We start from the raw sequence: 57,671 nt of genomic DNA, 5'->3' as shown, positions 1-57,671 counted from the left end.
GGACCTGCAGGGTCTCGCCAAGGGGCTTGCCTTCCAGCTCGTCGAGAATGTCGGGGTGCTGTTCCGCCGCGACGTGACCGAGGAGGTGAAGTCGCTGGACCAGGAGGCCCGTGCCTCCATGCGCCGCTACGGCGTGCGTTTCGGCGCCTATCATATCTTCGTTCCCGCACTTCTGAAACCGGCGCCGGCCGAGCTCATCACACTGCTCTGGGCGCTGAAGAACGACGGTCTCGACAAGCCGGGCTACGGCGATCTCATTCCTGTGCTCGCCGCCGGCCGCACCTCCGTCGTCACCGATCCGAGCTTCGAGCGGATGTTCTACAAACTCGCCGGCTTCCGTTTCCTCGGCAAGCGCGCCGTGCGCATCGACATCCTGGAACGGCTTGCCGATATCATCCGTCCGCTGCTGCAATGGAAGCCCGGTCAGAACAACCGTCCGGAGGGCGCCTATGATGGCCGCCGGTTCACGACGACGACGGCGATGCTGTCGATCCTCGGTGCGACGCTCGAGGACATGGAAGAAATCCTCAAGGGTCTCGGCTATCGCGCCGATGCCGTGAAGGCGGAAGAGGCATCGGTCCATCTTGCGGCGCAGGATGCGGCCTCAGTGCCTGCCGCCAGCGCGCAAACGCCTGCGGAAGAGACAGCCGAGAAGGCCGATCACGACGATGCCGATGGCGCCGCGGAAGAGACTGCTGCCGAGCCATCCGCAACCGAGGCGGCTTCGGCGGTTGCCGACGCGCCGGTGACGGAAGCGGTTGAAAGCCCCGCTCCGGCCGAGGCGATCGAGGCATCCGCTCCGGCGGAAGCCTCTGCTTCCGGGGAAACCTCCGCTCCTGTGGAAGCGGTATCGGCTTCCGGAGAAGCAGGATCTGCTCCTGGGGACGCCGGCGAGCCGACGGAACCGAAGCCGGTTCTTCTGTGGCGTCTTGGCGGTCGCAACGACAATCAGCGCCAGGGGCGCGGCGGACATGGCGAACGCCGTGGCGGCCAGGGCGAGCAGCGCGGTCAAAACCAGGAGCGCGGCGACCGCAATCGCCGGCCGGGCGGCGGTGAAGGCGGCGAGGGCAATCGCGGCGGCGACGGCCGCGACAACAATCGCCAGAATCGTGGCAAGGAAGGCGGCGGTCGCGATGGTGGCCGGCCGCAGCAGGCAAGAGGCGACCGCAACAACCAACCACGGGGCGACCAGCCGCGCGGCGACCGGCAGGACCGTGGCGATCGCAAGGATCGCGGCGAGCGTAACGACCGCAACGACCGCAACAACAATCGTGGCGGCTCGCAGCCGTTGCGCTTCGAGGCCAAGCCGCCGCGCAAGGAGAAGCCGATCGATCCGGATTCGCCCTTTGCCAAGCTTGCAGCTCTCAAGGAGCAGATGAAGAAGTAATCATGAGCGGGGAGACACAGCCGACAAGCGGTTCGCGCCAGCGCATCGACAAGTGGCTGTTCTTCGCGCGCATGGTGAAGTCGCGCTCGCTGGCACAGAGCCATATCCAGTCGGGCCATGTGCGCATCAACGGCGAGCGTTGCAGCCATCCAAGCCAGATGGTCAAGCCGGGCGACCGTATCGAGCTGACGCTGGAACGGCGCGATGTCGTTCTCGTCATGCGCCTTGCCGGCGAACGGCGGGGGCCTTACGAGGAGGCGCGCCTGCTCTACGACGACCAATCTCCGCCGCCCGATGAGGCAAAACGTCTCACGCCCTACGAGCAGGCGATCCGGGCCACCGGCACCGGCCGTCCGACCAAAAAGGAAAGACGTGCAATCGACAGACTGATGTCGGACGAGGATTAGAAAACTCTGTCTGCGGCGGCGGCTTTTGCAGATCGTTTATCCTTGAAATCCGGCGCCAAAGCCGATACGTCACTGACAACCTGCCGGAAGCGTGCTTGCCTCCCAAGCCTGCTCACGCTTTTCCTCCGGCACGGGGATAGGCGCGACGTTCCAGGTTGCCCGGCCCCATCCGCATGGAAATCCTGGAGTTCTTCATGACCTATGTCGTGACCGACAATTGCATCAAGTGCAAATATACCGATTGCGTGGAAGTCTGCCCTGTCGACTGCTTCTATGAGGGCGAGAATTTCCTCGTCATCCATCCCGACGAATGCATCGATTGCGGCGTCTGCGAACCTGAATGTCCCGCCGAGGCGATCAAGCCCGATACCGAGCCGGGCCTCGACAAATGGCTGAAGATCAATACCGAATATGCCACGATCTGGCCGAATATCACGGTCAAGAAGGACCCGTTGCCCGAGGCCAAGGAAATGGATGGCGAGACCGGAAAATTCGAGAAGTATTTTTCGGAGAAGCCCGGTTCCGGCGATTGAGACAGCGCGCACATTCGGCCTCCGGATTCGGGCGACCGCAGGGCGAAACGTTTTAAAAGCTGCGTGAGGCATATGGGTGACATGTGTTGCCCGCATGACTCAAGCGAAGCAAATTATTGATTTCCTCATATTTTTATGATAGGTTTCGTCTACTGTTCCATTTGTGGCATAACGCATGCCCAAAACCATCACGAAAGCAAAACAAATCCGTACACGGTTTCCGTGACATATCAACGCTTTGAGCGCCGGGTCCCAAGATCGTGCGCAAGAAGTCTTTGCTTTTGCCCGATGGGACCAGAGTGAAGTCACCCGACGGATACTACCGTCTCACCCGGGCCTGACTGACCCGGCTCCGGCCGCCGCCGGAAGCGTAACAGGGAGTTTTTGAATAGAATGACGACTCAGCAGAAAAAGCCTTCTACAGCACGTCACGGCTTCAAGACCGGTGAATCGATCGTCTACCCCGCTCATGGCGTCGGTACCATCACCGCTATCGAAGAGCAAGAAGTTGCCGGCATGAAGCTCGAACTTTTCGTTATCGATTTCGAGAAGGACAAGATGCGTCTGAAGGTTCCGGTCGCGAAGGCGATGAGCATTGGTATGCGCAAGCTTTCGGAAACGGATTTCGTCGAGCGTGCTTTGAAGGTCGTGCAGGGCAAGGCGCGCGTCAAGCGCACCATGTGGTCCCGCCGCGCCCAGGAATATGATGCCAAGATCAATTCCGGTGATCTGATTTCCATCGCTGAAGTCGTGCGCGATCTGTATCGTGCCGAGAACCAGCCTGAACAGTCCTATTCCGAGCGCCAGCTTTATGAGGCTGCGCTCGACCGCATGGCGCGCGAAATCGCCGCCGTCAACAAGATGTCGGAAACCGAAGCCGTTCGCCTCGTCGAGACCAATCTCAACAAGGGTCCGAAGCGCGGCAAGGCGATCGAAGAAGACGATTCACAGGACGAAGCCGCATAAAAGCGACCCCTGTTTTCTATCAAAAAACCCGGCCTTCGCGCCGGGTTTTTTTATTGGAACTTTTTCCCGACTCCCGCGTTTATCACACGTAATTGCGGACTGCTCGTCGGGCAACGGCCTCAACGGGCGAACTGCTATTCCGTCAATGTTCGATGAGGAGCGGATCATGCCTTTTCTAGATTGCCCATCCGGCAAAGTGAAGAAACAGGTCCAGCCCGGCCGTCTTACCGGCACATGATGAAAAATAGGGCCTCCCCCTGAAAAGTCCAGGGCGAGGCTTTTATGCATTCAGAACCCATTCAATCCGGACAGCGATGTTCCGGGATATGAGTTTTATTGTTCATTTCAGGGCGAGAGGCCTGCTTCGGGAGATCGAAATGAAGAACATGTCTGCAGATCGGCGCATGATCAAAATCGCGATGGCCGCTCCTTATCTCGCCCGTCAGGAAGAGCACGATCTCGCCACCCGTTGGAAGGATCACGACGACCGCGGCGCGCGCAACCAGATCGCCATGGCCCATATGCGCCTCGTCATATCCATGGCCGGCAAATTCCGCAATTTCGGCCTGCCGATGAGCGATCTGGTGCAGGAGGGCTATGTCGGCCTGCTCGAGGCCGCCGCCCGCTTCGAGCCGGAACGCGACGTGCGCTTTTCCACCTATGCAAGCTGGTGGATCAGGGCGTCGATCCAGGATTATATCCTGCGCAACTGGTCAATCGTGCGCGGCGGCACGAGTTCGGCGCAAAAAGCGCTGTTCTTCAATCTGCGTCGTCTGCGCGCCAAGCTCGCCAAGGGTGACACGCAGCTGACGCTGCAATCCATTCATCAGGAAATCGCCGCGGCTCTCGGCGTCAGCCTCTCGGATGTGCAGACGATGGATGCCAGGCTTTCCGGCAACGACGCCTCGCTGCAGGCGCCTTCGGTCTCCGGCGATGCCGAGAGTGCAGAGAAGATGGACTTCCTCGTCAGCGACGATCCCCTGCCGGACGAACAGGTGTCCAACATGATCGACGGCGAGCGTCGCCGCGTCTGGCTCGCCTCGGCGCTGAAACATCTCAACGAACGCGAGATGAAGATCATCAGCGCCCGGCGTCTGGCGGAAGATGGTGCCACGCTCGAAGAGCTCGGTGCCGATCTCGGCATTTCCAAGGAGCGCGTGCGTCAGATCGAAAGCCGGGCGATGGAGAAGCTTCGCAGCGCGCTCGTCAGCGCCGATCCGCATATGGCGGCCTACGCCTGATCCTAAAGCGCGTTGCGATTTAGGTCACTGTCGCAAAACCGCCGCACAGTTTTGCGCGAGATGTTTTATCCCCTCCAGCAGCACAGACTGGCCCGGCGCAAGCCGGGCCTCTTTTATTCGGCGATGATCTTGACGCGATCGCCTGTTGCAACAGCTGCACCCGTGGGCAGGGCGTTGATGAGCTTGAAGAGATCGAGCTTGCGGTCTGTGCCCATCATGCGGGCGGCGAGCGTCGAAATGTTCTCGCCCGGCCGGACGGTGACGACGCGGATGCGCAGCGGCTTCAGCGAGGCGGCCTCTGCCGGCGTCATGCGGCGGAAACTCGCGCGCAGCACATTGGCCGTTGGCTCAAGGGCGCCGCTGCCTTTCGGCACGGCAGTCAGGAAACGGAAGATCTGCGAATTGTTGCGGATCACGGTCACATCGAAATCCCAGCGGTCGGCGCTGGCGCGCGCGGTGGCTGCTTCCATGCCGTTGATGGTGATCGGCTGGATGGTCGACGGGTCGAGCCCGGTCACCCAGCCGCTGGAGATATAGTTGGTGAGGCTCTGGTTCTGATTGTCGGCGACGCCGTCGAAGCGGACGGCGATGTCGTTCGGGCCGGTGGCCATCACCGCTTCGACCTTGTTGTCGATGTGGAAATCCGGCGGCACGTCGAAACGGATGCCGAGACCGCCATGCAGGAAGGTCTGGCCGCGCACATAGCCTTCTTCCGGGCTGTCGCCGTAGAGCAGTCCGTCTATGCCGTCGAGATAATAATTGCGACCCTTGTCGCCGACCGAGCCTTCCTGGCCGAAGGCGCGGGCGTGGGTGCGGGCAAGTTCTATGCGCTGGGCCGAATTCGGATGGCTCGACAGGAAGTCAAGGCTCTGGTCGGCTTCGGGATCAACCGACATGAAGCGACTGTAAGCGGCCATCGAATCGAGGAACCTGGCGGCGGCATAGGGGTCGTAGCCGGCTTCGCCGAGCATGCGCACGCCGATGACATCGGCCTGCAGCTCCTGCTGGCGGGAGAAGGCGGCGAGCCGCAGCTTGCCGCGGGCAAGCGCCTGCTTGCCGGCGATGTCGCTGGAGAGGACCTCGGCGACGACGCGGCTGGCGATGACCTCAGCCTCTTCGCGCTTCTGCCGCTCGATGCCGTGGTTCGCGGTCACATGGCCCATTTCGTGCGATAGCACGGCGGCGACTTCCGAGGCGTCGTTGGCAAGCGCGAGCAGGCCGCGGGTAACGTAAAGATAACCGCCCGGCAGCGCGAAGGCATTGATCGCCGGCGAATTCAGGATGGTGATGCGGTAGGACTGGCTCGGGTTTTCCGACACCGCCGTCAGCGCGCCGGCGATGCGGGCGACGAGGCGCTCGGTTTTGGCGTCCTTGTATTCGCCGCCGTAGCTCGCCACGATGCGCGGATGCTCACGAGCGCCCATCGCCGCGCGGGGATCGTTCTTCTGCACCTCGTCGACGATCTGCGGATTGGAAGAAGGCGAAACACTGGGCTGATAGGATTGGTCGATCAGCGATTGACAGCCATTCAGGGCCATTGCGAGGGCCGAAAGCAGCATCATGCGACGCGCGAAGCGCCGCGGCGCGGAGATGGCATCACTGGAAAGCGCGGGCGATTTCCACGTCGTCAAGCTGTCCAGTCTGATTCTCCGCATCATGTCGCTGTTTTGCCGGTTTGCCGCAGATTCGGACCGACCGTGGCAAGGGGAACTCAACAGGTGCGCACCCCTGATCTCGCGCTGCACAATCGGCCGATACAAGTCGTTGCTGTAGCTGATTTACGCATCGGTTGCATAGCGAGACTCTGTTTAAATGTGGCGCCGTTGCATTTTAGCAAGCCTCAGGCATTAAGGCTTCCCTTCGCTCGGATGAAATTATGGCGAAAGTTCCGTCACAAAGCGGAGATTCGTCGACGGCGCGGAAAAAGAACGGCCCGATTGAAGCAACCGGCTCGATAGCAACAATCCTGCGAGAAAATTGCAACCCTTGATATGGGCATCGAGAAAAACGCCTCCTGATGACGCATTCTCTCGCAGTAACGATTCGATTATTCGGCAGCTCCCGCCGTCGTGGGTTGCGGATTCGTTATCTCGCCGGCGCGGGGCAGTTGCACGGGTTTCAGCATGATGGCTGCGGCAAGGCCGATCAGCGCAATGGCGCAGGAAGTCATGAAGAGCGGCGAGAAAGCGGCGGCATAGGTATCGGCGACGGCCTGGCGGCTCGCTTCGGGAAGGGCGGCCATCATTTTCGGCGTCAGCTGCTCGATATCGGCGACGCCGGGAATGGAGACGCCGACCTTGCCGAGCTCAGAGGCGATGATGGCGCCATAGATGGAAATGGCGATCGAGGCGCCGCCCATGCGCGACAGCGTCACCGAGCCGGTGGCGGCGCCGACGTCGCGGGCGGGTGCTGCATTCTGTACGCCGATGACGGGAACCTGCTGGGCAAGGCCGATGCCGATGCCGTGCAGCATCATGACCGCGCCGATGACGGCGATCGGCGTTCCGGCGTGGATCTGCGACATCAGCGCAAAGGCGATGGCGCTGCAGGTGAGGCTTGCGATGGCGAAGGGTTTGTAGCGCCCCGTCTTCGAGATGATGCGGCCTGCGGAAAGCGACCCGCAGACGAGGCCGCCGGTGAGAAGGATGAAGAGCAGGCCGGCGGCAGACGGCGAAAGGCCGGTCGTGGTCTGCAGGAAGAGAGCGAGATAATTGACCATCCCGATGGCGATGGCGCCGCCCATGATCGAGATCACCAGGAGCAGGCTGAAGGTCGAATTGCGAAACAGCTGCAGGGGAACGATCGGTTCGGGCGCGCGGCGCTCGACGAACACCCAGGTGACGGCGCAGACGACGCCGAACGCGACGATGCCGATACTCTCAGGCGAAATCAATGCACCAAACAGTTCGCTGCTGTCGGTGGCAAGCACGATGCTTGTCGTCGTCATGGCAAGCAGAAGCGCACCGGCATAATCGATCTTGGGGCGGCGATGCGGTTTGCGGTATGGCAGCATGAAGGCAAGGCCCGTGAGCACGATGAAGCCGATCGGCACGTTGACGAGGAAGATCGAGCGCCAGCCGAAGAGATCGCTCATCGTGCCGCCGAGCACCGGGCCGATCGCGCCCGATGCCATCAGCACGAGGCTGGAATAGCTTTGGTAGCGCGCGCGCTCGCGCGGCTCGAACAGGTCGGCGTTGACGGCGAAGATCGACACCATGATGCCGCCGCCGCCAAGGCCCTGCAGCACGCGGGCGGCGATCAGCGTATTCATCGAGACCGCAAGGCCGCAGACTGTCGATCCGACGGTGAAGATCATGATCGCCGTCATCATCACGTATTTGCGGCCGAACAGGTCGCCGAGCTTGCCGTAGAGCGGCATGACGGCGCTCAGCGACAGGAGATAGGCCGAACCGATCCAGCCGAAGCGCTCGAGATGGCCGAATTCGCCGACGATCGTCGGCAGCGCCGTGGAGACGATCTGATTATCAAGCGTCGCCATGAACATGGCGGTCATCAGGAAGAAGAAGAGGATAAGCCGGCGACGAGGATCCGTCACGAGCGGCGCAGGCGCGAGTTGCATGTCCATGGGAGGCATCGTTCCGGGTTGATGTCCTTTTATGTGCTAACAGCATATAGTTGTCAATGGCACATTAATGACATCGGCATATTCAATTTTTGAATCGGCTCTGTTATGGTCCTGTGATGAGCGACGTTCTGACCAAGACCCCTTCTGCAGAGCCGGCCGAGCCGGATCGTGAAAACGTGCCGCGTATCGGTCGGAGCATGGCGCGCATGCGGCTGATGACCGGGCGGCGGCTGATCGGCCGGCTGGCGATCCAGAGTGCTGCACCGGGCCTCGAGCTTTCGCATCTCGACGTGCTCGATGCCGTGCGCAGGGCGCAGCCTGCCGGTGAGGTCACGGTCGGCATGATCGCGGAGATGCTGCGCATCGATCCGTCACGGGCAAGCCGGGTGGTGGCCGACATGGTCGGGCGCAACGTGCTGCGCCGCGAGGCCTCGCAGGCCGATGCGCGGCGGATCGTCGTCGTCATGACCGAGGTCGGCCAGGACCTGCTTGCCGAGATCGTCGCGCAGAAGCTTGCGATCATTTCCGAGATCGTTTCCGACTGGCCACAGGAAGATGTCGAGCGCTTCGCAGCGCTTTTCGAGCGCTTCATCGGCGGCTACGAGGCGGTTTTCCTGTCGCGCGACAAGGATACGCCGGGCTGAGGCAGACGCCGGCGTTCGCCGGCCCTTCCCCTCGACCCCTCGTTTGCGCTAAGGGCAATGCCCATGAGCCAATCCACCTTCACCATTCTCCTTGGCGGCGAACTCAGCCTGACGGAGCGCCTGCGCGATGCCATCGAAGACAGCCGCTTTATTGCGGCGGATGGCGGCATGCGGCATGCGGCAGCACTCGGTACTACGCCGGAGCTCTGGGTCGGCGATTTCGATTCGACGCCGGCCGATCTCGCGGGTGCATTTCCCGATGTGCCGAAACAGCCTTATCCGGCAGCGAAGGCGGCGACGGACGGTGAAATCGCGGTGGCGGAAGCAATCGCGCGGGGTGCGCGGCGGCTCATCCTCGCCGGTGCGCTTGGCGGCGAACGTTCCGACCATGCGCTTCAGCATCTGCTGTCGGCCGTCAGCCTGGCGGAAGAGGGTTTTGACGTACTGCTGACCTCGGGCAAGGAAGAGGCGGTGCCGCTGGTTGCCGGTACGATCGAACTGGACCTTCCCAAAGGCAGCCTGTTTTCCGTGCCTGGATTCAGCGAGCTGAGAGGGCTTACCATCGAGAATGCGCGTTATCCGCTGGCAGATTTCCATCTGCCTTTCGGCTCGTCGCGCACCATTTCCAATGTTGCGGAAGGCAAGGTTCGCTTTTCGCTCCGCAGCGGCCGGGCAATTGTGCTCGCCCGGCCCTATGATCTTTCCGGAGTCTGATTTTTGGCCCCTCCCATTCTGAAACTCGACGATATCTTCCTGAGCTTTGGCGGTGCACCGCTTCTGGCCGGTGCTGGCCTGCAGATCGAGCCTGGTGACAAAATCTGTCTCGTCGGGCGTAACGGCTCGGGAAAATCGACGCTGCTGAAGATTGCCGCCGGCCTGGTCGAGGCGCAGTCCGGCGAGGTCTTCCGCCATCCGTCCTCGACGGTGCGTTATCTCGAACAGGCGCCGGATTTTGCCGGCTTCAACACTGTGCAGGCCTATGCCGAGGCCGGCCTCGGGCCGGGCGATGACCCATATCGTGTCACATATCTGTTGTCGCATCTCGGGCTGACCGGCGACGAAGACCCGAGAATGCTGTCCGGCGGCGAATCGCGGCGCGCCGCCCTTGCCCGGGTTATGGCACCGGAGCCGGACATTCTTCTGCTCGACGAACCGACCAACCATCTCGACCTGCCGACCATCGAATGGCTGGAAGGCGAGCTGCAAAAGACGCGCAGCGCCTTGGTGCTGATCTCGCACGACCGGCGTTTCCTTGAAAAAGTCTCGACGGCAACTGTCTGGCTCGACCGCGGCACCTCGCGCCGGCTCGACAGAGGCTTTGCGCATTTCGAAGCCTGGCGCGACCAGGTGCTGGAGGCCGAGGAGCTGGAGCAGCACAAGCTCGGCAAGTCGATCGAGCGCGAGGAGCACTGGCTGCGCTACGGCGTCACGGCGCGGCGCAAGCGTAACATGCGCCGTCTTGGCGAGCTGCAGACGATGCGCTCGAACTATCGCGGCCATAAGGGGCCGCAGGGCACGGTGCAGGCGACGGTTTCGGACGCGCAGGAATCCGGCAAGCTGGTTATCGAGGCCGACAAGATCACCAAGAGCTTCGGCGAGCGGGCAATCGTCACGCCGTTTTCGATCCGCGTGCATCGCGGCGACTGCATTGGTCTCGTCGGGCCGAACGGCGCCGGCAAGACGACGCTGCTGAAGATGCTGACCGGGCAGCTTTCACCCGATAGCGGCATCGTCAAGCTCGGCACCAATCTGGAGATTGCGACGCTCGATCAGAAACGCGAGGATCTCGATCCCGAGGATACGCTTGCCAATTATCTGACGGATGGGCGCGGCGAAAACCTGCTCGTCAACGGCGAGCAGCGCCATGTCACCGGCTACATGAAGGAATTTCTGTTTCAGCCGGAACAGGCGCGTACACCGATCAGAAACCTCTCCGGCGGCGAACGCGCCCGGCTGATGCTGGCGCGCATCCTTTCGCGCCCGACGAACCTGTTGATCCTCGACGAGCCGACCAACGATCTCGATATCGAAACGCTCGATCTCCTGCAGGAGATTGTCGCCGGCTTTCCCGGCACCGTCATTCTCGTCAGCCATGACCGCGATTTCCTCGACCGCACCGTGACCTCGACGATCGCACCCGCTGTGCCGGATGCGCCTGATGGTCGCTGGATCGAATATGCCGGCGGCTACTCGGACATGCTTGTACAGCGCAAGGGCGCGCTCGAGGAGCGTAAGAGGGCCGAAAAGGCGGCGGAGAAACCGAAGACGCAGCAAGCAACAGCTTCAGGCAGCTCGAAGGTCAAGCTCTCCTTCAAGCAGAAATTCGCACTGGAAAACCTGCCAAAGGAAATGGCGAAGGCCGAAGCCGAAATCGCCAAGCGCGAACAGGTGATGGCAGATCCCAATCTTTTCACGCGCGATCCAGCAACCTTCAACCGGCTTGCCGGCGAGATGGAAAAACTGCGCGCCAGCCTGACTGACATGGAAGAGGAGTGGCTGGAGCTCGAAATGCTGCGGGAAGAGCTGGAAGGCTGAGATTTTCTCAAGGCTGAAGGCTCACTTTTCCTTGATTCGTCAGTGTGTCGTCCTGCGGCATAAGGTGCCGTCCGGCAGCCGGGGATATTGCCGATCGCAATGGCGACAAGGAAAAGTCATATGACTCGCAAGCCTCATTCCCGTTTTCTCACAGCACTTACTGCCGGCAGCCTCGTGGCGCTTGCCCTGTCGCAAGCCGCACAGGCGCAGGATGCCCAGCGCATTCGTGTTCGCGGCGCAATCGAAAGCCTCAGCGGCGATACGCTCGTCGTCAAGACGCGCGAGGGCAGCGATGCGACGATCGCGCTGAAATCCGGCTGGAAGATCGGCGGCATCAAGAAAGCCTCAGTCGAGGATATCAAGCCCGGCGATTTCGTCGGTGTGGCTTCACTTCCGAAGGGCACGGGCCCGGACGGGGCGATCGAGGTGCTGATCTTTCCGGCATCGATGAAGGGAACCGGTGAGGGCAACCGTCCCTGGGATGCGCAGCCGAACAGCCAGATGACCAACGCGACCGTCAGCAATGCCGTCAAGTCCGTCGACGGCCACACGATCACCCTGACCTATCAGGGCAAGGAAAAGACCATCTCGATTGCCGATGGCACGCCGATTGTGACGTTGGCGCCTGCGACCAAGGATGATCTGAAACCCGGGGCCGGCGTCGTCGTCACCGGCGAGAAGGCGGCGGACGGCAGCATCTCGGCCAGCCAGATCGCCGTCGGCCTCAACGGCATCACGCCGCCGATGTGACCAGCGCCTCAAATCCTTGTCTTAATGCATGCCGTCATCCCAAAACCGCTCCACACTTTTGGGCGGCATGCATTAAAGCGCCGGCGCGGGCACGGCGGCAGCGCCCGCACTGGCGCTGGCGCCGGTCTGGACGGCAGGCGGCTCCTCGGATGCTGACGGCAGCGCCTGCAGATGCAGCACGCGCGGCCTCAGCGCCTCGAGATAGGCCTCGGAGCGGCCGATATAGATCATGCCGCTTTCGGGCATCGAGGTGAGCAGTTTGGCCATCGTTTCCTGTAATTCCGGCTCCATGCCTTCCAGCACTTCGTCAAAGATGATCCAGCGCGGGCGCACGAGAAGCAGCCGGGCAAATCCGATCGCTTTCTGCTGGTCGCCGTCGAGCATCTTGTCCCAGCGGGCGCGGGTATCGAGCCTTGCGATCAGCGAATGGAGACCAACCTTGTTGAGGGCCGCCTCGACGGCGGCTTTCTCGTAGGCTTCGGGACGTTCGGGAAAGGCCAGCGCCTCGCGCAGCGTGCCGCCGGGAACATAGGCAACCTGCGGAACGAAGAGCATGTCGTCGATTGGCGGCAGGCCTATCGTGCCGCTGCCGCACGGCCAGAGGCCGGCCATCGCCTGGAAGAGCAGCTTGCGATTGACGCTGTGATCGCCGTTGATCATGATCTTTTCGCCGGCCTTGATCACGACATTGGTTTCACGCAGGCGGAAACCGCCGCATTCCTCGATGTCTTCGCCGACCTTGGCGACGATCACCACATCCTTCAACGTCAGCGTGTCGGGCGCGGTGTTTTCATAGGCGATGCTGTCCTTGAGGTCGAAGTCCTCTTCCATGTCGAGCAGCGCCTGGCGGAAATCTGTGACGCGCATCAGCGTGGCGCGCCATTCGGCGATCGGGCCGAAATTGGAGACATACCAGCGCAGCGCCGTGTTGACCTGGTTGAAGGCACCGACCGACATCATCAGCTGGCCGAGGGTGAGGCCGCCGGAGAAATAGGCGGGGGCGGCAACGATGATCGGGATGACGATCACCAGCCAGCCATAGCCGGCCGAAACCCAGGTGAGATTGGTATTGGCCATGGCGAGCCGCTTGACGACTGTCAGGACCGAGCTGATATCGGTGTTGATGCGCCGACGTTCGTTCTCCTCGCCGCGGGCAACGGTAATCGCCGGCATGTTTTCATTGGCATGCATCAGCGTGAAACGAAGCTCGGCTTCTTTCGAAAAACGGTCGGCATTGAGCTTGACCAGCTTGCGGCCGACGACCTGGCTCAACACCGAGGCGGAAGCGGCATAGAAAATCGCCGCCCAGACCATGTAGCCTGGAATGGAGAAGCTATGGCCGCTGATGCGGAAGATGAAGCCGCTGGAAAGCTCCCAGAGCACGCCGATGAAGCTCACCAGGAGAATGGTCGACTGCAGCAGGCCGAGAACCAGTCCTGTCGTGCTTTCGGCGAGGTTGCGGGAATCCTCGTGCAGGCGCTGGTCCGGATTGACGCCGATCAGGCCGCTGGAGGCAAGCCGCAGCGCCCGCTTGCGCTTCAGCCACTGGTCGACGAGATCGCGTGACAAGCCTTCGCGCATATAGAGCGCCGTCATCTGGTTCAGCCAGGCCTGCAGCACGTTGAGCAGCAGCAGCGTGCCGGCGATCATCGCGAAGATTTCGAGTTGGTGGAAGAATTCGCCGAGGTCGCGGCGCTCCAGCGAGTCGTAGAAGGGAGCATTCCACTCGTTCAAAATGACCTGGCCGTAGGACGTCGCCAGGATAACGAGGATCAGCACGGTCGCCAGAAACAGCACCCTGCCACGCACTTCCGAATACCAGAATGCTGAGAACATGACGCCGAGGCGATATGTCAGGCTGAAATCATACCCTACCCTATCCTGCCTCCGGATGCCCGGCCTCCCCTCGATTTTATCTGCCATTACGCTTTTCCAAATCGCCCATACCCTTATAAATAACATGGTGGCGTTACCGGTCTATCAACAGATTCTATCAGTCATTAAAGTGTGATGATGCTTGCATGAGTCTCTCCTGCATGCTTTCGCCAGTTGATTCGCAATCCGACTGGGTCTAATTAAGGCCTCCGTGGTGATTTGGCCGGCCGGCTTGCAGCCACGTTAAAAAAGTCGCTAAAGGGCCGCGTGCGGACCGGTAGCGATTTTTTTCGCCGCCGGTTTTTGTTTTTGATCGAGTGACCGCAATGCCCATCAAGATCCCCGATACGCTGCCCGCCTTCGAAACCCTGGTTCAGGAGGGTGTGCGGGTGATGACCGAGACGTTGGCGATCCGTCAGGATATCCGACCGTTGCAGATCGGGCTGCTCAATCTCATGCCGAACAAGATCAAGACCGAACTGCAGATGGCCCGCCTCGTCGGCGCCTCGCCGCTCCAGGTGGAGCTGTCGCTCATTCGCATCGGCGGCCACAAGGCGAAGAATACGTCCGAGGATCATCTTCTAGCCTTCTACCAGACCTGGGAGGAGGTAAAGCACCGCAAGTTCGACGGCTTCATCATCACCGGGGCGCCGATCGAGCTTTTGCCCTATGAGGACGTCACCTATTGGCCGGAGATGCAGGAGATTCTCGACTGGACGGAAACGAATGTCCATTCGACGATGAACGTCTGCTGGGGCGCGATGGCGGCGGTCTATCACTTTCATGGCGTTCCGAAATACGAGCTGAAAGAGAAGGCCTTCGGCGTCTACCGTCACCGCAACCTGAAGCCTTCGTCCATCTATCTCAACGGCTTTTCCGACAATTTCGAGGTACCGGTGTCGCGCTGGACCGAAGTGCGCCGCGCCGATATCGAGAAATCCGAAAGCCTGGAGATCCTGATGGAGTCCAGCGAAATGGGCGTGTGCCTCGTGCATGAGAAAAGGGGCCGGCGGCTCTACATGTTCAACCATGTCGAATATGATTCCACCTCGCTTTCCGACGAATACTTCCGCGACGTCAATGCCGGCGTGCCGATCAGGATGCCGCACAATTATTTCCCGCATAATGATCCGGCGCTTGCGCCGCAGAACCGCTGGCGCAGCCATGCGCATCTCTTGTTCGGCAACTGGATCAACGAAATCTACCAGACGACGCCCTTTGATGTGGAAGAGATCGGCACGGATCTCTGACCGTTGCCGATCGTGCCTCGAGCCCGCTGCACCACTGCTGCGGCTTTTTCTTTCTGATCCGCCGGTTGCGGATTGAAGCAAATCCGGGCAGGTTCCTGTCCCGAAGCCTACCACACCGCGCGTCTTCGTCGGACGTGCAATGCACACTTTGAATCGCTGCAAATTCCTCAAATCGATTCCGAATTGAGGAATTTGCAGCAGAGATAGAATGGACGGTCGATCATGTCGGATAAGTTGGAGCGGGACGTTTTCGGGCAGACGAAGGCGGGCGAGACCGTCTATCGCGTCGTGATCAGGGGCGGTGGGCTGACGGCCAAGATCATAAGCTGGGGCGCGGTCATCCAGGATCTGCGCCTGGAGGGACATGACGCGCCGCTGCAGCTCGGCTTTGACGATTTCGACAGCTACCCCCTCTATTCGTCCTATTTCGGCGCGACGCCCGGCCGCTGTGCCAACCGCGTCGGCGGGGGCAGGTTTGCGCTTGACGACAAGGACTATCAGCTCGAACTGAATGAAAACGGCCTCACGCATCTGCATGGCGGCAGCGACAATATCGCCAAACGCAACTGGACGATCGTCGAGCACGACGTCGACCGCGTGGTACTGAAGATCGTCGATCCCGATGGCCGCGCCGGCTATCCCGGCAATTGCACCATCCAGGCGACTTTCTGGGTGCACGGCAATGGTGAACTGTCGATCACCTACGAATCGACCAGCGACCAGCCGACGCTCGCCAATGTCTGCCAGCACGCCTATTTCAATCTCGACGGCCGCGACGATGCGCTTGGCCATGACATCATGATTGCCGCAGATCATTATCTGCCGACCGATGAGAAGCAGGTGCCGACCGGCGAGATCCGTTCCGTCGAGGGCACGGAATTCGATTTCCGCGAGATGGCGCCGATGAAACGTTTCGTCGGCAGCGAACAAGTGTCCTACGACCATAATTTCTGCTTGTCCGCCGAGCGTACCGCCAAAAGGAGCGTCGCGCTTGCCCGCAGCCTGTATTCCGGTGTGTCGCTGGAAGTGCGCAGCACGGAGCCAGGTGTGCAGTTCTATGCCGGCTTCAAGCTCGATGTCGCGGCTCCCGGCATCGGCGGTCGCAAATACGGCCCATTCGCCGGCTTCTGCCTGGAGACGCAGGTCTGGCCGGATGCCATCAATCACCAAGGTTTTCCGAATGCGGTCCTGCGCCCCGGCGAAGTGCTGCGCCAGGAGACGGATTATATCTTCACCAAGAACTGAGCATCCTCCAGCGCCGGCGCGTTTCTAAACGCGCGGCGCTGCGGACGCACGACTGTCAAATTTGAGCGCTATGAAACCCTTCTGGTTCGCCGGCGAGGGTTTTTTCGTTCCGTGTTCGATTCTGCCTTGCCGATTGGTTCTATATAGGTTCTATTGTGTGCCCATGGATAGAACCAGTCTGATAGCGGAACTGAACAGCCGCGGCCTGCGCAACGAGGCGCTGACCGGGCCGCTCTACAAGCGGCTGGCGCAGACGCTGACCGGCCTCATTCAGGAAGGGCTGCTGAAGCCCGGCACCGCGCTGCCGGGTGAGCGCGACCTTGCCGAGGCTCTGAAGCTCGGCCGTGTCACCGTGCGCACCGCCTATCGCGATCTGATGGCATCCGGCGCACTGGAATCGCGCCACGGAAGCGGTACTTTCGTCTCGAGCAGGGTGGAACGCATGGAACAGTCGCTCTGGCGGCTTTCCTCCTTCTCCGCTGACATGCGTTCGCGCGGGCGTCTGCCGGCCGCACGGATATTGTCGCGGGCGGTCAATACGCCGTCGCCGGAGGAATCCTTCCTGCTCGGCCTCGGCGGTGACGAGCCAGTGCTGAGACTCGACCGCTTGCGCCTTGCCGACGGTCTGCCGCTGGCGATCGAGCGCGCCGTGGTGCCGATCAAGTTCCTGGGGCACGATGCCGGCGGCGAGGGATCGCTCTACGATGCGCTGACGGCCAGTGGCCACAGGCCCGTGCGCGCGCTGCAGCGGCTGACAGCGGTCACGCTCGATCCGTCCTCCGCCGCGATCCTGAACGTCAAGGCCGGCGCGCCGGCGCTTCTGATCGAACGTGTCTCGCGCCTGGAAGACCAGCGCGTCGTCGAATACACCCGCTCGCATTATCGCGGCGATGCCTATGATTTCGTTGCAGAATTGAGAATCGGAGATGACCTATGAATGACAACCAGTCGCTGATGCTGCAGGAAGCCGGCCAATCGCCCGAGGTGGTCGCCACGCTGCTCGAAAAGGAAAAGCCGGTCTTTGCCGAGATCGCCCGGCTGTTTTCGTCCGCCCGCCCGAGCGTGGTGACGACGGCGGCACGCGGCTCCTCGGACCACGCCGCCACCTTTTTCAAATATCTCTTCGAGATCACCTGCGGCGTTCCGGTCGCCTCGGTCGGCCCGTCGATCGCTTCGGTCTATGGTGCGGCGCTGCATCTGAAGGGCGGCGTCCATTTCACCGTCTCGCAGTCGGGTGCCAGCCCCGACATCGTCGCGCTGCAGGACGCGGCGAAGAAGGGCGGAGCGACGACGATCGCCGTCGTCAACGTCGCGGACAGCCCGCTTGCGAAACAGGCCGATATCGTTCTCGGCCTCAATGCTGGCGCGGAAAAGAGTGTCGCGGCGACAAAATCCTTCATCGCCTCGGTTGCAGCCCTTTCCGGGGTAACGGCTGCGATCGGCAGTGCGTCCGATCTGCAGGCCGCGCTCGGCAAGCTGCCGGAGGCGCTTTCGGCAACTGCCGGCATCGACACGGCGGCAGCCGAGGAGGTGCTCTTCAACGCGACCTCGCTCTATACCGCCGGCCGCGGCCCGGCTTTCGCGATCGCGCTCGAAGCGGCGTTGAAGGCCAAGGAGACCTCCGGCCTGCATGCCGAGGCCTTCTCGCTGGCCGAACTGATGCATGGTCCGATGCGCCTGGTGCAGCCGGGCTTCCCGATCGTCGCCTTTGCGCCCGACGATGCGGCCTTCGCCAACAATGTCCAGGCGCTGGAACGCCTGCAGAAACTCGGCGCCACCACCGTCGGCTTCGCGGCGCAGCCGCTCGCCGGTGTCCATCTGCGCGTGCCGACGACGGGCAGCGGCCTCGTCGATCCGCTGGTATCGCTGCTCGTCTATTACCGGCTGATCGAGTCCGTGACGCGCCGCAAGGGCTTCGATCCCGACAAGCCGGCAAACCTGCTCAAGGTGACGGAGACGGTCTGATGGCCCGCAAGATCTTCCTCGGCGCCCGCATCTTCGATGGCGAGCGTTTCCATGACGAGAAAGCCCTCATCGTTGCCGATGGCCGCGTCGAAGCGATCGTCGCGAGAAACGACCTGCCGCACGGCGAGGTGGTGACGCTTGCCGGCGGAGTTCTGTCGGCCGGTTTCATCGACGCACAGGTCAATGGCGGCGCCGGGCGGATGCTGAACGACGAGCCTTCTGTCGCCTCGATGGACATGATCGCCGGCGGGCACCGGCCCTATGGCACGACGTCGCTGCTGCCGACGCTGATCACCGATACATCAGAGGCCTCCATTGCCGCGATCGAGGCGGCCAAGGAGGCAGTGAAAGCGAACCGCGGCGTCGCCGGCCTGCATCTCGAAGGTCCGCATCTGGCGCCTGCGAGGAAGGGCGCGCATCTGGCCGAACTGATGCGGCCGGTGGAGGATCGCGACGTCAAGGCTTTCATCCGGGCGCGCGAGGCGATCGGCACGCTGCTCGTGACCATGGCCGCCGAGCAGGTGACGGTTGCCCAGGTGCGCGAGCTTGCGGAAGCAGGCGTCACCATCAGCATCGGCCATTCCGATTGTTCGAGCGAGGCGGCGGAAGAACGTTTCGATGCCGGCGCGCGGGGCGTCACGCATCTCTTCAACGCCATGAGCCAGTTGGGACACCGTGCGCCCGGCCTCGTCGGCGCGGCGATCGATCATCCCTCGACCTGGTGCGGCATCATCGCCGATGGCCATCACGTCGATCCGAAGGCCCTGCGCACGGCGCTGCGCGCCAAACGCGGCGAAGGCAAGCTGTTTTTCGTCACCGACGCGATGTCACTCGTCGGGTCGGAGAAGGATTCGTTCACGCTGAACGGGCGCACCGTCCGGCGCGAAAGGGGCGGCTTCTGCTCGAAGCTGGTGCTTTCCGACGGCACGCTGGCCGGTTCCGATGTCGACATGATCTCGACGATCCGTTACGGCGTCACCTATCTCGACCTGACGCTCGCCGAGGCTTTGCGCATGGCGAGCCTTTATCCGGCCCGGTTCCTCCGGCTTGCCGATCGCGGCCATCTCTCGCCGGGTACGCGTGCCGATCTCGTGCATCTCACCGATGCGCTTGCCGTCACCGCCACCTGGCTCAGCGGCGAAGCGGCCTGAACGCTAAGGCGCGTCGCGATCTTTGAGATTCGCTCTTCGCGCTTTAGATCTTTGTTTTTACGCATGTCGTTATCGCAAAACCGCGGCACACTTTTGCGCGACATGCTCTAGGAGAAATGGGATGACCGACATTACCGATGCCTATTTCTCCAACCTCATCGGCCGGCTGGAGGAACTGAAGCGGACGCTTGCCCGGCCGATGGCGCAGGCAGCAGCCGTCATCCTCGATGCTGCCCGCGGCGACAAGCGTGTCTATGTCTTCGGCACCGGCCATTCGCATATGCTGGCCGAAGAGGTGCACTATCGTGCCGGCGGGCTCGCCTTCACCGTGCCGGTGCTCGTCGGCTCGGCCATGCTGCATGAGGGCGCGGTCATCAGTTCGGTTTATGAGCGCACGCAGGGCCTGGTGCGGCCGATGCTGGAGCGTTACGGCATGCAGCCGGGCGATGTCATCATCATCGCTTCCAATTCGGGTGTGAACGCCGCGCCGATCGAGGCCGCCGACTATGCGCGCGAAATCGGCGCAAAGGTGATTGCCATCACTTCGATCGCCTATTCCTCAGCGATCGCCAATGGCCGCCGGCGGCTCGCCGATGTGGCCGATGTGGTGCTCGACAACGGGCTGCCACCGGGTGACGCCGTTGTCGATCTCGAAGGCACGGGGCTTCGGGTTGGGCCAGTCTCGACGGCGGTCGGGGTGACGGTCATCAATGCGATCTTCGCCGAAGTCGCCTCGGAGCTTTCGAAATCCGGCGATGCGCCAATTTATCTCAGCGCCAACATGCCGGGCGCTGCCGAGATCAACCAGAAGCTCGTCAAGAAATACCGGCCGCGCAACCCGCATCTCTAGAGCATGATGCCGAAAAGTGTGAGCGGTTTTCGGACGACATCATGCTCTAACTATTTCATTTAGAACAGGATACAAAAAAGGCCGGCGTGAGCCGGCCTCTTCGGTAGGCTGAAACCAGGATCAGTCCTTGGCGCGTTCAACGTAGGAATTGTCTTCCGTCGCGATGACGACGCGGGTGCCGGCATTGATGTGCGGCGGCACCATGGCGCGCACGCCGTTCGACAAAATCGCCGGCTTGTAGGAGGACGATGCCGTCTGGCCCTTGACGACCGGTTCCGTCTCCATGATTTCGAGCGTGACGTGGCGCGGCAGTTGGAGCGCCAGCGCAATGCCCTCGTGCATCGAGAGGATGCAGGACATGCCTTCCTGCAGATAAGCCTTGTCGTCACCCATCGTGTCGACATCGACGACGACCTGATCGTAGCTCGCCGGGTTCATGAAGTGGAAGCCTTCGCCGTCTTCATAGAGAAACTGGAAGGAGACGTCTTCGACGAAGGCGCGCTCGACCTGTTCGGTGGTGCGCCAACGCTCTGAAACCTTCACGCCGTCGACGATGCGGCGCATGTCGACCTGGGTGACCGGCGTGCCCTTGCCCGGATGAAAGTTCTGGGCGGTGAGAACGACATAGAGCTTGCCGTCGACATCGAGAACGTTGCCCTTGCGGACCGAAGAGGCGATGACCTTGACCATAAGACTTCCTTGTAACTCGGCTTTCGGCGTCGTAGATGACTGTCGAGACGACCCCGAAGACGCAAATGTTTTTCTTTGGGGCGCAACTAACCTAAAATCCGGGAAATAGCCACCCCCCATACCGGTCTCTCCGGCGAAGAAAGCTTGGAATGAACTCTTCGGCGAAAGCGTCCCCCTGGTGGACCCCGTCCGTACATGCCGACCGCCGTCCGTTCCTGATCGGACGCAATGCGATCCAGGCGGCGTTGCGCGGGTTTTTCGCGCGCGAGGATTTCATCGAGGTGGATACGGCGGTGCTGCAGATCTCTCCCGGCAATGAGGCGCATCTGCATGCCTTCGCCACGGAAGCACTGACGACGGATGGGCAAAAGGCGCCGTTTTACCTGCACACCTCGCCGGAGTTTGCCTGCAAGAAGCTGCTTGCGGCGGGCGAGGAGCGCATCTCGTGTTTTGCCCATGTCTATCGCAACCGCGAGCGCGGGCCGCTGCATCATCCTGAGTTCACCATGCTCGAATGGTATCGGGCCGGCGAAAGCTACGAGAGCCTGATGATGGATTGCGTGCGGCTTCTGGCGCTGGCGGCCGAAACGGTAAAGACGGGGAAGCTTGCCTATCGCGGCGCCGAGAGCGATCCTTTCGCCGGGCCGGAGCGGATCAGTGTTGCCGAAGCGTTCGAGCGTCATGCCGGCATCGATCTTCTCGCCTCGGTCGCCGCTGACGGTTCGACCGATCGCGACCATCTGGCGGCCGAGCTCAGGCGCGTTGGCATGCGTGTTGCCGATGATGACGGCTGGGCCGATCTCTTCAGCCGGGTGCTGGTCGAAAAGATCGAACCGCGTCTCGGTTTCGGCCGCATTACCATCCTCGACGAATATCCGATCTCGGAGGCTGCACTTGCGCGTCCCTCGGCACGCGACCCCAGGGTCGCCGAGCGTTTCGAACTCTATGCCTGCGGCGTCGAGCTTGCGAATGGCTTCGGCGAACTCACCAACGCTGTCGAACAGCGGCGACGGTTCGAGATCGAGATGGCCGAGAAGGCGCGGGTCTACGGCGAGACCTATCCGATCGACGAGGATTTCCTCGCCGCGCTGTCGCTGATGCCTGACGCAAGCGGTATCGCGCTCGGCTTCGACCGGCTGGTAATGCTGGCGACGGGAGCATCGCGCATCGACCAGGTGCTCTGGGCACCGGTTGCGGAGGTTGGAAGATGAATGTCGTCAAACCGATCAAGAGCGTCGACAATCTCGTGAAGGCCGGGCTGGTCGCGTCTGCCGATCGCGCAACGCTCGAAGAGGTTGCAGCGCGTTACGCGATCGCATTGACGCCCGTCATCAGCAAGCTCATCGACCGCACCGATCCCAATGATCCGATCGCTCGGCAATTCGTGCCTGATGCAGCCGAACTCACGATCGCCCAGGAAGAACGCGCCGATCCGATCGGCGATCATGCCCACAGCCCCGTCGAAGGCATCGTTCATCGTTATCCCGATCGTGTGTTGCTCAAGGCCGTGCATGTCTGCCCGGTCTATTGCCGCTTCTGCTTCCGGCGCGAAATGGTTGGGCCGCAGGGCCTCGGCACGCTCGATGCGGCGGCGATGCAGGCAGCTTTCGATTATATCCGCGGTCATGAGGAGATCTGGGAGGTCATCCTCACCGGCGGCGATCCGCTGGTGCTTTCGCCGCGCCGGCTCCACGAGATCATGGAGGCGCTTGCCGGCATCGCGCATGTGAAGATCATCAGGTTTCACACGCGTGTTCCGGTCGTCGATCCAGAGAAGATCGATGAGTCGCTGATCGCCGCGCTGAAGGCGAGCGGGAAGACGGTCTATGTGGCGCTGCACGCCAACCATTTCAGCGAACTGACGCCGGAAGCGCGGGCCGCCTGCGGCCGCCTCGTCGATGCCGGCATCGCCATGGTCAGCCAGTCGGTGCTGCTCAAGGGTGTCAACGACGATCCCGACGTGCTCGCGAAGCTGATGAAGGCCTTCGTCGAAATCCGCGTCAAACCCTATTACCTGCATCATCCTGATCTGGCGCCCGGCACCGGCCATTTCAGAGTGACGATCGAGGAGGGGCAGGAGATCGTCGCGGCGCTGCGCGGGCGGATTTCCGGGCTCTGCCAGCCGGCTTACATCCTCGATATCCCAGGCGGTCACGGCAAGGCCGTCATCAGCGGAAGCGCGATCCGGGCGACAGGCGACGGATGTTATTCCGTCAGCGATTATCGCGGTGGCGAGCATTCCTATCCGCCCAGCGATTAAGACAAAACGCGGCGTTTTGCGTGTCATTTCTGTACTCGCCACGCCAGAAAATAGAGCGTGTCGCAGCTTCGAAATTATCTTAAGTCATTGATATTAAACGGTGTTTACGACAGTACGGGAAGGATCGCTAAAATCCTAACAATGAGCCTTAGTCATATTTAACTCAATTAATTAGCGGAATGTTCTGTTTTCCGCACTAAAAGAACGCTCATGACAAGGCGATGAACGCCGGTTCGGGATCATGAGAATCTTGGAGTGATGGGATGAATAAGGCAATCCGCGACCTCGTAGCTAAATTCGGCAAGCTTCCTGGATCGATCGACCAGGTCGCCGACGACGCCGATCTTTATGCGGCAGGTTTGACGTCCTTTGCTTCTGTGCAGTTGATGCTTGGCATCGAAGAGGCCTTCGACATCGAATTTCCCGACAATCTCCTGAACCGCAAATCCTTCGCGAGCATCTCGGCGATCGCCAGGACCGTCGATCTCATCCGGGACAGCCGGAAGGTCGCCTGATGAATTTCCCCGTCAAGATCATGCAGGACGGTCTTGTCGCAAGGGTGGCCCGCGTCGCCGAAATCGCGGCGAAACACGCGGATACCGTCGATGCCGAAGCCCATTTCCCCCGGGAAGCCGTCGATGCAATGAAGGCCGAAAGGCTGCTCGGCATCCAGGTGCCGCGCCATCTCGGCGGCGAATCCGCCTCGATCACCGAGATCGCCGAATTGTGCTCGATGCTCGGCCAGGCCTGCGCCGCAAGCGCCATGGTCTTCGCCATGCACCACATCAAGCTGTCGAGCCTCGTTGAACACGGCGCCGACAGCGAATGGCATCGCAGCTTCATGCGCCGCATCGCTGCCGAGCAGCTGCTGATCGCATCCGCCACCACCGAAGGCGGTATCGGCGGAAACCTGCGCAACAGCATCTGTGCGGTCGAAGTCGAGGGCGACATGTGCCGCCTCGAAAAGGATGCGACCGTCATTTCCTATGGCTCGCATGCCGATGCCATTCTCATCACCTCGCGTGCCCACGCGCAGGCGGCTTCCTCCGATCAGGTACTCACGGCCTTCCTCAAGGACCAGTACACGCTCGAGAAAACGCATGTCTGGAATACGCTCGGCATGCGCGGCACCTGCTCCGATGGCTTCCTGTTCAAGGGCGAAGCGCCGGCTTGCCAGATCCTGCCGAAGCCTTTCGCGGAGATCGCCGCACAATCCATGCTTGCTTCCTCGCACCTCTTGTGGAGCGGCGTCTGGTACGGCATCGCCGTCGACGCCGTTGTGCGCGCCCAGGCTTTCGTGCGTGCCGCAGCCCGCAAGGCGCCGGATGCCCAGCCGCCGGGCGCGCTGCGCCTCGCCGAGGTTTCGAACCTGCTGCAGATGGTGAAATCCAACGTGGTTGCCGGCCTCAAGGCCTATGAGGATGCCAAGGCTGATGCCGACAGGCTGTCTTCGATGGGATTTGCGGTGGCGATGAACAACGTCAAGATCGCTTCGTCCGAGACGATCCTGGAGATCGTCAACCATGCCATGCTGATCTGCGGCATCATGGGCTATAAGAACGGCACGCCCTTCAGCCTCGGACGCCATCTGCGCGACGCGCATTCCGCACAGCTCATGATTTCGAATGATCGCATCCTCGGCAACACGTCGAGCATGCTTCTTGTCCATAAGCAGGACACTAGCCTACTGGGGTGACAGTCATGGATATGCAGACCTCGTTTCTGGACCGGCTTTTCGAATCCGGTCTGCTGATCGATACCGGCATCGACGGGCTCTACGGTCGTAGCGGCCAGTTCGAAGACGTGATCGCTGCCTTCGAGCGCCTGATCGATACGTTCGGCGGCACCGATGGTGCCGAAGCCATGCGCTTTCCGCCCGGCATGAACCGCGCCTTCTTCGAAAAGAGCGGCTACATGAAGAGCTTTCCGCAGCTCGCCGGCACGGTGCACAGCTTCTGCGGCAGCGAGCTCGATCATGTCAGCCTGCTGCAATGCATGGAAGTCGGCGAAGACTGGACCAAGGGACAGGAGGCGACCGACATCGTGCTGACGCCGGCTGCCTGCTATCCGCTCTATCCGACGATCGCCAAGCGCGGCAACCTGCCAGAGACGGGCGGCCTCTTCGACCTGCAATCCTATTGCTTCCGCCATGAGCCGTCGAAAGACCCGGCCCGCCAGCAGCTGTTCCGCATGCGTGAATATGTCTGCATGGGCACCGAGCTGCACGTCACCGATTTCCGCCAGCGCTGGATGGATCGCGGCGTCGAGATGATGAAGGCCGTCGGCCTCGAGGTGACGATCGACGTTGCCAATGATCCGTTCTTCGGCCGCGCCGGCAAGATGCTCGCCAATAATCAGCGCGACCAGAACCTGAAGTTCGAGCTTCTGATCCCGATCACCTCGGCTGCCAATCCGACCGCCTGCATGAGCTTCAACTACCATCAGGATGCCTTCGGCACGAAATGGGGTCTCAATCTTGAAGACGGCAGTGTCGCGCACACCGCCTGCGTCGGCTTCGGACTGGAGCGCATCGCTCTTGCCCTCTTCCATCATCATGGGCTCGATGTGAAGCAATGGCCGGCCAGCGTACGGAAAGCGCTGTGGGGCTGAGCAAATCGATGACATCGGTATTTTCGGGGGTATTTTCGGGAATCGACCCGGAAACCTACCGGGCGCATGCGCTGCATTCCGGCGAGCGCGCCTGGCCGGAAACCAATTGCTATGTCGATCTCTGGATCGAAGTGCTGGCGACAACAGGTGTTGCGCCCGAGGCGATGCTGGGTTTTACCCTGACGCAGGATTTCGAGGGCGACCAGTTCACTTTCTTCAAGGTGCCGCTCGAGGATCTCGAAGCGCTCTACGGCATTCGTGCGACTGAGCTTGCCATCTACGACCGTGTTGAACGCCATGTCGAGGTTCAGATCGCGCGGGGCCGTCTCTGCCTGATCGAAATGGATTCCTTCTACATGCCGGATACCCGTGGAACCGCCTACCGGCAGGAGCACGGCAAGACGACGGTTGCGATCAATCGGCTGGACGTTGCGGCCAAGCGCGTCGACTATTTCCACAATGCCGGTTATTTCCGTCTCGAAGGCGAGGATTTCGACGGTCTGTTCCAGCTGCAGCTGACGGAAAACGACCCGCCGTTCCTGCCCTACACGGAATTTGCCCGGTTCCCGGAAAGACCCGCTGATGAAGCGCATCTGCGTTCGACCGCGCGGCGGCTTGCCGGCTTTCACTTCGCCCGGCGTCCCCGCGAAAATCCGATTCGCGCCTTTGCAAGCGTTTTTCCGCAACAGGTCGAAGCGGTGGCGGAACGGCCGTTCGGCTTCTTCCACAAATACGCCTTCAACACGCTTCGCCAGGTCGGCGCCAATTTCGAGCTGGCGGCCGATCATCTCGCCTGGCTCTCCCCTGATGAATTCGCGGCTGCCACGGAGCATGCCAGGCGTATTTCGGAGGTGGCGAAATCGGTGCAGTTCCAGCTTGCCCGCGCCGTCACCCGCAGGAGGTTCGAGCCGCTGCAGGCAGCACTTGATCCGGCCGCCGATGCATGGGATTCCATGATGGCGTCGCTTGCGGGGCGAATCTGAGGCCGGAGATCTGACCATGCGGGGGCGTTTGGCGAGCATCGGTGCCGAGGAAAGTCTACTTTCCGAAGGCTGGAACCTGATCCTGACGGAGCCGGGCGCCTGCGCCGTGCCGCACGACATCCCGCTCTCCGCACAGTTCATTCCAGCACCCGTTCCCGGCACCGTTGCCGCCGCGCTTGAAAAAGCCGGGCTCTTCGATCGGGAAAATCCCGAGTCGCTGAACACGCGGGACGCCTGGTATCTATGCCGGCTTTTCGATGCCGAGCCTGGCGACGCGAACCTGCGTTTCGAAGGGCTGGCAACGCTTTGCCATGTCTTCCTGAACGGCCAGGAAATCCTGTTTTCCGAGAGCATGTTCACGGCGCACGAGATTCCGGTGACGCTTTCGGGCGGCGATGAACTGGCACTGTGCTTCCGGGCGCTCGGCCCCCGCCTGTCGGAGCCGGGCGCGCGCGCGCGCTGGCGTCCGCAGATGATCACGCCGGCGGGCTTGAAGAATTTCCGCACGACGCTGCTCGGCCATATGCCCGGCTGGTGCCCCGATATCCATGCCATCGGGCCATGGCGGCCGATTTCGATGGTGCGGCGTGATCCTGTCTCGATCGACAATGTCTCCATCCGCGCCGTATTCGAGGAGAGTGGTGTCGGTCGCCTCAGCGTTTCCCTGCATAGCAATGCCGAGGATCCGGCGATGCTGCTGCGCTGCGGCGGGATGGAGCAGCCCTTCGAGAAGGTCGGCGACAGTCATTATTCGGCTATCCTCAAGCTTTCCGACATCGAGCCCTGGTGGCCGCATACGCATGGCGCTCCGCGCCTCTATGAGCTGATGCTGGTTTCCGACGGCGTGGAATATCCGCTCGGCAGGACCGGCTTCCGGCGTATCGACGTCGACCGTGGTGCCGATGGCGATGACTTCGCGCTCCTCGTCAACGGCGAACGCATCTTCTGCCGCGGCGCGGTGTGGACGACGGCTGATATCGTGCGATTGCCGGGCGGGCGGGCGGATTATGAGCCGTTTCTGCGGCTTGCCGCTGCAGCCGGCATGAACATGATCCGCATCGGCGGCACCATGGCCTACGAAACGCCTGATTTCTTCACGCTCTGCGACGAGCTCGGTCTGCTCGTCTGGCAGGATTTCATGTTCGCCAATTTCGATTATCCGCGCAACGACAAGGCTTTTCTCGGCCACGTGCATGCGGAGGTCGAGGAATTTCTGCACGGCGTGCAGGCGTCGCCTTCGCTGGCCGTGCTCTGTGGCGGCAGCGAAATCCACCAGCAGGCGGCCATGCTCGGTCTGCCGGCGGAATTCTGGAGCGGACCGGTCACCGATGAAATCATTCCGGCGGTCGTCGCGCGCATGCGCCCCGACGTGCCCTATGTCCCGAACTCGCCCTATGGCGGAGCGATGCCCTTTTCGCCCAATGCCGGTATCGCCCATTATTACGGCGTCGGCGCCTATATGCGACCGATTGCGGATGCGCGCCGCGCCGATGTGCGTTTTGCTTCCGAAAGCCTCGCCTTCGCGCATGTGCCGCAGCAAAGGACGCTGCAGCGTCATCTCGATGTGCCCGCCGTCCACAGCCCGCTGTGGAAGGCCCGCGTGCCCCGCGACCGCAGTGCATCGTGGGATTTCGAGGATGTTCGCGATTTCTACCTGCAGCTTCTCTACGGTTTCGATCCGGCCCATCTGCGCCGCGAAGATCCGGAACGCTATCTCGATTTCTCCCGCGCCGCGACCTGCGAGGTGATCGAGGAGACTTTTGCCGAATGGCGGCGCAAGGGCTCCGCCTGCAATGGCGCGCTCGTCTGGACGCTGCAGGATCTGCTGCCCGGCCCCGGCTGGGGAGTGATCGATTCCACCGGAGAGCCGAAGCCGGTCTGGTATGCGATGCGCCGTGCATTCCGGCCGGTGCAAGTGGTCTTCACCGACGAGGGAACGAACGGTCTCGACGTGCATGTCGTCAACGAGACGGATGCAGCGCTCGATGTCGAGCTCGAGGTTGTCTGCCTGCGCGGCGGAAAACAGCAGGTCGTCAGCGGCAGCAGGGCCTTCAAGCTGGCGGCAAGAGACACGGAGCGCCTTGCCTGCACCGCGCTGTTCGGCGCCTTCTTCGACACGACCTATGCCTTCCGTTTCGGGCCGCCGGCGCATGATGCAAGTGTGGCGCGCCTGCGCTCGCTGGCGGACGGCGCCATTCTCGCCGAGAGCTTCCACTTCCCGTGCGGACGGGGGAAGGCGCTGCATGACGCAGGGATCGAAGCATCATTCACCAGAGACAGCGACGGCTGGTTCGTTGACCTCAGGACCGACCGGCTGGCGCAATCTGTGCATATCGACGTCGAAGGCTATCGGGCCGACGACGACTGGTTCCACCTTGCCCCCGGCGCGATGCGGCGCGTGAAGCTCCACGCGCTGTCCGGCGTGGAAAGCGATATTCCGCCGGCAGGTGAGATCAGAAGTCTAGGCAGTTCGCATCGCGTCGCGTTCTAGAAAAGAGAGAGCATGCTGTCGTCCGAAAACCGCGCACACTTTTCGGCATCATGCTCTGGGGCTGACGCCCCTGCGAAGGATGATGCCGATCGATTGGGAAAGACCGTGATTTGAGAACGATATACCGCTTTCTGCGTGCGCATGTTCTGCAGCGGCTGATCCCGCGGTCGCGTCTTGCCTTCAATCCGCGCAGGCCGGTGGAAATCGTCGGCTATCTCTCGATGGCGGTCGGCGTCGGGGAATCGGCAAGGCTCTGCGCCGGCGCTCTATCGGAGGCTGGGCGGGCGATTTCGCTCTCCGACGTCAGCACCCATCCTGATGAGAATTCCTTTGCCGGATGGATGCCGTCGCATCTCTCCACCGAACCCACGGGGAGCCGGATCTGGCATCTCAATCCGCCGATGCTGCCGCGCGCCATCCTGAAGAAGGGCGTTGCGAATTTCACCCGCGCCTTCAACATCGGTTATTTCGCCTGGGAGCTCGAAGTCGTGCCGGCCGAGTGGCGCAATGCGATGCATTACATGAATGCCGTCTTCGTGCCGTCGGAATTCACCAGGCGGGCGATTGCGCCCCTCACTGCGGCACCGGTCATCGTCGTTCCGCATCCTGTCACCGAGAAGCCGGCGACCGAAGGCATGCGCCAGAAATTCGGCATCGAGGAAGACGCCTTTCTCGTCAGCTTCATCTTCAGCGCCGGCTCCTCGATCAACCGGAAAAATCCGCAGGCCGTCATCGAGGCCTTCCGGATATTTGCCGCCGAATGCCCCAGCGCCTTCCTGTTGATGAAGGCCAGCGGCGATATCAACAAGGATGAAGGCCTGCGCGAATTGGTCGCCTCGGTCGCGGGCAATACCCGGATCAGGATCGTCACCGACAGGATGTCGGACTCCGATATCAACGGCCTCATCCGCTGTTCAGACGCCTATGTTTCGCTGCATCGTTCTGAGGGTTTCGGGCTGACGGTGGCCGAGGCGATCATGCAGCGTACGCCCGTCATTTCCACGGCCTGGTCGGGCACGGTGGATTTCTGCGATCCCGACAATAGCTGGCTGGTTGCCTCTCCCCTCATTCCGGTGGTCGATACCCATCCCGAATTTGCCGGGCTCGAAGGCGCGGTCTGGGCCGACCCCTCTCCAGAAGCAGCGGCCGCGCACCTGCAAGATATCTTCCGCACACCCGAGCGTGCACGAGAGAAGGCCGAGAAGGCGCGGGAGTTCCTGCTGCGTTACCTCTCGGAAAACAGCTACGAGAAAGCCCTTCAGACGCTGGCGGCGATGCAGGCCAGCTAAGGTGCCACTCCGCTTTATTTTAACATTTTCGCATTAGAGATGGCGGGTATGCGGCTTTAGAGCATGTCGCGCAAAAGTGTGCAGCGGTTTTGCGATAACGATATGCGTAAAAACAAAAACCTAAAGCGCGAGGAGCGAATCTGAAAGATCGCGACGCGCTTTAGGCCGATCCTGACGGATGGACAGATGTCGAAGGGTATTATCGCAAACTCGGTGATGAACGCGGCGGCAGGCATGCTGCTGCTTCTGACGGGCTTTGTTTCGTCGATCATAACCGCGCGGCTGCTCGGGCCGGAAGCCAACGGCATCGTCGCCTTCTCGCTCTGGCTGGTGGTGACCGGCGCCTCGATCGCCGAGCTCGGCTCCAGCATCACGCTGCTGAAGACGTTGCCGCAACTTTCGGCGGAAGGCTTCGACGCGCGCCGCCGGCGGGGTTTTGCCGCCATCCTCGTCAGCTTCATGATGTTCTCGACCGTCGTGCTGCTGGCGCTCTACGCGCTGTTCTTCCTGACCTCCGAAAAGATGCACTGGGCCGACACGGCACCTTCCGTCGCTCTGGTCACGGGCGTGCTGTTCTTCATCCAGGCGATCGGATCCTTCGTCAAATTCTACCTGATCGGCGAAAAGAAGCTGGGCGCCTTCTTTAAGCTGACGGTCGCCGTCTCGATCGTGCAGCTTGCCGGCGTTGCCGTCGGTGCTGTTTTCTACGGCGTCGAGGGCGTTCTCGTCGGCTATGCGCTCGGCCAGCTCGTGCTGTTTTTCGCCACGCTGCCGATCCTTCTGGCGCGGCGCGACTGGTGCGGGGTCTCGCTGAAATATCTCGCCTCCTCCTCCGTCATCCTGTCGATCCAGTTCATCATCGATTCCATTTTCCTCAACCGCCTCGAGCTGCTCTTCTTGCAGCAGTTCTGGTCGGTAGAGATGGTCGGCTATTATGCCGTCGGCCTGTCGATCGCGAATATCGCGCTGCAACTGCCGATCCAGATGACCGGCAGCCTGCTGCCCTATTATTCCGAGCGGCGGCACAGCAGCGACGATTCGACATTGCCGGTCGAGGTCTTTACCGCCGTTACCCGCAGCATGGCCTATATCGTGCTGCCGATGAGCCTCGGGCTTGCCGCGATCTCCAGCGAACTGGTGCTCGTGGTGTTCGGCGAAGTGTTCCGCCGCAGCGGGACGGTGGTGGCGCTGCTTGCGCTTGTTGCTCCCGCCTATACCTTCATGCAGATCCTCAGCCTCTACCTGCTGTCGATGGACAGGGCCCGCTCTCGCCTGAAGATCAGTGTAATAGGTGGCCTACTGATGGTAGCGGGTTGTTTACTGATCGTACCTAGGCTTGCGGCCGAGGGTGCCGCACTCGTGCGCATCCTCGTATTCGTTGCGATGTCGGTGATGATGATCAGACAGACAGGATTCGGATCCCAGCTTTCGGGTCTCTACGCAAGCTTGACGAAGGTGACGCTCGCCTCCGTGCTGTGTGCTTGCGGAGCGATTTCGGTGCTGGAATTCGTCGAGGGTCCGGCCGGATTGGTCGGCGCGATCATTGCCGGTACATTCTGCTATTTCGCGGCATTGCGCGTGCTGCGCGCCGTGCCCGGCGAGGATGTCGAAGTCATGCGCTCCATTCTCGACAAGATGCCGTCCCTGCTGCGGCGACCGGTCGGCCACGCGATCAATTTCATCGCGCCGCGGCTTCCGGGCGATCCCGATCGCGCCAAGGTCGCGCCTGGCGAATTCTCGCTCGAACCGGCCGAGGGTGCGGGACGCAGTGCTGCCCTGCCTGTCGTCTTCGACGGCACGATCGGGCTGTTCATGCCTGAAAATCCTCTCGCCAAGAAACGGTCGGCCGCGGTGCTCTTCGTCAGTCCCTGGGGTTTCGAGGAGATGTGCAGCCGTAAATTCTTCCGCGTCGCGGCGGAGCATTTCTCGGATATCGGCGTGCCGAGCCTGCGCTTCGACTATCGCGGCACCGGCGATGCGCTCGATTTCGGCGCACTGCCGGCGAGGCTGGAAACCTGGGAAGATTCGATCCGTGCGGCCGCCGATAAGCTGAAGTCGCTCTCCGGCTGCGACCGCATCATCCTCATCGCCCAGGGCCTCGGTGCTACGCTTGCCCATCGCGTCGGTTCCTCGATCGAAGGCGTCGACAGCCTCGTCATGCTGGCGCCGGTGCTGAGCGGCCGGGCCTATCTGCGCGAACTCAACATGTGGTCCAAGATCATCGATGCCGATCTCGGCCTCGGCAAGGAGCATGTCCAGACCGCGAAGGTGCAGATCGCCGGGCTCGTCATGCCCGAAGAGATCGCTGCCGAGCTCGGCAAGCTCAACATCGCCTCGCCGCAGGGGCTCGCAGCCTCCCGCTACCTGATCCTCGAACGTCCCGCCAAGGCCGAGGATACCGGTTTTGCCGATGCGCTGAAGGCGCTTGGCGCCGATGTCGAGCAGAAGGCTTTCGAAGGCTATGACGAACTCGCCACCAATCCGCTGTTTGCCAAGACGCCGATGGCTGTCGTCGCACTGCTGACGACGTGGCTGGAAACAACGACGACGGCGACATCTGCCGTCCATTCACCGGCGGTGATCGACAACCAGCCGCTTGCCGGCGATGGTTTTGCCGAAACGCCGGTCCGTTTCGGAAGCCACAATCATCTGGTCGGCGTCGTCAGCCAGCCGCTTGGCGAGATCAAGGGCAATGCCGTGCTCTTCCTGTCGACGGCCTATGACCGGCATGCCGGTTGGGGACGGACGACGGTTGATATGGCGCGCGAGCTCGCCCGCCAAGGCGTCGTTTCGCTGCGCTTCGATTCCGCCAATGTCGGCGACAGCCCGCCGCGGCCGGATGCGCCGGAACAAGTGCTTTATTCGGATACGCAGACCGCGGATGCAGTCGCCGCACTCGATCTACTCGAAAACGTCGTCGCCGGTCCCGTCATGGTCGCCGGCCGATGCAGCGGCGGTTACGTCGCCTTCCGCGCCGGCGTCGCCGACGAACGGCTGAAGGCAGTCGTGTCGATCAATCCCTTCGTCTATTACTGGGATCCTGACATGCCGGTGCGCCGCGAGCATGTCGTCTCCGTTCCTCGTAGCCTCGATGATTACAGCCAGCGCCTGGCCCGGCTCGACACGCTGAAGCGGCTGCTGCGCGGCCAAGTGGACGTCGTTGCGGCGCTGCAGAATATCGTCATCGCCGCCGGCCGGCGGCTGTCGCCGTGGATCGCGCCGCTACTCGAGCTGCTCCCCGACCGACGCCATATCGCCCGCGAGGTCCGGCACTCCTTCGCGCTGTTCGGCAAACGCAAGGTGCCGCTGACGCTGATCTACAGCGAGGGCGATGTCGGGCTCGACCACGTCTATTTCCACTTCGGGCCGCGCGGTGCCAGGCTTTCCCGCTATCCGAACGTGCGGCTGCTGATGCTGCCGGATGCCGACCACAATCTGACGCCGCCACAATCGCGCAAATTCGTGCTCGACGAGATCATCCGTCTGGCGAAAGCATAACCGGCGATTCTACAGCGCCGCGTCGTTTCACACGCGCAATGCTGTAGCTTATGCGGCAGGAAGACAGGATCAGATGCTTTTCGCGGCGACGACATCAAGCGATCTGTAGAGATCGATGTAACGTCCGGCGACGATATCCCAGGAATAGCCGCGGGCGGCGTCGAGAAGCTCGGCGCGAATGGCGTCCGGCTGGCGCGAAAGAGTTTGATGGGCCGCTTCGATCGCCGTGGCGGCGCTCTCAGGATTGGTGAAATCGGCGAGCATGAGAACGGGATGCCGGGCGGCAAGCGTAACAAATGCATCGTTGGCGTTCAGCACCGGCAGGAGGCCGGCGCTCATCGCCTCCAGCGCCACCAGGCCGAAACCTTCATATTCCGAGGCGGAGGCGAGAATCGAGGCTTCTGCGATGATGCGCCGGATGGTGTCGTTCTCGGGCGACACATGCAGGGTGACGCGGCCGGACAGATGACGGCTTTCGATTGCGCCTTCGACATCCGCCCGGTTCAGGTCGGATTCGGCGCCGACGATGTCGAGATGCCATTCCGGATGGCGGGTCTTCAACATGGCCATCGCATCGAGCAGGTGGTCCAGCCGCTTGTTCACCGAGAAGCGGCCGATCGTGACGATGCGGCGCTTTGCCCGGCGTGAAGCGGTGTCGGCGAACTTGCCGATATCGGCGCCGTTTTCGATCAGCAGGCTGTCGGGCACGATTTCTGAAAACTGCTTGAGGTCGGAGGCGCTGCAACAGACGACGCGACGATAGGCCATCGCCGAAGCGCGGGTCAGCGTCCGGAACCAGATCTTCTTGATCGCCGCGTATTTCCGCGTGTGGAAGAAGCCGCCATGGGTAGTGACGATCATCGGTTTTCCGTGCAGCAGCCGGCCCCAGGCGAGCGCGTCGAAGAAGAAGTCGATGGCATGGACATGGACGAGATCGGCATCGGCGAGATGGCGGAAAACCTGCGGTGCCAGTGGATAACGGCTGGTGCCAAACCAGGGAATGCGCACCACCTCGATGCCGTCGATATCTTCGCGAAGCGGCAGCTTGTCCTCTGGCGCGGTGAAGAGCGAATCCAGCGTGACGACGCGCACGCGATAGCCGCGGCGCACGGTCTGGCGGCCGAGATTGGCGACGACGTCTTCCAAACCGCCGCGATTGGGCAGGAACTGGCGCACGACATGGACAATCAGCGGTGCCGTTTCCAACTGCGGCTTCGCGCGCGCCCTATCCGCCTCGACGATCGACATTTTCCACCTATCGCTACACGTGCCGGCCCGCGCTGATGCGGGCCTGTGATAACAACGACCAGATATGCTCGGCGTTAAGGCGCGGTTTAGGCGACCGCTTGCCAGGGCCAATCTTCGCGAAAAAGGTTAACCGTGTCTGACGGGAATTCAGAGCGTTTCCGTTTTTCTCGAATCACGGAAACGCTCTATCTCTTTTGTTTTCGAGCAATTCCGGACGCAAAACCGCTGCGCACTTTTGCTGGAATTGCTCTAGAATGCCTTGAAGGTCAGCGTCGTCAGCGAGCGGACGATGCCGGGAATATTGGCGATGTTGTCGTTGATGAATTTGCCGATATCCTGGCCTTCCTCGATATAGACCTTCAGCAGCAGATCGTAGTCGCCGCTGGTCGAATAGAGCTCCGAGACCAGTTCGGTCTGGTAGATGGCGTCGGCAACATCATAAGTCTTGCCGGGTGCGCATTGGAGCTGGACGAAGATCGGCTTCATGGAGATTTCCTGCAAAGTTGTTTGGAGCGCATAATGGTCGAAAGCGCCATGCCGATGCAAGCCGTTCGTCACGCAGTCGGGCTGGCGGCCGCTTCTGCGACGATCCAGTCGCGAAAGGCGGCAAGCGGCGTATAATCGGCGCGCTCGGCCGGAAAGGCGAGATAGTAGCGCTCGCGGCTTTCCATTTCACGGTCGACAGCGGCGACGAGATCGCCGCGCCTGATCTCATCCTGTATCAGGAATGTCGGCAGCAGGGCGACGCCCAGGCCGGCGATTGCCGCCTGCGCCGCCGTGGCGAACTGGTCGAAGAGCATGCCGTGCACGCTTTCGAAAGAAACGCCGTTGCCGGCGAACCATTGCTCCCAGGCGTCGGGACGTGTCGTCAGATGCAGAAGCGGAACGGCGAGCAGATCCTCCGGTCCGGAGATCGCGTATCGCTTCAGAAAATCCGGACTGCAGGCCGGCACCGTGCGCTCCGACATCAGAAGCGCGAGTTCGGCGCCCGGCCAGTGCGGGTGGCCGAAATGGATGGCGGCGTCAATCGAATCGAGGCGGAAATCGAAGGGCGAAAGCCGGGTCACCAGATTGATGGTCACGCCGGCATTGGCGGCGAGAAAGCGCCCCAGGCGCGGCGCCAGCCAGCGCGTGCCGAAGGTCGGTAGGATGGCAAGATTGAGCGTGCCGCCATGCGGATTGGCGCGCAGGTTCAGCGAGGCACTCGATATCCGCCGCAGCGCCTCGCGAATCTCGCGGGCATATCCGTCGCCGGCAAGCGTCAGCCGCATGGTCTGGCGTTCGCGCAGGAAGAGCTCGACGCCAAGCTGCTCCTCCAGTGCGCTGACCTGACGGCTGACGGCGCTCTGCGTCAGATCGAGTTCGCGCGCCGCTGCCGTCACGCTGCCGGTGCGGGCAACCGCCTCGAAGGCGGCGAGATGCGAAATCGATGGCAGAAAACGTCTTGATGTCAGCATGGTCATTCCGTTTCAGAATGGGCTATTTCCGAAATAGCGATATTTGCGGCTTTGTCGCGCGTGTAAAGAGGTTCATCCTGCAAAAACGGAATGAGCCGGAGTTTCCCAATGCCGCAAGCCTTCGTTTCCCCAGACCGCATCCGATCGCTGTTCACCGAGGCGATGTCGCAGATGTACCGGGCGGAGGTGCCGCAATACGGCACGCTGATCGAACTGGTGGCGGATGTGAATGCCGGCTGCCTCGAAAAGGATCCCGATCTGCGCGATCGCCTGGCCCAAGCCGGCGAGCTGGAGCGCATCGATGTCGAGCGTCACGGCGCCATCCGGCTCGGTACGGCCGACGAGCTCTTCACCATTCGCCGGCTGTTTGCGGTCATGGGCATGCAGCCGGTCGGGTACTACGATCTTTCGGTTGCCGGCGTGCCGGTTCATTCCACCAGCTTCCGGCCAATCGACGAGGTGGCGCTCAACATCAATCCGTTCCGCGTCTTCACCTCGCTGCTGCGACTGGAACTGATCGAGGACGAAGGGCTGCGCGGTGAGGCCGAAGCCATTCTGGCGAAACGGCGGATCTACACGCCGCGCGCCGTCGCGCTGATCGAGCGCCACGAGCAAAAGGGCGGCCTGACCGAGGCAGAAGCGACGGAATTCGTCGCCGAGGCGCTGGAAACCTTCCGCTGGCACGGCGAAGCGACAGTCAGCGCCGACACCTATAAGCGGCTGCATGATGCGCATCGGCTGATCGCCGACGTCGTCAGCTTCAAGGGGCCGCATATCAACCATCTGACGCCGCGCACGCTCGATATCGACGCGGTCCAGGCCCGCATGCCGGAACGCGGCATCACGCCGAAGGCTGTCATCGAAGGGCCGCCGCGCCGTCATTGCGATATCCTGCTGCGACAGACGAGTTTCAAGGCGCTGGAGGAAACGATCGCCTTTTCCGGTGATGACGGTGCGATTCAAGGGACGCATACCGCCCGCTTCGGCGAGATCGAACAGCGTGGCGTGGCGCTGACGGCGAAGGGCCGGGCGCTTTACGACCAGCTGCTCGCCTCGGTTCGCGGCGAGGTGCAGGTCGGCGCCGGCGGCGCCAAGGCCGGCGCCTACGATCACGAACTCGCCGAGCGTTTCAAGGCACTGCCGGACAGCTGGGATGAACTGCGCGACCAGGGGCTGGCCTTCTTCCGCTATTCGGCGACGCCTGCGGGCATTGCCGCTGCGGCCGGCAGCCCCCTGCCCGGTGATCCGGAGGCGCTGATCGCCTCGGGTTACCTCGCCTTCACCCCGATCGTCTACGAAGACTTCCTGCCCGTCAGCGCGGCCGGCATCTTCCAGTCGAACCTCGGCACCGACCAGCAGCAGAACTACGCGACCCGCTCGAACCGCGACGCCTTCGAGGCAGCACTCGGCGCTACCGTCCAGGACGAGCTAGCGCTCTACGCCGAACGCCAGGCGGCATCGCTGGATTCGGCACTGGAGGCGCTCGGCCTTGTGGGCTTGCCGTTGAAGACCGTTGCGTGAAATGGCAGGTTCAACACCTTCTTTTATGCATTAGAGTATCCGCGACTTCGCTCTGATCGGACTGAGCCATGCTGAATGATCCGCGCTCCCACGGCCTCTGGGAAAAGACAGCGCCCGAACCGCCGACGACCTCGCCTCTCGAAGGCACGGTATCGGCCGATGTCGTCATCGTCGGCGGTGGTTACACCGGCCTCTCTTCCGCCCTGCATCTTGCCGAAGCCGGGTCGAAGGTGGTGTTGCTGGAGGCCAAGGAGATCGGTTTCGGCGGTGCCGGGCGCAATGTCGGGCTGATCAATGCCGGCATGTGGGTGATGCCGAACGATCTGCCCGGCGTGCTCGGCCCGGTGCATGGCGAACGTCTGCTCGATCTGCTCGGCAATGCGCCGAAGCTCGTCATGGAGCTGATCGACAAACATCAGATTGCCTGCGAACTCGAACGGAACGGCACGCTACATTGCGCGGTCGGCGCGGATGGGCTGAAGGAGATCGAGGATCGCGCGGCGCAGTGGTCCGCCCGCGGCGCAGCCGTGACGCTGCTCGATGCGGCGGAAACGGCAAAACGTATCGGCAGCGATGCCTATACCGGTTCTCTGCTCGACAAACGCGCCGGCACGTTGCAGCCGCTTGCCTATGCGCGCGGCCTTGCCCATGCCGCCGTCAAGGCCGGCGTCGCCATTCATACGTCCAGCCCGGTCGTTGCAACGGAGCAAAACGGCAGCCGCTGGATCGTGAAGACGGCAAGGGGCGCGGTCAGCGCGGACTGGATCATCGTTGCGACCGATGCCTACAGCACCGGTCCTTTCGAGCAGGTGCGCAACGAACAGGTCTATCTGCCCTATTTCAATTTCGCCACCGTGCCGCTCGGCCATAATCTGCGTCAGTCGATCCTACCGGGGCGGGAAGGTGCGTGGGATACCAAGGAAATCCTCTCCTCCTTCCGTATGGATGAGGCCGGCCGTCTCGTTTTCGGCAGTGTCGGGGCGCTGCGCAATACCGGGCTTGCCGTGCACAAGGGCTGGGCCAAACGCGCATTGAAGCGGCTCTTCCCGGTGATCGGCGATGTCGAATTCGAGTGCGAATGGCATGGCCAGATCGGCATGACCGACAATGCGCTGCCGCGCTTCCACAAATTCGCGCCTGGGGTCGTCGGCTTTTCGGGTTACAATGGCCGCGGCATTGCACCCGGCACGGTCTTCGGCCGCACGCTGGCGGAGCATATCCTCGGCCGGCTTCCGGAAGCTGATCTGCCGCTGCCGCTGACGGCACCCAGCGAACCGAGCTTCCGTGCGCTCAAGGAAATATGGTACGAAGCCGGCGCTCAGGTCGCCCATTTCGCCGATGCCCGCTTCTAAAGCACAATAAGATTGGAAACACGACAATGACCATCGCCGTCCTCGATCTCGCCACCGAAACCGCCAAGCTGCTTGCCGAACTCGGCGTCGATGCCGGCCGCTATCACGGCGGCACGCTTTCCGTCACCTCGCCGGTCACCGGCAAGGAAATCGGCAAACTCAGGGAACATTCCGTATCCGAGACGAAAGCGGCGATCGAAGCGGCGCACCAGGCCTTCCTCGAATGGCGTGGCGTGCCGGCGCCGAAGCGCGGCGAACTGGTCCGCCTGCTCGGCGAGGAACTGCGCGCCTCCAAGGCGGCGCTCGGCCGCCTCGTCTCGATCGAGGTCGGCAAGATCACTTCGGAAGGTCTGGGCGAAGTGCAGGAGATGATCGACATCTGCGATTTCGCCGTCGGTCTTTCCCGCCAGCTTTACGGCCTGACGATCGCCACCGAGCGCTCCGAGCACCGGATGATGGAAAGCTGGCATCCGCTCGGTGTGGTCGGCATCATCTCCGCCTTCAATTTCCCGGTGGCCGTCTGGTCGTGGAATGCGGCGCTTGCGATGGTCTGCGGCAATTCCACCGTCTGGAAGCCTTCGGAAAAGACGCCGCTGACGGCGCTTGCCGTGCAGGCGCTGTTCGAAAAGGCGCTGAAGCGTTTCGTCGCCGAGGGCGGTAGCGCACCGGCCAATCTTTCGACGCTGATCATTGGCGGCCGCGAGGTCGGCGAAGTGCTGGTCGATCATCCGAAGATCCCGCTGGTTTCCGCCACAGGCTCGACGGCGATGGGCCGCGCCGTCGGTCCGCGCCTGTCGCAGCGTTTTGCCCGCGCCATTCTCGAACTCGGCGGCAACAATGCGGCGATCGTCTGCCCGACGGCCGATCTCGACCTGACGCTGCGCGGCGTCGCCTTCGCCGCCATGGGCACGGCCGGTCAGCGCTGCACGACGCTGCGCCGTCTCTTCGTGCATGAGAGCGTCTACGACCAACTGGTGCCGCGCCTGCAGAAGGCCTACGGCTCCGTCACCATCGGCAATCCGCTCGAGACCGGCACGCTTGTAGGACCGTTGATCGACGGCCAGGCTTTTAAGAACATGCAGGCAGCGCTTGGTGAGGCGAAATCGGCCGGCGGCACGGTGACCGGCGGCGACCGCGTCGAAACCGGCTCGACCGAGGCCTTCTACGTTCGCCCGGCGCTTGTCGAAATGCCTGATCAGACCGGCCCGGTCGAGCACGAGACCTTCGCGCCGATCCTCTATGTGATGAAGTACAGCGATTTCGACGAGGTACTGGCGCTGCACAATGCCGTGCCGCAGGGGCTGTCGTCTTCGATCTTCACCAACGACATGCGCGAGGCCGAAACCTTCGTCTCGGCGCGCGGTTCGGATTGCGGTATCGCCAACGTCAACCTCGGGCCATCGGGGGCCGAGATCGGCGGCGCCTTCGGCGGCGAGAAGGAAACCGGCGGCGGCCGCGAATCCGGCTCGGATGCCTGGAAGGCCTATATGCGCCGCTCCACCAACACGATCAATTACGGCAGGACGCTGCCGCTGGCGCAGGGCGTCAAATTCGACGTCGAATAAATCCGGCTCGCGAACGGGAAGGCGGTGCTTCCAGGGAGTGCCGCCTTTTTTGCCAAAGCAAGATTTATTCCCTGGTAATATGAAATATTTGGTCAAGATATTGTGATGTCTTTTCCGGTCAAGCCAAACTTGAAATTGGTAGTCAGGAAAAATATACGCCTCTAATCGCCCTTGGAGAGCTCGGGTGACATCGCTACGGAGGCCATCATGAACACTGCTCTTAACCGTTTTTCCCTCGCGCTTGCCGCTACGCTTCTTTCCGCCACCGCGCTTGCGGGCAGCGCGCATGCGCAGGACGAAGGTCTCGTCGTCTACAATGCCCAGCACGAGAGCCTGGGCCGCGAATGGATCGATGCCTTCACCAAGGAGACCGGCATCAAGGTCACCATGCGCCAGGGCAGCGACATGCAATTCGCCAACCAGATCATCCAGGAAGGCGACGCCTCTCCGGCGGATGTCTTCCTGACCGAGAATTCGCCTGCCATGACGCTGGTCGATGGCGCGGGCCTCTTCGCTCCCATCGAAAAGGAAACGCTGGATCAGGTTCCGGATCAATATCGCCCGGCTGACGGCATGTGGACCGGAATTGCCGCCCGCACCACCGTCTTTGCCTATGACAAGACCAAGCTCACCGAAGACAAGCTGCCGAAGTCGCTGCTCGACCTCCAGGATCCGGCCTGGAAGGGCCGCTGGGGTGCGGCACCTGCCGGCGCCGACTTCCAGGCTATCGTCGCAGCCCTGCTGCAGCTGAAGGGCGAAGATGCCACCAAGGCATGGCTGAAGGGCCTCAAGGACAACGCCACCCCCTACAAGGGCAACAGCGTCGCCATGAAGGCCGTCAATGCGGGCGAAGTCGAAGGCGCGGTCATCTATCACTACTACTGGTTCGGCGATCAGGCGAAAACCGGCGAGAACAGCAAGAATGTCGGCATGCATTACTTCAAGAACCAGGATCCGGGCGCTTTCGTCAGCGTTTCGGGCGGCGGCGTCCTGAAGTCCACGCAGCACATGAAGGAAGCCCAGGCTTTCCTGAAGTTCGTCACCGGTAAGGCAGGCCAGGCAGTTCTCAAGGACGGCACCTCCTATGAATATGCCATCGGCAAGGATGCTCCTTCCAACGACAAGCTCACTCCGCTTGCCGATCTCAATGCGCCGAAGGTCGAAGCTTCGACCCTCGACAGCAAGAAGGTCGTCGAACTGATGACGGCCGCCGGCCTGATCTAACCTTTCTGCCGCAGGCGTCTTCCGGCCAAAACTATTGCTTTTGGCTCAAGAAAACCTTAGGGCATGACGACATCCGGCAACCGCCTTTCAAAGGCGGTTGCCTTCCTTTTTCAGCGTGTAAAGGCATCGGCCTTGCTGCAGGACAACAGATTGCTCGCATCCGGCAACGAGGCGCCGGTCGCGCCGAGGGCCACGCGAATGGTTTTGCCGCGCGGACGCATGCCGCATGCTTCCGTGATCCTGCTTGCAACCGTCGTCGCGATCTTCAGTCTCGTGCCGCTCGGTTTCATCGGCTGGGTAACCTATGATGTCGGCTGGGAAACGGTGAAGGCCCTGGTCTTCCGGCCGCGTGTCGGCGAACTCCTCGTCAATACGGTTCTCCTGGAATCGATCACCATTCCACTGTCGATCGCGCTTGCCGTGACGCTCGCCTGGCTGACCGAGCGGACGGACATTCCTTTCGCGCGGCTCTGGGCCTGGCTGGCGATCGCTCCACTCGCCGTGCCTGCCTTCGTGCATAGCTATGCCTGGGTCAGCCTCGTTCCCGGCATGCGCGGCCTGCAGAGCGGTGTCTTCGTCTCGGTCATCGCCTACTATCCGTTCCTCTACCTGCCGGTCGCCGCAGCGCTGCGCCGACTTGATCCGGCCATCGAGGATGCCGCGGCCTCGCTGGGCCTTAATCCCTGGCGCGTCTTCTTCCGCGCCGTGCTGCCGCAGCTGAGGCTTGCCATCTGCGGCGGTTCGCTGCTGATCGCGCTGCATCTGCTTTCGGAGTACGGCCTGTTCGTCATGATCCGGTTCGACACGTTCGCGACTGCGATCGTCGACCAGTTCCAGTCGTCCTACAACAGCCCGGCCTCCAACATGCTCGGCGGCGTGCTTGTCGCCTGCTGTCTTTTTCTACTCGGCTTCGAGGTGCTGGTGCGCGGCAACGAACGTTATGCCCGCGTCGGCTCCGGCTCGCCACGCCCGACGGACCGCCGCCGGCTGGGCTGGTTGGTGGTGCCCGCCGTTTTGCTACCTGTCATCCTGGCGGCGCTGACGCTCGGCGTGCCGTTGGTGACGCTTGGCCGCTGGCTCTATCTAGGCGGCACCGATATCTGGCGCGTCGAAGTCGGCAGCGCCTTCCTGCAGACGATCGTGCTTGCCATTGTCGGCGGCGTGCTGGCGACGATTGCCGCAGCGCCGATGGCCTGGCTTTCCGTGCGGGCTCCGGGCCGCTTCCAGCGTGTGCTTGAAGCCTGCCACTATTATGTCGGCTCGCTGCCGGGCGTCGTCGTGGCGCTGGCGCTGGTGACGATCACCGTGCGTCTGGTGCTGCCGCTCTATCAGACCTTCGCAACGCTCATCGTCGCCTATGTGATGCTTTTCCTGCCGCGGGCCATGGTCGGGCTGCGCGCCAGCATCGCCCAGGCGCCGGTGGAGCTGGAGCGCGCGGCGATGGGCCTCGGCCGCACCCCGGGCCAGGCGGTGCGGCAGATCACCATGCGGCTTGCCGCACCGGGAGCGGCCGCCAGCGTCGCGCTGGCCGCACTCGGCATCACCAATGAACTCACGGCGACACTGATGCTGTCGCCCAACGGCGTCGATACGCTGGCGACGAAATTCTGGTCGCTGACCAGCGAGATCGATTATGTCTCGGCCGCCCCCTACGCCTTCATGATGGTCGTGCTGTCGCTGCCGCTCACCCTGATGCTCTATACCCAATCGAAACGGACCGCCGGCCAATGACGCTGCTCACGATCGAAAACATCAGCAAGCGCTATGGCCCCGTCCAGGCGCTGAAGGATATTTCGCTCGAGGTCTCGGCCGGCAGCCGCACGGCCGTCGTCGGCCCGTCCGGTTCGGGCAAGACGACGCTGCTGCGCATCATTGCCGGCTTCGAGCAACCCGATGTCGGCAGGGTGACGCTGGATGGCGACCTGCTCGCCGACGGTCCGGCGACAGTACCGGCGCACAAGCGCGGCATCGGCATCGTCTCGCAGGACGGCGCGCTGTTTCCGCACTTAAGCGTTGCCGATAATATCGGCTTCGGCTTCGAACGAGGGGCTGCGGATCGCGAGAAGCGCGTGCTCGAGCTGCTCGATATGGTCGAGCTCGACCGTGGCATGCTGGTCCGGCGTCCGCATCAGCTTTCCGGCGGCCAGCAGCAGCGTGTGGCGCTCGCCCGTGCGCTCGGCCGCAAGCCGCGGCTGATGCTGCTCGACGAACCTTTTTCGGCACTCGATACCGGCCTTCGTGAAAATATGCGCAAGGCCGTTGCGCGCGTGCTGCAGGCGGCCGGCATCACCACCATCCTCGTCACTCATGACCAGGAAGAGGCGCTGACCTTTGCCGATCAGGTGGCGGTGCTCAGGGAAGGACGGCTGATCCAGGCCGGAACGCCGCAATCATTATATCTGCATCCGCGCGATCGCGAGACGGCACTGTTTCTCGGTGATGCCGTGCTGCTTCCCGCCATCATTCGCAACGGTTTGGCAGACTGCGCCCTCGGCCATGTCGCCGTCGAAGGCAGTCGTCAGGGCAAGGCGGAAATCATGCTGCGGCCCGAGCAGATCCGCGTCGTTGCCGATGATGGCGATCGCAACTATGGCGGGCGTGTCGTTGAGGTGGAATTCGGCGGCGCGGTCTGCACGGTCGCCGTCTCGCTCGAAGGCGTGGCGCTGCCGCCGATCCTGATCAAGACCTCAAGCGTCGCCCTTCCGGCGCGAGGCGACCTTGTTCGCCTCGATATCGCCGGTAAGGCGCATGTCTTCGAGAGCTAAACTAAAAGCCCGCACCTCCTATTGGACGCGCGGGCTCTATCACTTTCGATTTCCGGGCTTGGCGCTAGCCGAACTTGCGCACCACTTCTTCCGGCTCGATGCCTTCGAGCCAGCCGCCGGTAAAGCCGGCACGTTCGAGCCCGAGGCGGATGACCGGCGATTGCCGCATCAGTTTCCAGATGAAATCCGAACGGTCGTTCTCGATGGTCATGACGACAAGGCCCTGGTCGATGCCGACGGTGCGGTCGTCGACCCAGCCTTCCGGCCGCTTGGTCTTGACCGTCGGGTTGAAGCCGCCAGGAAAGCCGCCTTCCAACAGCAGGTTCGGATAGGTGGTCAGAAGCGCCTTGGTGCCGTCGAGAGCCGCCTGCCGGTCGTAGGGCAGGCAGGCAAGTGCCGCCCAGGGTGCGATCGTGCCGTCATCGGGGCCGAGCGGTGCGCCGCGTGCGGCGTAACCCAGCACCTTCGGCTGGCGGCCGCCGCGCATGCGCCGTGTCGGCGGCGGACCGTCACAGGCGGAGAAACCCCAGATATTCTTGTTATAGCCGACGAACTGGCCGGGATTGCGCTCGGCATAATCACGCTGGACGTTGATCATCACCTGCGTGTTGCGGAAATAGTCCCAGTTCCGCTCCGCCATCGGCTTGTCCTGAATGGTGCGGAAATCGATCCAGGCATGCGAAAAGAGGTGGATGAAGAGCGGCCCGGCATAGAGATAGGACTGCTCGCCGTGCAGCATCCAGGAATAGCTTGACGTAAAGGCGTCGTAGCTCGATTGCGGGATCGGGTGCGTCGGCGAAGCGAGCGCCAGTGTATAGAGGATGATCGCCTCGTCGAAGCCGTGATAGCGCCAGCGCAGGAAGCCGGAAGAGGGCTTCCAACCCATGGCAATAGTGTCGCCCTTGTTCAGCGCCCAGCGCCAGTCGACGCGCTCGTAGATGAAGGTCGCGAGCTCACGGATTTCGGTTTCCGTCTCGTCGTCTTCGCGATTGAAATATTGCGCAGCCGTCAGGATGCCGGCGACGAGCAGCGCCGTGTCGATGGTCGAAAGCTCGCTATTCCAGGCGCGATGGCCGGAATCCATGTGCAGGAAATGATAGAAGAAACCGCGATGGCCGGTCGCGTGGCGTTCCTCGCCCTGCCGCGCCTCGGCGAAGAACCGCAGCGTATTGACCGTACGCTCAGCTGCTTCCTCGCGGCTGATCCAGCAACGCTCGACACCGACGGGATAGGAGGAAAGCGCAAAGCCGACGGCTGCGATGCTGCACGGAACCCCGCCGATCGATGTGTCCGCCACAAGGCCATTTTCGGGATTGGTATATTTCAGGAAGTACTTGAACGCCGAATGCTGCAGCCTGTCGACGAGCGCTGCATCAATGTCTTCAATCCGTTGCAGCATAGGCTCCTACCCAACTGTTGCATCGCCCCATGCTTCAACATGGTGGCCGTCCCCGGGCAAATCAAACCTTTTTGATTCGCAAGGATAAGAGAACACAAAAGGGTGGAATCGGTCGTTAATAATTATCGGTAAAATAATATCTAGCAGAAGTCATATAAGCGGTGCAGCAAAAAGACGGTCCGCGCGCCACCGGCACGGGTTATTTTCCCGCAACACTTGTTTTCCTTATGCTTTGGAGAGCGGGTTTTCACGTTCAGGCGGCTTCATCGAGCCGCACCAGATGACCTGCCGACACTTCCCGATATCGGCGCGGCGGCGCGACGTAGCCAACCGGGCGAACGGGGCTCTTGAGCTCGTCGGTTCCGAGGTTGCGCTTGATACCGCGCCGTGAGGGATCGGGAACAGGCACGGCTGCCATCAGCTTCTTCGCGTAGGCGTGCTGCGGGTTGCTGAACAGTTGCGCGCGCGGGCCGATCTCGACGATTTCGCCGAGATACATCACCGCGACCCGATGACTGACCCGCTCGACCACCGCCATGTCGTGGGAAATGAACAGGAAAGCGAGGTTGAGGCTTTGCTGCAGGTCCATCAGCAGATTGCAGACCTGCGCCTTGATCGACACGTCGAGGGCCGAAACGCTTTCGTCGGCGACGATCACCTTCGGATCGAGTGCGAGCGCGCGGGCAATGCAGATGCGTTGGCGCTGACCGCCGGAGAATTCGTGCGGATAACGTTTCATCATGTCGGGTTTCAGCCCGACGCGTTCGAGAAGATCGGCCGCCTTTTCGCGGGCCTGGGCGCCGGTGCCGAGGCCGTGCTCCGTAATCGGTTCGGCGACGGCGGCGCCGACGGTCATGCGCGGGTTGAGGCTGGCGAAGGGATCCTGAAAAATCATCTGGATGCTGCGGCGCATCCGTCTGAGACTGGCCGCGTCAAGGCTCAGCACGTCATAGCCGGCGAGGCTGACGCTGCCGCCGTTCGGCTGGACGAGGCGGGTGATCGAGCGGCCGGTGGTCGACTTGCCGCAACCGGATTCGCCGACGAGCGACAGAGTCTCGCCCTGGAAGAGATCGAAGGAGACGTCCTCGACCGCATGGATGGCGCCGGTCTTGCGGCCGAGCAGGCCGCCGCGGATATCGAAACGGGTAACGAGGTTCTTGACTTCGAGGATCGGCGTCCGGCGGCGGTCGACGGTATCGGCCACCTCGACCGGCTCGCGGCGTTCGCCGGTCGTGGTATCGACGACGGGGAAACGCAGCGGCCATTTCCGGTCGGCCATCGAGCCGAGGCGCGGCACGGCCGAGAGCAAAGCGCGGGTGTAGGGATGCCTGCCGCGATGGAAGATGTCGTCGGTGGTGCCGGTTTCCACCGCCTCGCCGCGATACATGACGATGGTGCGGTCGGCGATTTCGGCGACAACGCCCATGTCATGGGTGATGAAGAGCACGGACATGCCCTCTTCTTCCTGCAGCATCTTGATCAGATCGAGGATCTGGCCCTGGATCGTCACATCGAGCGCCGTCGTCGGTTCGTCGGCGATCAACAGTTTCGGCCGGCTGGCGAGCGCCATGGCGATCATGACGCGCTGGCGCATGCCGCCGGAGAACTGGTGCGGATATTCGTCGAAGCGCGAAGCGGCGTTCGGGATGCGGACCTTTTCCAGCAGGCGCACGGTCTCGGCTCGCGCCTCGGCCTTGCCGATATCGCCGTGGCAGGTGAGCGCTTCGGAGATCTGGCGGCCGATGGTGAAGATCGGGTTGAGGGATGTCATCGGCTCCTGGAAGATCATGGCGGCGTCGTTGCCGCGCACCCGGCGCATCTCCTTTTCCGAAAGGGTGAGAACATCCTTGCCGTTCAAGGTGATGGCGCCATCGATGCGGCTCGATCCTTTGGCGAGAAGCCGCATGATCGAAAGGGAGGTGACGCTCTTGCCCGAGCCGCTTTCGCCGACGATCGCCACCGTTTCTCCCGACATGACGTCGAAGGAGACGTCGCGCACCACCGGCTTCCAGTCGCCATCGACGAGGAAGGCGGTCGTCAGGTTCCGGACGGAAAGAACCGGGGAGGCGGAGGCTGAAGAAACATCACTCATGTCGTTGCCTTGTTCTTATCTGGGTTCATGTCTTCAAAGGCGTGGCGAAGGAGGCGGATGGCCTGCCTTCGGCGATGCGGGCTGCTTCAAGAGCGGCGATCTTTTCATCGATTTCGCGCCGGTCAGTCATTCCGTTCGGATTTTCCCGCGTCGCCATCGTCTCCGCGACATGCAGGTAGCGTTCACCCGCCACCGCATGGAGGCGGACAAGCTCGGCGAGCGGATCGGGATGATCGTCGGCGCGGAGGCTCAGCCACGGATAATCCTGGTCGCGATGGATGACGAGGGCGGCGGACTGCCTGCCGCGCTTGTCGCCGCCGGCATCTTCGCCTGCCTGCATCGCCAGCAGCAGGCGTTCGGCCAACGGCTTGTCCATCGCCTTGTTATAGGTGGCAAGCGTCTCAGTGATGACGTCGGGACCCGCGAGCATGTTGCCGGCGACCGAGACGTTTTCGTCGATCAGATGCCCTGCCCAGTCGATGCATGCGGAGCCGGTGAAGGCGGCGTTGTGCCCCTTCGCATCGATGAGGTGCAGCTGCCGTTGATTGCGGCCGGCGTCACGCGCGGTCAGCTCGGCGATGATCTCCTCTGTTGCCCTGCCTGCAGCCAGCAGCGACAGTCCGTCGACGCCGTAAAGCGGGCTGACGAAGGCCTGCGTGGCGACGGCGCCGATGCCGCCGCGAATATGCGGCACGAGAGCGCCGACGGCGAAGAAGCGGCTCGCGACGGCGATGCCGAGATGACCGGTCAAGGGATCACGGGCGACGATCGACCAGGTCATGACTATCTCCCGATCGCATAGGCCTGCATCAGGCGCGGGGTGGCCGCGGCGCGCAACAGCCCATCGGCATCGCGTCTCGCGGCGGTCAGCCGGCCGATCGTCCAGGGATCGGCGACCGTCAGCTTGTGACCCTTGCGGCGCAGGGCATCAAGGACATCGGGACCGAAATTCGCTTCCGCCATCAGGCTGCCGGGTTCGCGAGTGCGCGGATAGAAGGAGCCCGGAAAATGCGAGGTGTGGAACAGCGGCTGGTCGATCGCCGCCTGCAGGTTCAGCTTGTGATGCGCGTAGCGCAGGAAGAAGGAGAGCTGCCACTGCTCCTGCTGGTCACCGCCGGGTGTGCCGAAGGCAAGCGTCGGGCGGCCCTCATAAAGGCCGAGCGACGGCGTCAGCGTCGTGCGTGGCCGTTTGCCCGGCGCAAGCGAGGTCGGCAGGCCCGATTTCAGCCAGAACATCTGGGCGCGGGAATTGAGGCAGAAGCCGAGGCCGGGCACGGTCGGCGAGGATTGCAGCCAGCCGCCGGACGGGGTGACGGAGACCATGTTGCCGTCGCGGTCGATCACATCGATATGCACGGTATCGCCGCGTTTTTCGGAAAGATGCGCCATGGTCGGCTCGTAGACGGCGCCGGTCTTGGAATCCGCGCCGAGCATCTTCATCGTCAGATCATGCTGCGCCTCGAAGCCTGGAACGATGCCGGGGCGAAGATCGAAGGAGGCGTCCGCGCCGACGAGCTTGCGGCGCTCGGCGGCATAGGCCTCCGACAGCAGATGCGCGACGGGGATCTCCGAAAAATCAGGATCGCCGTAATAGACTTCGCGGTCGGCGAAGGCGAGCTTCATCGCTTCGACGACGGTATGGACGAAATCGGCGCCAGCGGGGGCCATCGCGGCGAGATCGAAGCCTTTGAGGATCGAGAGGGTCTGCAGGAAGACCGGACCCTGGCCCCAGGGGCCGATCTTGGCGATCGTCCAGCCATGATAATCATAGGTCAGCGGCTCCTCGATCGTTGCCGACCAGTTCGCCATGTCGTTGGCAGTCAAAACGCCCTTGTGGCGGTTGCCGCTCGCATCCATCACCTCGGCGGTCTTCAGATAGTCGTCGATCTTCTCGGCGACGAAGCCGCGATAGAAGGCGTCGCGGGCCGCCTCGACCTGCGCTTCCCGGCCGCTTTTCACTTCCGCCTCGGCGATGATACGCTTCCAGGTTTCGGCAAGCACCGGGTTCCTGAAATTCGCATGCGCTTGGGGGGCGCTGCCGCCAGGCAGCCATGTCTCGTAGGAGGTCGGCCATTCCTTCTCGAAGAAGGCGGCGAGCCCCTTGATGGTGGCGGAGACGCGCGGTAGCATCGGATGGCCGTGCTCGGCGTAATAGATCGCCGGTTCCAGGACATCGCGCACGCTCATCGAGCCATAGTCGCGCAGCATCAGCATCCAGCCATCGAAGGAGCCGGGGATGACGGTCGCAAGCAGCCCGTCGCCGGGGATCAGGCTCAGGCCTTCCGCCGTGTAGTGTCCGATCGTCGCACCGGCGGGGGCGGGGCCCTGCGCGCAGATGACCTCGACCTTGTCCTTTTTCTCCGAATAGATCACCGCCGGCAGGTCGCCGCCCGGACCGCAGAGATGCGGCTCGACGATCTGCAATACGAAGCCCGTCGCCACTGCCGCATCGAAGGCGTTGCCGCCTTTTTCAAGAATGCTCATGCCGACGGCCGAGGCGATCCAGTGCGTCGAGGTGACGACACCGAAGGTGCCGAGGATCTCGGGACGGGTCGTGAATGCGGTCATGTCAAATGTCCTTTCGAGAAATCATGCTTCGCGCGGATCAAGCGCATCGCGCAGGCCGTCGCCTAAGAGATTGAAACCGATGACGACGAGGAAGATCGCGGCACCCGGCCACATCGCCATCCATGGCGCCTGGGAGAGGAAATTCTTGGCGACGTTCAGCATTGAGCCCCAGCTCGGCGCTGGCGGTTGTTGCCCGAGACCGAGAAAGGAGAGGCTCGCCTCGGCGATGATCGCGGTGGCGATGGTCAACGTCGCCTGCACGAGGATCGGCGCAAAGACATTCGGCAGGATATAGCGGGTGATGATGCTCGAGGACCGGAGGCCGATCGAGCGGGCGCCCTCGACATATTCCTCGGTCTTGACCGAAAGCACCTGGCCGCGCGTCAGCCGCACGAAGACGGGCATGGCCGAAAGGCCGATCGCGATCATCGCATTGGTCAGGCTCGGGCCGAGAAAGGCTGCAAGCGCGATCGCGGTGATGAGGAAAGGCATGGCCAAAAAGGCCTCGGTGATGCGGGAGATCACCATGTCGATCCAGCCGCCGAAATAACCGGAGATAAGGCCGAAGGGCACGCCGATGACAACGGCGATCGCGACCGAGAAGACGCCGGCCATCAGCGAGGCCTGCGCGCCCCAGATCATCCGGGAAAGAATGTCGCGGCCGATGTCGTCGGTGCCGAGCCAATGGGCGGCGGAGGGCGCCTTGCGGATCGCCGACCAGCTTGTGGCGTTCGGATCGGGAATCGGAAGAAGGGGCGCGGCAATAGCGAGGATCGCGAAAAAGGCGATGATCGCAAGGCCGACGAGGGCGCCCTTGTTGGCCTTCAGTTTCCGCCAGGCGCGGCTCGGCGTGCGGTCGATCGCGGAGGGAATGCCGGTCTCTCCGATCGCGGTCATAGAGCGGCCCTCATGCGCGGATTGAGCAGGACGTAGAGAATGTCGGCCAACAGATTCATCAGGATGAAGCCGATCGCGGTGCAGATCACTACGCCCTGGACGACGGCGTAGTCACGGTTGAAGACGGCGTCGACGATGAGCTTTCCGAAACCCGGAATGGTGAAGATCTGCTCGGTCAGCACGGCGCCGGCGAGCAGTTCACCGAAGAGCAACGCGGTCAGCGTCACGATCGGAAGCATGGCATTGCGGAAGCCGTGTTCGAGCACGACCGAGCTTTCAGCAAGCCCCTTGGCGCGGGCGGTGCGGATGTAATCGGTGCTGAGGACGCTCAGCATCGCCGAGCGGGTATGGCGCATCAGCGTCGCAGCCAGCGCGTTGCCGAGCACGAAGGAGGGCATCAGCATGGTTTCCAGCGAACGCAGCGGATTGCTGAAAAAGGGCTCGTAGCCTGATGCCGGCAGCCAGCCGAGATTGACCGAAACCAGGAGGATCAGCATGATGCCGAGCCAGAAATTCGGGATCGACAGGCCGGTCAGCGCGATGATGTTGGCGAGATAGTCGATCATCGTGTTCTTCTTGACCGCCGCCAGGATGCCCATCGGCACGCCGATGACAAAGGCGAAGATCATCGACATGATGGCAAGCTGGATGGTGACCGGCAGCTTTTCGCCGACGAGCTGCAGAACCGGCTGGTTGGTGCGTAGCGAGATGCCGAGATCGCCCTGCAGGGCAGCACCCAGCCAGCGGACATATTGATAGGGCACGGGATCGTTCAGCCGGTATTTCTCGCGCAGGAATTCGAGAACCTGCGGGTCGCGTTCCTCGCCGGCCATGGCGAGGATTGGATCGCCGGGCAGCAGCTTCTGCAGCGAGAAGACGAAGACCGAAATGATCAAAAGCGTCGGTATGGCGACCAAGAGCCGTTTGGCGATATAGGTGTACATGGGCGATCCTGACACGACTAAAGCATGTCGCGCAAAAGTGCGCAGCGGTTTTGCGATAACGACATGCGTAAAACAAAAAGCTAAAGCGCGTGAAGCGAATCTGAAAGATTGCGACGCGCTTTAGAATCATGCGGCAGACGGTTTCCGCCGCATGATTTGCTTATGGTCAGCCGGCTTTCTTGACGCCGACGAGGCGGATCATGCCATCCGGCGACGGAACGAAGCCGGTGATGTTCTTGTGCAGCGCCCAGATCCAGGACTGGTGGCCGAGATAGATGATCGGCAGATCGTCGTTCAGGATGACCGCGGCGGCATCATACTTCTGCTTGCGCACGGCATCGTCGGTCGATGCACGGGCTTCGTTCAGCAGCTTGTCCACTTCGGGATTGCAGTATTTCGTGTCGTTGATGCCGCCCTTGCAGGTGATGAACTGATGGATGTTGCCATCGGGATCGACGCGGCCGGACCAGTCGGAACGGCTGAGCTGATAGTTGCCGGCGGTCTGCTCGCTCAGCAGCGTGGCGAATTCCGTCGATTTCAGGCTCACGTCAAAGCCGGCTTCGCCGACCATCGACTGGATGATCTGCATCATCTGCATGGCAACGGGATTGTTCGGGATCTGCAGCTCGATCGGCACACGGTCGAAGCCGGCTTCCTTGATCAGCGCCTTGGCCTTGTCGAGATCGCGGGCGGGGACGGGAATATCCTTGTCGAACCACGGGCTGCTCGGCGGGAAGGGCTGGTTGCCGGAGACGGCCGTGCCTTCATAGACGATCTGGTTGACGGCATCGCGGTCGATCGCCAGCGAGAAGGCCTGGCGCAGGCGCTTGTCCTTGCCGAAAGGATTGTCGGCACGCGCGCCGTTGCCGATATTGGTGTAGAGCGCCATGTAGCCGGTGCCGACGGCGTCGGCATAGACCAGGCTCGAATCCGCCTTCACCGCTTCAGCGTCGGTCGCCGCCAGACGCTCGATCATGTCGAGATCGCCGGACCGCAGATTGGCGAGGCGCACCGTCGTATCCGGGATCGGCAGATAGGTGAGCTTGTCGATGAAGATCTTGTCCTTGTTCCAGTAGTCCTGGAACTTTTCGAGCACGATGCGGTCCTGCTGGACGCGCTCGACAAACTTGAACGGACCGGCGCAGACCGGGTGATCACCGAACTTGGCGCCGAGTTCCTTGGCGGCCTTCGGCGAGACGATCATGCCGGCGCGGTCGGAAAGCTGGGCAAGAAGTGTGACGTCAGGCGCCTTGAGAGTGAACTTGACCTCGTATTCGCTTGTCGCCTCGACCTTTGCGACCGAGCTGAGTTCGCTCTTGCGGCGTGATTCCGGCAGGGTGACGTTGCGCTCGATGGTGGCGACGACGGCTTCGGCGTTGAACGGGGTCTCGTCGTGGAACTTGACGCCTTGGCGCAGCTTCATGGTGAGCTCTTTGCCGTCGGCCGACCAGCTCCATTCGGTGGCAAGCTGCGGCACGATCTTCAGGTCCGGTGAGACGTCGACCAGCTTGTCGCACATCGCGGTATAAACGATACGGCCGACGAAGGTGCGCGACTGCGCGGGATCGAGCACGTCGGCATCGTCCTGCAGGCCGATCTTCAGGTCGCCGGCGAAGGCAGGAAGCGCAAACAGGGCGCCGGCGACAGTGGCAGTCAGCAATTTGGCGATCTTCATTCCATTCTCCTCTGTTCTGTTTGTTTGGTTTTTGCTTCCATTCCGGCGGTTATGGCCCGCCCGTCTCTTTTCTCCCTGCTCACCTCCCTGCTCAGGCGAGGGTCTTGTCGACCTCCGTTTCGCTGTGATCGAGCGAGGTGATGCGGACGAGGCTTTCCTGCAGTGTCAGCAGATGCTGGCGCATCGCTTCGCCCGCCCTGGCAGGATCACGAGCGGCGATCGCATCGACGATCGCCGTGTGCTGGTTAAAGGTGACGGGCCGCGTCCGGCTGGCGCTGCGGGCTCGCTCGCGGATCGTCTGCCATGCTTCGTCCTGGCGCACCCGGTTGATGACGTCGAAGATGGTGAGGAAGAAACCGTTGCCGGCGCATTGGGCGATCTGGCGGTGCAGCGCCCCGTCCCAGAGTTCGCGCCCGTCGGCATCGGTGCTTTCGTAGATCTTCTTCACCAGATCATACATGCGCTCGATATCGGCGGCCTTGGCACGCATGGCGGCAAGCTGGGCGAGCTGCGGCTCGATGCGCAGGCGCACTTCCATGACTTCCATGAGATCGGTGCCGGCCACGATCGAGCCGACATGATCGCTCCAGCCGTCGGGGCGCGGGCCGGCATAGGTGCCGGAGCCCTGGCGGCGCCAGATGCGACCCTCGGCCTCCAGCACTTCGAGGGCGCGACGGACGGCACGGCGGCCGACGCCCAGCATTTCCGAAAGAGTGCGCTCGGTCGGCAGCTTGCCGTCGGCGTCGAGACTGTCGGACCGCAGGAGGGCCCTCAGCCTCTCCAGCGCGTAATTCGAATTGCCCTGCGTCTCATCCATCGGTATTCGCTTTAAATGGTCCGTACCAATTTTCTATTGGTTCAGTGCAAACCAAATCGTGCCGACCGTCAAGCGCTTTTTTGTGCAAATCCAAATCTGCCCGTTTTTTGCTCAAATCCCGCTATTGCCGCGATACGGGAAAACAGTCGATCGCAGCGACGGGGCGGCGCCGCGATCGACACTATCATCCAGAAAAATGCAATTGGTTCAAGCTCAGGCCGGCGTCGAGCGTGCGGAGAGAAAGACCTGCGGTTCGAAAGCAAAATCCTTGTCGAAGGGGTAGGTCGGATGCTGCTTGCGCAGCCGCGGCAGGCGCTCGACAAACTGGTCGACGACACCTGTTGATAGCGCCATCAGGTTCGGATTGGCGAGCGGCGCCAGTTCCGGCGAAAGATAGCCCGATTTGACGACGATGATGCTGGCCTGGTGCGGGTCGAGACCGAGCCGGGTGAAATCGACAATGTTGTGATAGGGCCGGCGTTTGGCGGAGAGCACGAGATCGATACCACTGATCGAAACCACCGCCTGGCGGTCAGAGGGATCTGAAGTTTCGTGCAGGAATTTGACCGTGAAGCGGGCGATGACCGGCTTGCTGCCCTTGGTATCGAGCGAGGCGCCGACGCTGAGCTCCAGTTCCGCGCCGATGCCTGCGGCATAACAGGCCTCGGTCGCCGCCTTGTCGGCGATGCCGGCAAAGACGACGCCGGTGGCGCCCCTGGCAATCAGCTCTGCCAGTACATCAGCCCGGTCCCCGACGCCGCCGCCTGTGGGGTTGTCGCCGGATTCGGCAAGCACCACTGGCGCGGTCGGGCTTGCGATCGCCCGTTCGACACATTCCTCGAGCGAACCTGTCTCGCAGCCGAAGACGAAGTCTTCACGCACGTCCCAATAGGCCTTGGCGAGACGTTTGGCCTCTCGCTCCAGCACGGCGCGGTCGGTGCCGGTCATGATGGCGGCGGCGGTGGCGCGCGGTTCGTCGGCCCAGACATAGCCGACCATCAGCGATGCATCCCAGACGCCGTCGATCGCGTCGATCCCGGGCAACATGCCATAGAGGCTCTTTGCCGGCTCATCGACGGTGCTGGTGCGCTCCCCGGGCAGCACGACGGGGATCGGCGCCCAGAGGACGACCGGCCTCTCGCCGGTCTTCAGGCTCCTCACCAGCATGGAGACGGAGCGGCGCATCGTCTCCTCGACATCGATATGCGGCGCGGTGCGATAGGTGGAATAGATGTCGAGCGCATCGATGATGCGCTGCGTGACATTGCCGTGCAGGTCATAGCTTGCCGAAACCGTGCAATCCTTGCCGACCAGCGCGCGGGCAGCAACGATCCAATCGCCTTCGGCATCCTCCATGCCCTCGACATACATGGCGCCGTGCATGGCGAGGTAGAGACCGTCAAGCGGCAGCATCGGCTTCAGCCGCTCGAGGAATTCGCCCTTGAAGGCCTCGTAAGTGGCCCGCGAAACCGGGCCACCGGCAATGGCCCGGGCATGGATCGTCGGCAGGAATTCGGCATCGTAATCCTTGAGGAAAGCGAAATAGGGCGCGGCCAGCAGGGCCTCGCCGCGCACGACGCGAAAATCTTTCTCCTCGTTCAGGACGGGATTGTATGTGCTGCACTCGGTATGAATGCCACCGACGGCGATGCGCATGGGAAACCTCAGATGTTGGGAGCAATCAGGACGTTATGGGCGGCGATGCTGGCAAGTACCTCGTGACTGATGGCCCGCGGAAGCTCGCGCTGCGATGAACTGAATATGGAGGGCTTTTGATCCGAAGACATACCGTCCTTATCTGGCCGATGATAGTTCGCAAAATGAATCGATCAACGGCAATTAAGTGAAAATCAACTGCTGCGGCAATCGACCTTTACAGTGACACTGTCGGGTTGCAGGCCATCGGTTATTCTGCGCCTTTCATCTAACTTAGGGGCAGGC

At 62.2% G+C, this 57,671-nt stretch carries 46 protein-coding genes and 1 riboswitch (1 of these 47 only partly in view); of the genes, 30 read left to right on the top strand and 16 right to left on the bottom strand.

All coding sequences use genetic code 11. From position 1 onward, the window contains the following. The 5 genes from B5P46_RS31040 to B5P46_RS31020 all read left to right on the top strand — a co-directional run. A protein-coding gene (locus B5P46_RS31040) for a helicase-related protein (protein WP_129422073.1) crosses the window boundary here: on the top strand, window positions 1-1,387 show its end. 1,886 nt of this gene lie to the left of the window's left edge; the window shows 1,387 of its 3,273 coding nt (coding positions 1,887-3,273); its start codon lies off the left edge, out of view; its stop codon occupies window positions 1,385-1,387. A gap of 2 nt (window positions 1,388-1,389) precedes the next feature. Next, entirely contained in the window at window positions 1,390-1,794 is a 405-nt protein-coding gene (locus B5P46_RS31035) for an RNA-binding S4 domain-containing protein (protein ID WP_129422072.1), read from the top strand. 194 nt (window positions 1,795-1,988) lie between these two features. Further along, on the top strand, window positions 1,989-2,327 hold the full coding sequence (gene fdxA, locus B5P46_RS31030) for a ferredoxin FdxA (RefSeq protein ID WP_003567552.1): 339 nt from the start codon (window positions 1,989-1,991) through the stop codon (window positions 2,325-2,327). A gap of 393 nt (window positions 2,328-2,720) precedes the next feature. Then, window positions 2,721-3,293: a CarD family transcriptional regulator gene (locus B5P46_RS31025; RefSeq protein WP_003543775.1), complete on the top strand. Its 573-nt coding sequence runs from the start codon at window positions 2,721-2,723 to the stop codon at window positions 3,291-3,293. A gap of 377 nt (window positions 3,294-3,670) precedes the next feature. Then, entirely contained in the window at window positions 3,671-4,534 is an 864-nt protein-coding gene (locus B5P46_RS31020; protein WP_012759432.1) for an RNA polymerase factor sigma-32, read from the top strand. A 113-nt stretch (window positions 4,535-4,647) separates the two neighbouring features. Here the strand turns inward: B5P46_RS31020 and B5P46_RS31015 are convergent, their stop codons facing one another. Next, the gene (locus B5P46_RS31015) at window positions 4,648-6,192 is read right to left on the bottom strand and encodes a M48 family metalloprotease (RefSeq protein ID WP_129422071.1); all 1,545 of its coding nucleotides are present in this window, start codon (window positions 6,190-6,192) and stop codon (window positions 4,648-4,650) included. Between the two features lie 389 nt (window positions 6,193-6,581). Next, on the bottom strand, window positions 6,582-8,120 hold the full coding sequence (locus B5P46_RS31010; protein ID WP_129422070.1) for an MDR family MFS transporter: 1,539 nt from the start codon (window positions 8,118-8,120) through the stop codon (window positions 6,582-6,584). 116 nt (window positions 8,121-8,236) lie between these two features. Here B5P46_RS31010 and B5P46_RS31005 point away from each other — a divergent pair, with 116 nt between their 5' ends. From B5P46_RS31005 to B5P46_RS30990, 4 genes are all read left to right on the top strand, one after another. Beyond that, window positions 8,237-8,764, top strand: coding sequence for a MarR family winged helix-turn-helix transcriptional regulator (locus B5P46_RS31005; RefSeq protein WP_026158935.1), 528 nt, complete (start codon window positions 8,237-8,239; stop codon window positions 8,762-8,764). 57 nt (window positions 8,765-8,821) lie between these two features. Continuing rightward, on the top strand, window positions 8,822-9,478 hold the full coding sequence (locus tag B5P46_RS31000; RefSeq protein ID WP_206735435.1) for a thiamine diphosphokinase: 657 nt from the start codon (window positions 8,822-8,824) through the stop codon (window positions 9,476-9,478). A gap of 3 nt (window positions 9,479-9,481) precedes the next feature. Continuing rightward, the gene (locus B5P46_RS30995) at window positions 9,482-11,299 is read left to right on the top strand and encodes an ABC-F family ATP-binding cassette domain-containing protein (protein ID WP_129422068.1); all 1,818 of its coding nucleotides are present in this window, start codon (window positions 9,482-9,484) and stop codon (window positions 11,297-11,299) included. 120 nt (window positions 11,300-11,419) lie between these two features. Then, a complete protein-coding gene (locus B5P46_RS30990; RefSeq protein WP_129422067.1) occupies window positions 11,420-12,049 on the top strand; it encodes a DUF5666 domain-containing protein in 630 nt (209 codons plus the stop codon). A gap of 72 nt (window positions 12,050-12,121) precedes the next feature. Here the strand turns inward: B5P46_RS30990 and B5P46_RS30985 are convergent, their stop codons facing one another. Beyond that, window positions 12,122-14,011 carry an ABC transporter ATP-binding protein/permease gene (locus tag B5P46_RS30985; RefSeq protein ID WP_206735434.1) on the bottom strand — a complete coding sequence of 630 codons (1,890 nt, stop codon included), beginning with the start codon at window positions 14,009-14,011 and terminating at the stop codon, window positions 12,122-12,124. A 114-nt stretch (window positions 14,012-14,125) separates the two neighbouring features. Then, a riboswitch (SAM riboswitch) is annotated at window positions 14,126-14,203 on the top strand. A 47-nt stretch (window positions 14,204-14,250) separates the two neighbouring features. On the opposite strand from B5P46_RS30985, the gene metA reads away from it, so the two are divergent. From metA to B5P46_RS30955, 6 genes are all read left to right on the top strand, one after another. Next, on the top strand, window positions 14,251-15,174 hold the full coding sequence (gene metA, locus B5P46_RS30980) for a homoserine O-acetyltransferase MetA (RefSeq protein WP_129422065.1): 924 nt from the start codon (window positions 14,251-14,253) through the stop codon (window positions 15,172-15,174). Between the two features lie 222 nt (window positions 15,175-15,396). After that, window positions 15,397-16,419 carry an aldose epimerase family protein gene (locus B5P46_RS30975; RefSeq protein WP_129422064.1) on the top strand — a complete coding sequence of 341 codons (1,023 nt, stop codon included), beginning with the start codon at window positions 15,397-15,399 and terminating at the stop codon, window positions 16,417-16,419. 163 nt (window positions 16,420-16,582) lie between these two features. Further along, window positions 16,583-17,356 carry a GntR family transcriptional regulator gene (locus B5P46_RS30970; protein WP_129422063.1) on the top strand — a complete coding sequence of 258 codons (774 nt, stop codon included), beginning with the start codon at window positions 16,583-16,585 and terminating at the stop codon, window positions 17,354-17,356. Beyond that, on the top strand, window positions 17,353-18,384 hold the full coding sequence (locus tag B5P46_RS30965) for an SIS domain-containing protein (protein ID WP_129422062.1): 1,032 nt from the start codon (window positions 17,353-17,355) through the stop codon (window positions 18,382-18,384). Before B5P46_RS30970 ends, B5P46_RS30965 begins: the two co-directional genes overlap by 4 nt. Continuing rightward, window positions 18,384-19,535, top strand: coding sequence for an N-acetylglucosamine-6-phosphate deacetylase (gene nagA, locus B5P46_RS30960; RefSeq protein WP_129422061.1), 1,152 nt, complete (start codon window positions 18,384-18,386; stop codon window positions 19,533-19,535). Before B5P46_RS30965 ends, nagA begins: the two co-directional genes overlap by 1 nt. 121 nt (window positions 19,536-19,656) lie before the next feature. Further along, window positions 19,657-20,385, top strand: coding sequence for an SIS domain-containing protein (locus tag B5P46_RS30955; RefSeq protein ID WP_129422060.1), 729 nt, complete (start codon window positions 19,657-19,659; stop codon window positions 20,383-20,385). A gap of 120 nt (window positions 20,386-20,505) precedes the next feature. On the opposite strand, the gene efp is transcribed toward B5P46_RS30955, so the two are convergent. Further along, window positions 20,506-21,075, bottom strand: a complete 570-nt coding sequence (gene efp / locus B5P46_RS30950; protein ID WP_003543742.1) for an elongation factor P — start codon at window positions 21,073-21,075, stop codon at window positions 20,506-20,508. Window positions 21,076-21,224: 149 nt separating this feature from the next. Here efp and epmA point away from each other — a divergent pair, with 149 nt between their 5' ends. The 9 genes from epmA (at window position 21,225) to B5P46_RS30905 (ending at window position 34,206) form a co-directional block, all read left to right on the top strand. Continuing rightward, entirely contained in the window at window positions 21,225-22,286 is a 1,062-nt protein-coding gene (epmA, locus tag B5P46_RS30945) for an EF-P lysine aminoacylase EpmA (protein ID WP_129422059.1), read from the top strand. After that, a complete protein-coding gene (locus tag B5P46_RS30940; RefSeq protein ID WP_129422058.1) occupies window positions 22,283-23,335 on the top strand; it encodes a lysine-2,3-aminomutase-like protein in 1,053 nt (350 codons plus the stop codon). Before epmA ends, B5P46_RS30940 begins: the two co-directional genes overlap by 4 nt. A 263-nt stretch (window positions 23,336-23,598) precedes the next feature. Beyond that, on the top strand, window positions 23,599-23,850 hold the full coding sequence (locus tag B5P46_RS30935) for an acyl carrier protein (RefSeq protein WP_012759417.1): 252 nt from the start codon (window positions 23,599-23,601) through the stop codon (window positions 23,848-23,850). Beyond that, the gene (locus B5P46_RS30930; RefSeq protein ID WP_129422057.1) at window positions 23,850-25,031 is read left to right on the top strand and encodes an acyl-CoA dehydrogenase family protein; all 1,182 of its coding nucleotides are present in this window, start codon (window positions 23,850-23,852) and stop codon (window positions 25,029-25,031) included. Before B5P46_RS30935 ends, B5P46_RS30930 begins: the two co-directional genes overlap by 1 nt. Before the next feature lie 5 nt (window positions 25,032-25,036). Then, window positions 25,037-25,945 carry an amino acid--[acyl-carrier-protein] ligase gene (locus B5P46_RS30925; RefSeq protein ID WP_129422056.1) on the top strand — a complete coding sequence of 303 codons (909 nt, stop codon included), beginning with the start codon at window positions 25,037-25,039 and terminating at the stop codon, window positions 25,943-25,945. Further along, a complete protein-coding gene (locus tag B5P46_RS30920; RefSeq protein ID WP_206735440.1) occupies window positions 25,936-26,928 on the top strand; it encodes a DUF1839 family protein in 993 nt (330 codons plus the stop codon). The genes B5P46_RS30925 and B5P46_RS30920 overlap by 10 nt, the downstream gene beginning before the upstream one ends. A 16-nt stretch (window positions 26,929-26,944) precedes the next feature. Further along, window positions 26,945-29,419, top strand: coding sequence for a glycoside hydrolase family 2 protein (locus B5P46_RS30915; protein WP_129422054.1), 2,475 nt, complete (start codon window positions 26,945-26,947; stop codon window positions 29,417-29,419). A 110-nt stretch (window positions 29,420-29,529) separates the two neighbouring features. Beyond that, the gene (locus B5P46_RS30910) at window positions 29,530-30,708 is read left to right on the top strand and encodes a glycosyltransferase family 4 protein (protein ID WP_129422053.1); all 1,179 of its coding nucleotides are present in this window, start codon (window positions 29,530-29,532) and stop codon (window positions 30,706-30,708) included. A gap of 186 nt (window positions 30,709-30,894) precedes the next feature. Next, window positions 30,895-34,206 (top strand): oligosaccharide flippase family protein, encoded by a 3,312-nt coding sequence (locus tag B5P46_RS30905; protein WP_129422052.1) that lies wholly within the window; start codon window positions 30,895-30,897, stop codon window positions 34,204-34,206. A 69-nt stretch (window positions 34,207-34,275) separates the two neighbouring features. Here the strand turns inward: B5P46_RS30905 and B5P46_RS30900 are convergent, their stop codons facing one another. From B5P46_RS30900 to B5P46_RS30890, 3 genes are all read right to left on the bottom strand, one after another. Then, on the bottom strand, window positions 34,276-35,454 hold the full coding sequence (locus B5P46_RS30900) for a glycosyltransferase family 4 protein (protein ID WP_129422051.1): 1,179 nt from the start codon (window positions 35,452-35,454) through the stop codon (window positions 34,276-34,278). Between the two features lie 249 nt (window positions 35,455-35,703). Beyond that, a complete protein-coding gene (locus B5P46_RS30895) occupies window positions 35,704-35,940 on the bottom strand; it encodes an Lrp/AsnC ligand binding domain-containing protein (protein ID WP_003543721.1) in 237 nt (78 codons plus the stop codon). Window positions 35,941-36,008: 68 nt separating this feature from the next. After that, window positions 36,009-36,917, bottom strand: coding sequence for a LysR family transcriptional regulator (locus B5P46_RS30890; RefSeq protein WP_129422050.1), 909 nt, complete (start codon window positions 36,915-36,917; stop codon window positions 36,009-36,011). 84 nt (window positions 36,918-37,001) lie between these two features. On the opposite strand from B5P46_RS30890, the gene hglS reads away from it, so the two are divergent. The 6 genes from hglS (at window position 37,002) to B5P46_RS30860 (ending at window position 45,338) form a co-directional block, all read left to right on the top strand. After that, on the top strand, window positions 37,002-38,432 hold the full coding sequence (gene hglS, locus B5P46_RS30885) for a 2-oxoadipate dioxygenase/decarboxylase HglS (protein ID WP_129422049.1): 1,431 nt from the start codon (window positions 37,002-37,004) through the stop codon (window positions 38,430-38,432). Window positions 38,433-38,500: 68 nt separating this feature from the next. Further along, a complete protein-coding gene (locus B5P46_RS30880) occupies window positions 38,501-39,784 on the top strand; it encodes an NAD(P)/FAD-dependent oxidoreductase (protein ID WP_129422048.1) in 1,284 nt (427 codons plus the stop codon). Window positions 39,785-39,810: 26 nt separating this feature from the next. After that, window positions 39,811-41,349 carry an L-piperidine-6-carboxylate dehydrogenase gene (amaB, locus tag B5P46_RS30875; RefSeq protein WP_129422047.1) on the top strand — a complete coding sequence of 513 codons (1,539 nt, stop codon included), beginning with the start codon at window positions 39,811-39,813 and terminating at the stop codon, window positions 41,347-41,349. A gap of 207 nt (window positions 41,350-41,556) precedes the next feature. Next, entirely contained in the window at window positions 41,557-42,573 is a 1,017-nt protein-coding gene (locus B5P46_RS30870; RefSeq protein ID WP_129422046.1) for an iron ABC transporter substrate-binding protein, read from the top strand. 63 nt (window positions 42,574-42,636) lie between these two features. Beyond that, window positions 42,637-44,304, top strand: a complete 1,668-nt coding sequence (locus tag B5P46_RS30865) for an ABC transporter permease (protein ID WP_129422045.1) — start codon at window positions 42,637-42,639, stop codon at window positions 44,302-44,304. Next, window positions 44,301-45,338 (top strand): ABC transporter ATP-binding protein, encoded by a 1,038-nt coding sequence (locus B5P46_RS30860; protein WP_129422044.1) that lies wholly within the window; start codon window positions 44,301-44,303, stop codon window positions 45,336-45,338. Before B5P46_RS30865 ends, B5P46_RS30860 begins: the two co-directional genes overlap by 4 nt. Before the next feature lie 64 nt (window positions 45,339-45,402). Here B5P46_RS30860 and B5P46_RS30855 read toward each other — a convergent pair whose 3' ends face one another. The 9 genes from B5P46_RS30855 to B5P46_RS30815 form a co-directional block, all read right to left on the bottom strand. Beyond that, window positions 45,403-46,737: a glucoamylase family protein gene (locus tag B5P46_RS30855; RefSeq protein WP_129422043.1), complete on the bottom strand. Its 1,335-nt coding sequence runs from the start codon at window positions 46,735-46,737 to the stop codon at window positions 45,403-45,405. Between the two features lie 253 nt (window positions 46,738-46,990). Beyond that, window positions 46,991-48,829: an ABC transporter ATP-binding protein gene (locus B5P46_RS30850; protein WP_129422042.1), complete on the bottom strand. Its 1,839-nt coding sequence runs from the start codon at window positions 48,827-48,829 to the stop codon at window positions 46,991-46,993. Window positions 48,830-48,854: 25 nt separating this feature from the next. Beyond that, window positions 48,855-49,610, bottom strand: coding sequence for a DUF1028 domain-containing protein (locus B5P46_RS30845; protein ID WP_129422041.1), 756 nt, complete (start codon window positions 49,608-49,610; stop codon window positions 48,855-48,857). A 2-nt stretch (window positions 49,611-49,612) separates the two neighbouring features. After that, window positions 49,613-51,397, bottom strand: coding sequence for a gamma-glutamyltransferase family protein (locus B5P46_RS30840; RefSeq protein ID WP_129422040.1), 1,785 nt, complete (start codon window positions 51,395-51,397; stop codon window positions 49,613-49,615). Between the two features lie 21 nt (window positions 51,398-51,418). Further along, a complete protein-coding gene (locus tag B5P46_RS30835) occupies window positions 51,419-52,294 on the bottom strand; it encodes an ABC transporter permease (protein WP_027666974.1) in 876 nt (291 codons plus the stop codon). Continuing rightward, window positions 52,291-53,238: an ABC transporter permease gene (locus tag B5P46_RS30830; protein ID WP_129422039.1), complete on the bottom strand. Its 948-nt coding sequence runs from the start codon at window positions 53,236-53,238 to the stop codon at window positions 52,291-52,293. The genes B5P46_RS30835 and B5P46_RS30830 overlap by 4 nt, the downstream gene beginning before the upstream one ends. Window positions 53,239-53,404: 166 nt before the next feature. Then, on the bottom strand, window positions 53,405-54,913 hold the full coding sequence (locus B5P46_RS30825; RefSeq protein WP_129422038.1) for an ABC transporter substrate-binding protein: 1,509 nt from the start codon (window positions 54,911-54,913) through the stop codon (window positions 53,405-53,407). A gap of 91 nt (window positions 54,914-55,004) precedes the next feature. After that, window positions 55,005-55,736 (bottom strand): FadR/GntR family transcriptional regulator, encoded by a 732-nt coding sequence (locus B5P46_RS30820; RefSeq protein ID WP_129422037.1) that lies wholly within the window; start codon window positions 55,734-55,736, stop codon window positions 55,005-55,007. Between the two features lie 207 nt (window positions 55,737-55,943). Further along, entirely contained in the window at window positions 55,944-57,386 is a 1,443-nt protein-coding gene (locus tag B5P46_RS30815) for a M81 family metallopeptidase (RefSeq protein ID WP_129422036.1), read from the bottom strand. Window positions 57,387-57,671 lie beyond the last annotated feature (285 nt).

Origin of the sequence: Rhizobium leguminosarum (assembly GCF_004123835.1) — a bacterium.
GTDB lineage: Bacteria > Pseudomonadota > Alphaproteobacteria > Rhizobiales > Rhizobiaceae > Rhizobium > Rhizobium leguminosarum_M.
This window is presented reverse-complemented; position numbering and strand designations above follow the sequence as displayed.

Excerpts from the sequence above, each read along its gene's own strand:
- B5P46_RS31035 (WP_129422072.1), top strand. The coding sequence starts at position 1,390 with ATGAGCGGGGAGACACAGCCGACAAGCGGTTCGCGCCAGCGCATCGAC.
- fdxA (WP_003567552.1), top strand. The coding sequence starts at position 1,989 with ATGACCTATGTCGTGACCGACAATTGCATCAAGTGCAAATATACCGAT.
- B5P46_RS31025 (WP_003543775.1), top strand. The coding sequence starts at position 2,721 with ATGACGACTCAGCAGAAAAAGCCTTCTACAGCACGTCACGGCTTCAAG.
- B5P46_RS31020 (WP_012759432.1), top strand. The coding sequence starts at position 3,671 with ATGAAGAACATGTCTGCAGATCGGCGCATGATCAAAATCGCGATGGCC.
- B5P46_RS31015 (WP_129422071.1), bottom strand. The coding sequence starts at position 6,192 with ATGATGCGGAGAATCAGACTGGACAGCTTGACGACGTGGAAATCGCCC.
- B5P46_RS31010 (WP_129422070.1), bottom strand. The coding sequence starts at position 8,120 with ATGGACATGCAACTCGCGCCTGCGCCGCTCGTGACGGATCCTCGTCGC.
- B5P46_RS31005 (WP_026158935.1), top strand. The coding sequence starts at position 8,237 with ATGAGCGACGTTCTGACCAAGACCCCTTCTGCAGAGCCGGCCGAGCCG.
- B5P46_RS31000 (WP_206735435.1), top strand. The coding sequence starts at position 8,822 with ATGCCCATGAGCCAATCCACCTTCACCATTCTCCTTGGCGGCGAACTC.
- B5P46_RS30990 (WP_129422067.1), top strand. The coding sequence starts at position 11,420 with ATGACTCGCAAGCCTCATTCCCGTTTTCTCACAGCACTTACTGCCGGC.
- B5P46_RS30985 (WP_206735434.1), bottom strand. The coding sequence starts at position 14,011 with ATGTTATTTATAAGGGTATGGGCGATTTGGAAAAGCGTAATGGCAGAT.
- metA (WP_129422065.1), top strand. The coding sequence starts at position 14,251 with ATGCCCATCAAGATCCCCGATACGCTGCCCGCCTTCGAAACCCTGGTT.
- B5P46_RS30975 (WP_129422064.1), top strand. The coding sequence starts at position 15,397 with ATGTCGGATAAGTTGGAGCGGGACGTTTTCGGGCAGACGAAGGCGGGC.
- B5P46_RS30970 (WP_129422063.1), top strand. The coding sequence starts at position 16,583 with ATGGATAGAACCAGTCTGATAGCGGAACTGAACAGCCGCGGCCTGCGC.
- B5P46_RS30965 (WP_129422062.1), top strand. The coding sequence starts at position 17,353 with ATGAATGACAACCAGTCGCTGATGCTGCAGGAAGCCGGCCAATCGCCC.
- nagA (WP_129422061.1), top strand. The coding sequence starts at position 18,384 with ATGGCCCGCAAGATCTTCCTCGGCGCCCGCATCTTCGATGGCGAGCGT.
- B5P46_RS30955 (WP_129422060.1), top strand. The coding sequence starts at position 19,657 with ATGACCGACATTACCGATGCCTATTTCTCCAACCTCATCGGCCGGCTG.
- efp (WP_003543742.1), bottom strand. The coding sequence starts at position 21,075 with ATGGTCAAGGTCATCGCCTCTTCGGTCCGCAAGGGCAACGTTCTCGAT.
- epmA (WP_129422059.1), top strand. The coding sequence starts at position 21,225 with ATGAACTCTTCGGCGAAAGCGTCCCCCTGGTGGACCCCGTCCGTACAT.
- B5P46_RS30940 (WP_129422058.1), top strand. The coding sequence starts at position 22,283 with ATGAATGTCGTCAAACCGATCAAGAGCGTCGACAATCTCGTGAAGGCC.
- B5P46_RS30935 (WP_012759417.1), top strand. The coding sequence starts at position 23,599 with ATGAATAAGGCAATCCGCGACCTCGTAGCTAAATTCGGCAAGCTTCCT.
- B5P46_RS30930 (WP_129422057.1), top strand. The coding sequence starts at position 23,850 with ATGAATTTCCCCGTCAAGATCATGCAGGACGGTCTTGTCGCAAGGGTG.
- B5P46_RS30925 (WP_129422056.1), top strand. The coding sequence starts at position 25,037 with ATGGATATGCAGACCTCGTTTCTGGACCGGCTTTTCGAATCCGGTCTG.
- B5P46_RS30915 (WP_129422054.1), top strand. The coding sequence starts at position 26,945 with ATGCGGGGGCGTTTGGCGAGCATCGGTGCCGAGGAAAGTCTACTTTCC.
- B5P46_RS30905 (WP_129422052.1), top strand. The coding sequence starts at position 30,895 with ATGTCGAAGGGTATTATCGCAAACTCGGTGATGAACGCGGCGGCAGGC.
- B5P46_RS30900 (WP_129422051.1), bottom strand. The coding sequence starts at position 35,454 with ATGTCGATCGTCGAGGCGGATAGGGCGCGCGCGAAGCCGCAGTTGGAA.
- B5P46_RS30895 (WP_003543721.1), bottom strand. The coding sequence starts at position 35,940 with ATGAAGCCGATCTTCGTCCAGCTCCAATGCGCACCCGGCAAGACTTAT.
- B5P46_RS30890 (WP_129422050.1), bottom strand. The coding sequence starts at position 36,917 with ATGACCATGCTGACATCAAGACGTTTTCTGCCATCGATTTCGCATCTC.
- hglS (WP_129422049.1), top strand. The coding sequence starts at position 37,002 with ATGAGCCGGAGTTTCCCAATGCCGCAAGCCTTCGTTTCCCCAGACCGC.
- B5P46_RS30880 (WP_129422048.1), top strand. The coding sequence starts at position 38,501 with ATGCTGAATGATCCGCGCTCCCACGGCCTCTGGGAAAAGACAGCGCCC.
- amaB (WP_129422047.1), top strand. The coding sequence starts at position 39,811 with ATGACCATCGCCGTCCTCGATCTCGCCACCGAAACCGCCAAGCTGCTT.
- B5P46_RS30870 (WP_129422046.1), top strand. The coding sequence starts at position 41,557 with ATGAACACTGCTCTTAACCGTTTTTCCCTCGCGCTTGCCGCTACGCTT.
- B5P46_RS30865 (WP_129422045.1), top strand. The coding sequence starts at position 42,637 with ATGACGACATCCGGCAACCGCCTTTCAAAGGCGGTTGCCTTCCTTTTT.
- B5P46_RS30860 (WP_129422044.1), top strand. The coding sequence starts at position 44,301 with ATGACGCTGCTCACGATCGAAAACATCAGCAAGCGCTATGGCCCCGTC.
- B5P46_RS30855 (WP_129422043.1), bottom strand. The coding sequence starts at position 46,737 with ATGCTGCAACGGATTGAAGACATTGATGCAGCGCTCGTCGACAGGCTG.
- B5P46_RS30850 (WP_129422042.1), bottom strand. The coding sequence starts at position 48,829 with ATGAGTGATGTTTCTTCAGCCTCCGCCTCCCCGGTTCTTTCCGTCCGG.
- B5P46_RS30845 (WP_129422041.1), bottom strand. The coding sequence starts at position 49,610 with ATGACCTGGTCGATCGTCGCCCGTGATCCCTTGACCGGTCATCTCGGC.
- B5P46_RS30840 (WP_129422040.1), bottom strand. The coding sequence starts at position 51,397 with ATGACCGCATTCACGACCCGTCCCGAGATCCTCGGCACCTTCGGTGTC.
- B5P46_RS30835 (WP_027666974.1), bottom strand. The coding sequence starts at position 52,294 with ATGACCGCGATCGGAGAGACCGGCATTCCCTCCGCGATCGACCGCACG.
- B5P46_RS30830 (WP_129422039.1), bottom strand. The coding sequence starts at position 53,238 with ATGTACACCTATATCGCCAAACGGCTCTTGGTCGCCATACCGACGCTT.
- B5P46_RS30825 (WP_129422038.1), bottom strand. The coding sequence starts at position 54,913 with ATGAAGATCGCCAAATTGCTGACTGCCACTGTCGCCGGCGCCCTGTTT.
- B5P46_RS30815 (WP_129422036.1), bottom strand. The coding sequence starts at position 57,386 with ATGCGCATCGCCGTCGGTGGCATTCATACCGAGTGCAGCACATACAAT.